Source organism: Ornithinibacter aureus, assembly GCF_009858245.1.
Lineage (GTDB): Bacteria > Actinomycetota > Actinomycetes > Actinomycetales > Dermatophilaceae > Fodinibacter > Fodinibacter aureus.
The window spans coordinates 1,318,791-1,375,608 of sequence record NZ_VMSB01000001.1 but is presented as its reverse complement, the minus strand read 5'-3'; the positions used below and the strand labels follow the sequence as shown (position 1 = coordinate 1,375,608).

Annotated in this window: 54 protein-coding genes and 1 tRNA gene (2 of these 55 only partly in view); 40 read left to right on the top strand and 15 right to left on the bottom strand. The window is 70.8% G+C overall.

What is annotated here, in order from left to right:
• Positions 1–1,037: the 3' portion of an NAD(P)-dependent malic enzyme gene (locus C8E84_RS06480; RefSeq protein ID WP_159900499.1), read on the top strand. The gene continues 133 nt to the left of window position 1, outside the view; only the last 1,037 of its 1,170 coding nucleotides appear in the window; its start codon lies beyond the left edge, outside the window; the stop codon is at positions 1,035–1,037.
• Positions 1,038–1,093: 56 nt separating this feature from the next.
• On the opposite strand, the gene C8E84_RS06475 is transcribed toward C8E84_RS06480, so the two are convergent.
• Together C8E84_RS06475 and rfbA are read right to left on the bottom strand one after the other, a co-directional pair.
• A complete protein-coding gene (locus C8E84_RS06475; RefSeq protein WP_159900497.1) occupies positions 1,094–1,702 on the bottom strand; it encodes a dTDP-4-dehydrorhamnose 3,5-epimerase family protein in 609 nt (202 codons plus the stop codon).
• Complete coding sequence (gene rfbA / locus C8E84_RS06470) at positions 1,702–2,580, bottom strand: glucose-1-phosphate thymidylyltransferase RfbA (protein ID WP_159900495.1); 879 nt, start codon at positions 2,578–2,580, stop codon at positions 1,702–1,704. Before rfbA ends, C8E84_RS06475 begins: the two co-directional genes overlap by 1 nt.
• A gap of 54 nt (positions 2,581–2,634) precedes the next feature.
• On the opposite strand from rfbA, the gene rfbB reads away from it, so the two are divergent.
• The 4 genes from rfbB to C8E84_RS06450 all read left to right on the top strand — a co-directional run bounded on the left by rfbB (position 2,635) and on the right by C8E84_RS06450 (position 6,452).
• Positions 2,635–3,642 carry a dTDP-glucose 4,6-dehydratase gene (rfbB, locus tag C8E84_RS06465; protein ID WP_159900493.1) on the top strand — a complete coding sequence of 336 codons (1,008 nt, stop codon included), beginning with the start codon at positions 2,635–2,637 and terminating at the stop codon, positions 3,640–3,642.
• Entirely contained in the window at positions 3,642–4,493 is an 852-nt protein-coding gene (gene rfbD, locus C8E84_RS06460; RefSeq protein ID WP_159900491.1) for a dTDP-4-dehydrorhamnose reductase, read from the top strand. The genes rfbB and rfbD overlap by 1 nt, the downstream gene beginning before the upstream one ends.
• 59 nt (positions 4,494–4,552) lie before the next feature.
• Entirely contained in the window at positions 4,553–5,521 is a 969-nt protein-coding gene (locus tag C8E84_RS06455; protein WP_159900489.1) for a zinc-binding dehydrogenase, read from the top strand.
• A gap of 76 nt (positions 5,522–5,597) precedes the next feature.
• Positions 5,598–6,452 carry an alpha/beta fold hydrolase gene (locus tag C8E84_RS06450; protein WP_246196820.1) on the top strand — a complete coding sequence of 285 codons (855 nt, stop codon included), beginning with the start codon at positions 5,598–5,600 and terminating at the stop codon, positions 6,450–6,452.
• A 3-nt stretch (positions 6,453–6,455) separates the two neighbouring features.
• Here C8E84_RS06450 and C8E84_RS06445 read toward each other — a convergent pair whose 3' ends face one another.
• The 5 genes from C8E84_RS06445 to C8E84_RS06430 form a co-directional block, all read right to left on the bottom strand.
• Positions 6,456–7,127, bottom strand: coding sequence for a GDSL-type esterase/lipase family protein (locus C8E84_RS06445; protein WP_159900487.1), 672 nt, complete (start codon positions 7,125–7,127; stop codon positions 6,456–6,458).
• Between the two features lie 7 nt (positions 7,128–7,134).
• The gene (locus tag C8E84_RS17640) at positions 7,135–7,311 is read right to left on the bottom strand and encodes a DUF6104 family protein (RefSeq protein WP_170296268.1); all 177 of its coding nucleotides are present in this window, start codon (positions 7,309–7,311) and stop codon (positions 7,135–7,137) included.
• A 71-nt stretch (positions 7,312–7,382) separates the two neighbouring features.
• Complete coding sequence (locus tag C8E84_RS06440) at positions 7,383–11,255, bottom strand: multifunctional oxoglutarate decarboxylase/oxoglutarate dehydrogenase thiamine pyrophosphate-binding subunit/dihydrolipoyllysine-residue succinyltransferase subunit (RefSeq protein WP_159900485.1); 3,873 nt, start codon at positions 11,253–11,255, stop codon at positions 7,383–7,385.
• 164 nt (positions 11,256–11,419) lie between these two features.
• Positions 11,420–12,217: an ABC transporter permease subunit gene (locus C8E84_RS06435; protein ID WP_159900483.1), complete on the bottom strand. Its 798-nt coding sequence runs from the start codon at positions 12,215–12,217 to the stop codon at positions 11,420–11,422.
• The gene (locus tag C8E84_RS06430; RefSeq protein ID WP_159900481.1) at positions 12,214–13,191 is read right to left on the bottom strand and encodes an ABC transporter ATP-binding protein; all 978 of its coding nucleotides are present in this window, start codon (positions 13,189–13,191) and stop codon (positions 12,214–12,216) included. Before C8E84_RS06430 ends, C8E84_RS06435 begins: the two co-directional genes overlap by 4 nt.
• 146 nt (positions 13,192–13,337) lie before the next feature.
• On the opposite strand from C8E84_RS06430, the gene C8E84_RS06425 reads away from it, so the two are divergent.
• The 3 genes from C8E84_RS06425 (at position 13,338) to C8E84_RS06415 (ending at position 16,303) form a co-directional block, all read left to right on the top strand.
• Positions 13,338–14,702 (top strand): hemolysin family protein, encoded by a 1,365-nt coding sequence (locus C8E84_RS06425; RefSeq protein WP_159900479.1) that lies wholly within the window; start codon positions 13,338–13,340, stop codon positions 14,700–14,702.
• Entirely contained in the window at positions 14,699–15,733 is a 1,035-nt protein-coding gene (locus tag C8E84_RS06420) for a hemolysin family protein (RefSeq protein WP_159900477.1), read from the top strand. Before C8E84_RS06425 ends, C8E84_RS06420 begins: the two co-directional genes overlap by 4 nt.
• A gap of 105 nt (positions 15,734–15,838) precedes the next feature.
• Positions 15,839–16,303, top strand: a complete 465-nt coding sequence (locus C8E84_RS06415; RefSeq protein WP_159900475.1) for a hypothetical protein — start codon at positions 15,839–15,841, stop codon at positions 16,301–16,303.
• A gap of 196 nt (positions 16,304–16,499) precedes the next feature.
• Here C8E84_RS06415 and C8E84_RS06410 read toward each other — a convergent pair.
• Positions 16,500–16,571 (bottom strand) — tRNA-Arg (locus tag C8E84_RS06410).
• A gap of 75 nt (positions 16,572–16,646) precedes the next feature.
• Here C8E84_RS06410 and C8E84_RS06405 point away from each other — a divergent pair.
• The 7 genes from C8E84_RS06405 to rho all read left to right on the top strand — a co-directional run bounded on the left by C8E84_RS06405 (position 16,647) and on the right by rho (position 25,705).
• Complete coding sequence (locus C8E84_RS06405) at positions 16,647–17,075, top strand: response regulator transcription factor (RefSeq protein ID WP_159900473.1); 429 nt, start codon at positions 16,647–16,649, stop codon at positions 17,073–17,075.
• Positions 17,076–17,085: 10 nt separating this feature from the next.
• Complete coding sequence (argS, locus tag C8E84_RS06400; RefSeq protein WP_159900471.1) at positions 17,086–18,732, top strand: arginine--tRNA ligase; 1,647 nt, start codon at positions 17,086–17,088, stop codon at positions 18,730–18,732.
• A 10-nt stretch (positions 18,733–18,742) separates the two neighbouring features.
• Complete coding sequence (gene lysA / locus C8E84_RS06395; RefSeq protein ID WP_159900469.1) at positions 18,743–20,182, top strand: diaminopimelate decarboxylase; 1,440 nt, start codon at positions 18,743–18,745, stop codon at positions 20,180–20,182.
• A gap of 44 nt (positions 20,183–20,226) precedes the next feature.
• Positions 20,227–21,567 carry a homoserine dehydrogenase gene (locus C8E84_RS06390; RefSeq protein ID WP_159904570.1) on the top strand — a complete coding sequence of 447 codons (1,341 nt, stop codon included), beginning with the start codon at positions 20,227–20,229 and terminating at the stop codon, positions 21,565–21,567.
• 6 nt (positions 21,568–21,573) lie between these two features.
• Positions 21,574–22,677 (top strand): threonine synthase, encoded by a 1,104-nt coding sequence (thrC, locus tag C8E84_RS06385; protein WP_159900467.1) that lies wholly within the window; start codon positions 21,574–21,576, stop codon positions 22,675–22,677.
• Positions 22,674–23,621 carry a homoserine kinase gene (thrB, locus tag C8E84_RS06380; RefSeq protein WP_159900465.1) on the top strand — a complete coding sequence of 316 codons (948 nt, stop codon included), beginning with the start codon at positions 22,674–22,676 and terminating at the stop codon, positions 23,619–23,621. Before thrC ends, thrB begins: the two co-directional genes overlap by 4 nt.
• A gap of 197 nt (positions 23,622–23,818) precedes the next feature.
• Entirely contained in the window at positions 23,819–25,705 is a 1,887-nt protein-coding gene (gene rho, locus C8E84_RS06375; protein ID WP_246196819.1) for a transcription termination factor Rho, read from the top strand.
• A 142-nt stretch (positions 25,706–25,847) separates the two neighbouring features.
• On the opposite strand, the gene C8E84_RS06370 is transcribed toward rho, so the two are convergent.
• A complete protein-coding gene (locus C8E84_RS06370; RefSeq protein ID WP_159900463.1) occupies positions 25,848–26,396 on the bottom strand; it encodes a GNAT family N-acetyltransferase in 549 nt (182 codons plus the stop codon).
• Complete coding sequence (locus C8E84_RS06365) at positions 26,393–27,247, bottom strand: LLM class flavin-dependent oxidoreductase (protein WP_159900461.1); 855 nt, start codon at positions 27,245–27,247, stop codon at positions 26,393–26,395. The genes C8E84_RS06370 and C8E84_RS06365 overlap by 4 nt, the downstream gene beginning before the upstream one ends.
• A gap of 328 nt (positions 27,248–27,575) precedes the next feature.
• On the opposite strand from C8E84_RS06365, the gene rpmE reads away from it, so the two are divergent.
• From rpmE to C8E84_RS06285, 16 genes are all read left to right on the top strand, one after another.
• Positions 27,576–27,791 carry a 50S ribosomal protein L31 gene (gene rpmE / locus C8E84_RS06360; protein WP_159900459.1) on the top strand — a complete coding sequence of 72 codons (216 nt, stop codon included), beginning with the start codon at positions 27,576–27,578 and terminating at the stop codon, positions 27,789–27,791.
• A 128-nt stretch (positions 27,792–27,919) separates the two neighbouring features.
• Complete coding sequence (prfA, locus tag C8E84_RS06355; RefSeq protein ID WP_159900457.1) at positions 27,920–28,996, top strand: peptide chain release factor 1; 1,077 nt, start codon at positions 27,920–27,922, stop codon at positions 28,994–28,996.
• Positions 28,993–29,874 carry a peptide chain release factor N(5)-glutamine methyltransferase gene (gene prmC / locus C8E84_RS06350; RefSeq protein WP_159900455.1) on the top strand — a complete coding sequence of 294 codons (882 nt, stop codon included), beginning with the start codon at positions 28,993–28,995 and terminating at the stop codon, positions 29,872–29,874. The genes prfA and prmC overlap by 4 nt, the downstream gene beginning before the upstream one ends.
• Positions 29,875–29,932: 58 nt before the next feature.
• Positions 29,933–30,694: an L-threonylcarbamoyladenylate synthase gene (locus C8E84_RS06345; protein WP_159900453.1), complete on the top strand. Its 762-nt coding sequence runs from the start codon at positions 29,933–29,935 to the stop codon at positions 30,692–30,694.
• Positions 30,687–31,979 carry a serine hydroxymethyltransferase gene (locus tag C8E84_RS06340; RefSeq protein WP_159900451.1) on the top strand — a complete coding sequence of 431 codons (1,293 nt, stop codon included), beginning with the start codon at positions 30,687–30,689 and terminating at the stop codon, positions 31,977–31,979. The genes C8E84_RS06345 and C8E84_RS06340 overlap by 8 nt, the downstream gene beginning before the upstream one ends.
• Positions 31,980–31,992: 13 nt before the next feature.
• The gene (locus tag C8E84_RS06335) at positions 31,993–33,384 is read left to right on the top strand and encodes a sugar transferase (protein ID WP_159900449.1); all 1,392 of its coding nucleotides are present in this window, start codon (positions 31,993–31,995) and stop codon (positions 33,382–33,384) included.
• A 93-nt stretch (positions 33,385–33,477) separates the two neighbouring features.
• Entirely contained in the window at positions 33,478–33,930 is a 453-nt protein-coding gene (locus tag C8E84_RS06330; protein ID WP_159900447.1) for a Cg1360 family ATP-synthase-associated protein, read from the top strand.
• A gap of 115 nt (positions 33,931–34,045) precedes the next feature.
• Positions 34,046–34,876 carry a F0F1 ATP synthase subunit A gene (gene atpB, locus C8E84_RS06325; RefSeq protein WP_159900445.1) on the top strand — a complete coding sequence of 277 codons (831 nt, stop codon included), beginning with the start codon at positions 34,046–34,048 and terminating at the stop codon, positions 34,874–34,876.
• A gap of 84 nt (positions 34,877–34,960) precedes the next feature.
• A complete protein-coding gene (gene atpE, locus C8E84_RS06320; RefSeq protein WP_159900443.1) occupies positions 34,961–35,170 on the top strand; it encodes an ATP synthase F0 subunit C in 210 nt (69 codons plus the stop codon).
• Between the two features lie 43 nt (positions 35,171–35,213).
• Positions 35,214–35,798 (top strand): F0F1 ATP synthase subunit B, encoded by a 585-nt coding sequence (locus tag C8E84_RS06315; protein ID WP_159900441.1) that lies wholly within the window; start codon positions 35,214–35,216, stop codon positions 35,796–35,798.
• Positions 35,798–36,613: a F0F1 ATP synthase subunit delta gene (locus C8E84_RS06310; RefSeq protein ID WP_159900439.1), complete on the top strand. Its 816-nt coding sequence runs from the start codon at positions 35,798–35,800 to the stop codon at positions 36,611–36,613. The genes C8E84_RS06315 and C8E84_RS06310 overlap by 1 nt, the downstream gene beginning before the upstream one ends.
• A 102-nt stretch (positions 36,614–36,715) precedes the next feature.
• A complete protein-coding gene (gene atpA, locus C8E84_RS06305) occupies positions 36,716–38,362 on the top strand; it encodes a F0F1 ATP synthase subunit alpha (protein WP_159900437.1) in 1,647 nt (548 codons plus the stop codon).
• An 81-nt stretch (positions 38,363–38,443) separates the two neighbouring features.
• Positions 38,444–39,343: a F0F1 ATP synthase subunit gamma gene (locus tag C8E84_RS06300; protein WP_159900435.1), complete on the top strand. Its 900-nt coding sequence runs from the start codon at positions 38,444–38,446 to the stop codon at positions 39,341–39,343.
• A 14-nt stretch (positions 39,344–39,357) separates the two neighbouring features.
• The gene (gene atpD, locus C8E84_RS06295; RefSeq protein WP_159900433.1) at positions 39,358–40,815 is read left to right on the top strand and encodes a F0F1 ATP synthase subunit beta; all 1,458 of its coding nucleotides are present in this window, start codon (positions 39,358–39,360) and stop codon (positions 40,813–40,815) included.
• A complete protein-coding gene (locus C8E84_RS06290) occupies positions 40,812–41,081 on the top strand; it encodes a F0F1 ATP synthase subunit epsilon (RefSeq protein WP_159904566.1) in 270 nt (89 codons plus the stop codon). The genes atpD and C8E84_RS06290 overlap by 4 nt, the downstream gene beginning before the upstream one ends.
• 24 nt (positions 41,082–41,105) lie before the next feature.
• Positions 41,106–41,537, top strand: a complete 432-nt coding sequence (locus C8E84_RS06285) for a DUF2550 family protein (protein WP_159900431.1) — start codon at positions 41,106–41,108, stop codon at positions 41,535–41,537.
• Positions 41,538–41,544: 7 nt separating this feature from the next.
• Here the strand turns inward: C8E84_RS06285 and C8E84_RS06280 are convergent, their stop codons facing one another.
• Entirely contained in the window at positions 41,545–42,165 is a 621-nt protein-coding gene (locus C8E84_RS06280) for a cob(I)yrinic acid a,c-diamide adenosyltransferase (RefSeq protein WP_159900429.1), read from the bottom strand.
• 285 nt (positions 42,166–42,450) lie between these two features.
• On the opposite strand from C8E84_RS06280, the gene C8E84_RS06275 reads away from it, so the two are divergent.
• Positions 42,451–42,801 carry an STAS domain-containing protein gene (locus C8E84_RS06275; protein ID WP_159900427.1) on the top strand — a complete coding sequence of 117 codons (351 nt, stop codon included), beginning with the start codon at positions 42,451–42,453 and terminating at the stop codon, positions 42,799–42,801.
• A 188-nt stretch (positions 42,802–42,989) separates the two neighbouring features.
• Positions 42,990–45,008, top strand: a complete 2,019-nt coding sequence (locus C8E84_RS06270; RefSeq protein WP_425495966.1) for a protein meaA — start codon at positions 42,990–42,992, stop codon at positions 45,006–45,008.
• Positions 45,009–45,054: 46 nt separating this feature from the next.
• On the opposite strand, the gene C8E84_RS06265 is transcribed toward C8E84_RS06270, so the two are convergent.
• Positions 45,055–45,627 (bottom strand): type 1 glutamine amidotransferase domain-containing protein, encoded by a 573-nt coding sequence (locus C8E84_RS06265; protein WP_159900423.1) that lies wholly within the window; start codon positions 45,625–45,627, stop codon positions 45,055–45,057.
• A 131-nt stretch (positions 45,628–45,758) separates the two neighbouring features.
• Between C8E84_RS06265 and C8E84_RS06260 the strand changes: the two genes are divergently transcribed.
• Positions 45,759–46,052: a hypothetical protein gene (locus tag C8E84_RS06260; protein ID WP_159900421.1), complete on the top strand. Its 294-nt coding sequence runs from the start codon at positions 45,759–45,761 to the stop codon at positions 46,050–46,052.
• Positions 46,053–46,142: 90 nt separating this feature from the next.
• Here the strand turns inward: C8E84_RS06260 and nucS are convergent, their stop codons facing one another.
• Positions 46,143–46,838: an endonuclease NucS gene (gene nucS, locus C8E84_RS06255; RefSeq protein WP_159900419.1), complete on the bottom strand. Its 696-nt coding sequence runs from the start codon at positions 46,836–46,838 to the stop codon at positions 46,143–46,145.
• Positions 46,839–46,905: 67 nt separating this feature from the next.
• On the opposite strand from nucS, the gene C8E84_RS06250 reads away from it, so the two are divergent.
• From C8E84_RS06250 to C8E84_RS06235, 4 genes are all read left to right on the top strand, one after another.
• Entirely contained in the window at positions 46,906–47,346 is a 441-nt protein-coding gene (locus tag C8E84_RS06250) for a hypothetical protein (RefSeq protein WP_159900417.1), read from the top strand.
• Positions 47,347–47,423: 77 nt separating this feature from the next.
• Positions 47,424–49,202 carry a 3-hydroxyacyl-CoA dehydrogenase family protein gene (locus C8E84_RS06245; RefSeq protein WP_159900415.1) on the top strand — a complete coding sequence of 593 codons (1,779 nt, stop codon included), beginning with the start codon at positions 47,424–47,426 and terminating at the stop codon, positions 49,200–49,202.
• 234 nt (positions 49,203–49,436) lie between these two features.
• Positions 49,437–51,902: a GcvT family protein gene (locus C8E84_RS06240; RefSeq protein ID WP_159900413.1), complete on the top strand. Its 2,466-nt coding sequence runs from the start codon at positions 49,437–49,439 to the stop codon at positions 51,900–51,902.
• A gap of 23 nt (positions 51,903–51,925) precedes the next feature.
• Positions 51,926–52,204, top strand: a complete 279-nt coding sequence (locus C8E84_RS06235; protein ID WP_159900411.1) for a hypothetical protein — start codon at positions 51,926–51,928, stop codon at positions 52,202–52,204.
• A 3-nt stretch (positions 52,205–52,207) separates the two neighbouring features.
• Here C8E84_RS06235 and C8E84_RS06230 read toward each other — a convergent pair whose 3' ends face one another.
• Together C8E84_RS06230 and ccrA are read right to left on the bottom strand one after the other, a co-directional pair.
• Complete coding sequence (locus C8E84_RS06230) at positions 52,208–53,494, bottom strand: AI-2E family transporter (protein WP_159900409.1); 1,287 nt, start codon at positions 53,492–53,494, stop codon at positions 52,208–52,210.
• Between the two features lie 155 nt (positions 53,495–53,649).
• Positions 53,650–54,990, bottom strand: a complete 1,341-nt coding sequence (gene ccrA / locus C8E84_RS06225) for a crotonyl-CoA carboxylase/reductase (protein ID WP_159900407.1) — start codon at positions 54,988–54,990, stop codon at positions 53,650–53,652.
• A 151-nt stretch (positions 54,991–55,141) separates the two neighbouring features.
• Between ccrA and C8E84_RS06220 the strand changes: the two genes are divergently transcribed.
• Both C8E84_RS06220 and C8E84_RS06215 read left to right on the top strand, forming a co-directional pair.
• Positions 55,142–56,452, top strand: a complete 1,311-nt coding sequence (locus C8E84_RS06220) for a glycoside hydrolase family 15 protein (protein WP_159900405.1) — start codon at positions 55,142–55,144, stop codon at positions 56,450–56,452.
• Positions 56,449–56,818, top strand: partial view of a hypothetical protein gene (locus tag C8E84_RS06215; protein WP_159900403.1) — the 5' portion only. The gene runs 1,610 nt beyond the window's last position; only the first 370 of its 1,980 coding nucleotides appear in the window; it begins with the start codon at positions 56,449–56,451; the stop codon falls past the right edge of the window. The genes C8E84_RS06220 and C8E84_RS06215 overlap by 4 nt, the downstream gene beginning before the upstream one ends.

The following is a 56,818-nucleotide window of genomic DNA, read 5'->3' as shown; positions in this document are numbered from 1 at the left end:
CCGGCGTCGCCGAGGTGTCGCTGGCCATCGCGGCCGACCCCTCCCTGTCGAGCCGGTACACCGCACGCGGCAACACCGTGGCCGTCATCAGCGACGGCACGGCGGTGCTCGGTCTCGGCGACATCGGCCCGCTCGGGGCCATGCCGGTCATGGAGGGCAAGGCGGTGCTGTTCAAGCACTTCGCCGGCATCGACGCCGTGCCGGTGGTCATGGAGACCGGCACCGTCGACGAGCTCGTCGAGGCCATCGCCCGGATCGCCCCGTCGTACGGAGGCATCAACCTCGAGGACATCTCGGCACCACGCTGCTTCGACATCGAGGAGCAGCTCAAGGACCGCCTCGACATCCCCGTCTTCCACGACGACCAGCACGGCACGGCGATCGTCGTCCTCGCGGGGCTGCTGAACTCCATGCGGGTGTTGGACCGTCGACTGCCCGAGCAGCGGGTCGTCGTCTCCGGGGCGGGTGCAGCCGGGGTCGCCGTGACCAAGCTGCTCCAGCGGGCCGGGGTGCGCGACGTCGTCGTCTGTGACTCGCGCGGCATCATCGCACCGTCGCGCCAGGACCTCACCGGCCACAAGAGCCGGCTCGCGGCCTCGACCAACCCGCGCGGCCTCTCGGGCCGGATCAGCACCGCCCTGACCGGCGCCGACGTCTACATCGGGGTGTCCGGTGGCACCGTCCCGGAGGACGAGGTGGCTCTCATGGCGCCGGGCGGCATGGTCTTCGCGCTCGCCAACCCGACGCCCGAGGTTCACCCGGACGTCGCGCACCGGCACGCGGCCATCGTGGCCACCGGCCGCTCGGACTTCCCGAACCAGATCAACAACGTGCTGGCCTTCCCCGGGATCTTCCGTGGCGCCCTGGACTCCGGAGCCCCCCGGATCACCGAGGCGATGAAGCTCGCGGCCGCCCACGCGATCGCTGACCTCGTCGAGGAGCCGAGTGTCGAGTGCATCGTGCCCTCGGTGTTCCAGGAGGGCGTCGCCGACGCCGTTGCCTCAGCCGTGGTGGCCCTGGCCAGGAGTGGCAGGTGAGCTGACCCCGGTGGTGGGCGGACGGCATCCGGACCAGGGATGCCGTCCGCCCGCCGTCAGCGGGGGAGTTCGGCGAGGGTGGCCGCCCAGGCCGTGCACGCGGCGTAGGTCGGGAGGAGACCGGACGCCGCCGCGTCGGCGAGGGTCGGGGCCGCCTCGTCCTTGGCCGACAGCAGCGGCTCGATGCCGTCGGGCAGGGTGAGGGCGACCTCGGCGTCCAGCGGGTGGATGCCGTGCTCGCCGGTCGGGTTGTAGGTGGCCGTGCAGAGGTACATGGCCGTGGTGTCGTCCTCGAGCGCGCAGAACGCGTGCCCCAGCCCCTCGGAGAGGTACACCGCCCGCCGGTCGGTGGTGTCGAGGGTGACCGCTTCCCACTGCCCGAACGTGGGGGAGCCCACCCGCACGTCGATGACGTAGTCGACGAGGGACCCGGTCAGGGCCGTCACGTACTTGCCCTGCCCGGGGGGGACGTCGGCGAAGTGGATGCCACGGACCGTGCCCCGCGCCGAGACCGAGACGTTGGTCTGCACGATGTCCGGCCGGTGCCCGAGGTGCTCGGCGAGGCGGTCGCCACGGAAGGATTCGAGGAAGACCCCCCGGTCGTCGGGGAACTGCCGCGGGGTGACGACGAAGGCGCCAGCGATGGACAGCGGCTCGATGTGCATCAGGAGCCCGACCGTCCCCGCGCGAGGCAGGCGTGCAGGTAGGTCCCGTACCCCGACTTCAGGAGGTCGTCACCGAGGGCGGAGAACGCCTCGTCGTCGATCCAGCCGGCCCGCCAGGCGATCTCCTCGACGCAGCCGATCTTGTAGCCCTGCCGGGCCTCGACGACGTGGACGAACTGGCTGGCGTCCATCAGGCCCTCGAAGGTGCCGGTGTCGAACCACGCCGTGCCGCGGGGCAGCACGGTCACGGTGAGGTCGCCGCGGCGCAGGTAGGTCTCGTTGACCGCAGTGATCTCCAGCTCACCTCGGGGGCTGGGCTCGAGGCTGCGCGCGATCTCGACGACGTCGTTGTCGTAGAAGTACAGGCCCGGCACGGCGTACTCCGATCGGGGGTTCTCGGGCTTCTCCTCGATGGAGAGCACGGTTCCGTCGGCGGCGAACTCGACGACACCGTAGGCCGAGGGCTCGCTCACGTGGTAGGCGAAGATGTGGCCCCCGCGCACGTCGGTGAGCGAGCGCAGCGCGGTGCCGAGGCCGGTGCCGTGGAAGATGTTGTCGCCGAGCACGAGGCCGACCGAGTCGCTGCCGATGAAGTCCGCGCCGATGACGAAGGCCTGGGCGAGTCCGTCGGGGCTCGGCTGCACGGCGTACGACAGCTCGATGCCCCAGGCGCTGCCGTCGCCGAGGAGGCGCTGGAACTGCTCGAGGTCCTGCGGGGTCGTGATGAGCAGGACCTCGCGGATCCCGGCCATCATCAACGTCGACAGCGGGTAGTACACCATCGGCTTGTCGTACACCGGCATGAGCTGTTTCGAGATGCCCCGGGTGATCGGGTGCAGTCGCGTACCGGAGCCGCCGGCGAGGATGATGCCCTTCATGGGCCCGAGCCTAGTCGGCGGGGCCGACGGCGCGCGGCCACTACCCTTGGCGCCATGAAGGTCCTCGTCACCGGCGGCGCCGGGTTCATCGGCAGCAACTTCGTCCACCTCACCCTCGCGACCCGTCCGGACGTGCAGGTCACGGTGCTCGATGCACTCACCTACGCCGGGTCGACGGACTCGCTGTCCGGGGTCGTCGACCGGTTGACGTTCGTCGAGGGGGACGTCGCGGATGCCGCTGTCGTCGACCCGCTCGTCGCCGACGCCGACGTGGTCGTGCACTTCGCCGCCGAGTCGCACAACGACAACTCGCTCGAGGACCCGAGCCCGTTCGTGCGCACCAACCTCATCGGCACGTTCACCCTGCTCGAGGCCACTCGCCGGCACGACGTGCGCTACCACCACATCTCCACCGACGAGGTCTACGGCGACCTCGAGCTCGACGACCCGAAGAAGTTCACCGAGGACACCCCGTACAACCCGAGCTCGCCCTACTCCTCGACCAAGGCCGGCTCCGACCTGCTCGTGCGGGCGTGGGTGCGCTCGTTCGGTCTGCGCGCGACGATCTCGAACTGCTCGAACAACTACGGCCCGCGCCAGCACGTCGAGAAGTTCATCCCGCGCCAGATCACCAACGTCCTCGACGGGGTCCGGCCCAAGCTCTACGGCGCCGGTCTCAACGTGCGCGACTGGATCCACGTCGACGACCACAACGAGGCGGTCTGGACGATCATCGACAAGGGCGTCATCGGCGAGACCTACCTCATCGGGGCCGACGGTGAGGTCAACAACCGCGACGTCGTGCGGATGATCCTCGAGCTGATGGGTCAGGAGCCCGACGCGTACGACCACGTGACCGACCGGGCCGGGCACGACATGCGGTACGCCATCGAGGCGGGTCGGCTGCGCTCCGAACTCGGCTGGTCGCCCCGCTACGAGAGCTTCCGCGACGGTCTCGCCGCGACGATCGAGTGGTACCGCGAGAACGAGGCGTGGTGGCGCCCCCAGAAGGACGCCACCGAGGCCAGGTACGCCCGCACCCAGAAGGTCGTGGCCCCCTGATGGCTCGCTGGTTCGTCGCCGGTGCCGCAGGAATGCTCGGTCAGGACCTGCGCGCGGTCCTCGAGGACGCCGGGCACGTGGTCACCCGTGCTGACCTTCCCGGCCTCGACATCCTCGACCCCGCCCAGTGCGCCGAGCAGGTGGCCGGACACGACGTCGTCGTGAACTGTGCCGCGTACACCGCGGTGGATGCCGCGGAGAGCGACGAGGCCCGAGCCTTCGCCGTGAACGCGGTCGGTGCCGCGAACCTCGCCACCGCGGCCGAGCGGGCGGGCGCCGCCATGGTCCAGATCTCGACCGACTACGTCGTCGCCGGTTCGGGCGACGAACCGTACGCCGCCGACGCACCCGTCGCCCCGGCATCCGCCTACGGCCGTACCAAGGCGGCGGGGGAGTGGGCGGTTCGCGCGAACTGCTCGCGCTCGTGGATCGTGCGCACCGCCTGGCTCTACGGCGCCGGCGGCAAGAACTTCCCGGCGACGATGCAGCGACTGGCCGGTGAGCGCGAGACCCTGACCGTCGTGGCCGACCAGGTCGGGCAACCGACGTGGACCGTCGACCTGGCTGAGGCCATCGTGCGGATCGTCGACGCAGGCGCCCCCTTCGGCATCTGGCACGGGACGTCGTCCGGCGAGTGCTCGTGGTTCGACCTGGCGCGTGCGGTGTTCGAGGAGCTGGGGCTGGACCCGCAGCGGGTGACACCGATCGCGACCGAGGACTTCCCGCTGCCGGCGCCGCGACCGGCGTACAGCGTGCTGTCGCACGACATGTGGGAGACGGCCGGCGTGCAGCCCCTGCCGCACTGGCGCGATGCCCTGCACCGGTCGGCCCCGACGGTCCTGTCGCCCTGAACGCATTCCGTGTGACCCGCAACGGGGCGCAGGATGCGGCGGGGTCGTAGGGTCAGGTCATGCTCGCCGTGACCTGCACCAGCCAGTCGATGACCGACCCCCTGACCGGCCTGACCGTCGGTGAACGCCCCGACCCGATCGTCCCCGACGGGTGGACCACGGTGCGACTGCGCACCGCGGCGCTCAACCACCACGACGTGTGGTCCCTGCGGGGGGTGGGGCTGCCCGCGGATCGGCTGCCGATGGTGCTCGGGTGTGACGGTGCGGGGGTCGACGCCGACGGCAACGAGGTGCTCGTCCACGCGGTCGTCTCGTCCCCCGGGTGGGCCGGTGACGAGACGCTCGACCCCCGGCGCAGCCTGCTCTCCGAGGTGCACGACGGCACGCTCGCCGAGGTCGTCGCCGTGCCGACCCGCAACCTCGTCCCCAAGCCCGAGGGGCTGTCCTGGGAGCACGCGGCCTGCCTGCCCACGGCGTGGCTCACGGCCTACCGGATGCTGTTCACCAACGCAGACGTCCAGCCCGGTTCGACCGTGCTCGTCCAGGGGGCCGCCGGTGGCGTGGCCACCGCTCTGGTGCAGCTGGGCTCGGCGGCCGGGCTGCGGGTGTGGGTCACGAGCCGAGACGCGGCCCGTGGTGAGCAGGCGCTCGCCCTGGGGGCCGACCAGGCGTTCACGAGCGGGGCCCGCCTTCCCGAGCGCGTCGATGCCGTCATGGAGACCGTCGGTGCCGCGACGTGGTCGCACTCGGTCAACAGCCTGCGACCCGGGGGCACGATCGTCATCTCGGGCGCGACCTCGGGCGACGCACCGACCAAGGCGGAGCTGACCAAGATCTTCTTCAAGCAGCTTCGTGTCATCGGGTCGACGATGGGGACGCGAGACGAGCTCGAACGGCTCTCCCGGTTCGTCGTCGACGCCGGCATCGAGCCGCTCGTGGACTCGGTGCTGCCGCTCGCGGACGCCCGGGAGGGTTTCGAGGCGATGGTGGCCGGCCGGGTGAGCGGCAAGGTCGTCTTCTCGATCTGATCACACCTCGCCGCGGTCGAGGCTACTGGGCGGTAACCTGAGGGTCCCCATCCACTACCTGCCATCAGGAGCCACCGTGAACGTGACGTCCACCGAGCACACGGTGACCCTTCACGGGCACACCTTCTCCTACGGCGACAGCGGTAGTGGCCCGGCGCTGCTGTTCATCCACGGCATCCTCGGGAGCCAGCGCCAGTGGGCCCACCTCGTCGACCGGCTGGACGAGGACCACCGCGTCATCGTCCCGGACCTGTTCGGCCACGGTGAGTCGGCCAAGCCGATGGGGGACTACTCCCTCGGGGCGCACGCCGCGACCCTTCGGGACCTGCTGGACCGGCTCGAGATCGAGCGGGTGACGCTCGTCGGGCACTCGCTCGGCGGCGGCATCGCCATGGTGTTCTCCTACCTGTTCCCCGAGCGGGTCGAGCGACTCGTGCTCGTCTCCAGCGGTGGGCTCGGGCGTGAGGTCAGCCCCCTGCTGCGCTCAGCCGCCCTCCCGGGTGCCGAGTACGTGCTGCCGGTCATCGCGTCCGGCTGGATGCGCGACCGCCTGGCCTCGGCCGGCCGTGCCCTGCAGAAGGTCGGGGTGCACCCGGGCTCCGACATCACCCAGGTGTGGCACGGCTTCACCTCCCTCGGGGACGCCGACACCCGCCGGGCCTTCCTCGCCACGACCCGGGCGGTCATCGACCCGGGTGGCCAGAGCGTCACCGCCCACGACTACCTGCCCGAGGTCGCCCCCACCCCCACCCTCGTCGTCTGGGGCACCAAGGACCGGATGATCCCCGCGTGGCACGCGGCCTCGGCGACGTCGTCGATCCCCGAGTGCCGGGTCGAGCTGTTCCAGGGTGCCGGGCACTTCCCCCACCTCGACGACCCCGACCGGTTCGCCGACCTGGTGCGCGAGTTCGTCACCGCCCCTGCAGGCTGATCGTCAGGCGATCTGCAGCCACGGGCCCCAGCCGTGGTGCAGCACGAGCCACGCGATGAGGCCGTAGCCGGCCTGCCCCGGGTGGTGGGCGACGCGGCTCGCGGCCAGGTCGGTGCGCCACTGGTCGTGGCCGGCCAGCGGGGCGAACGAGTCGACGAACGGGACGTCACGCCGGCTGCACACGTCGGCCTGCGCCTCGACGAGCACCTCGAGTCGGGAGTTGAGGTCGGCGTCGTCGGTCGGCGCAGGGCTGACGACGAACGTGCCGACCCCCGCGGTCGCAGCGTCATCGAGCAGGTTCGCGAGGTTGAGCCGGTGCCGCGCGAGGGAGATGCCCTGAAGCACGTCGTTGGTGCCGACGGAGACGACGATGCGCCGTTCGCTGCGCCCTGACCACCGTGACGGGACCTCGGTGGTCCAGCGGTGCAGCACGTCGGCGGAGGTGTCGCCGCGCACCCCCAGGTTGTAGGCCGTGAGCTCGAGGTCGGGGTGCTGGGTGCGGCCGACCACCCGGGTCACCCACCCCTGACCCTTGGGGTCGCCGACCCCCGCGACGAGTGAGCCACCGAGGAAGACCAGCGCGAGGTCGCGCGGACCCTCGGCGACGACCTGGGCCTCGGCGCTCGGCCGGAACTCGAGGGGGGCCTGGCCCTCGTCGGGGTGTTCGTACGACATCAGCGGGTCACTCGTCCTCATCGTCCAGTCGCGCCAGCCAGGTGGCCAGCCGCTCCACGGGCACCTCGAAGTCCGGGTGGAGGTCGACGAACGTGCGCAGCTGCTCCGCCAGCCAGTCGAACGTGACCTCCTCGTCGCCGCGGCGGGTCTGGAGCTCCTCGATGCCACGGTCGGTGAAGTACACGGTGTGAGGTTACCCGCCCGCGGTCGGACGCCGTGCGCCCGGGCGGCGCACGGCATCCGGCGTGTCGACCATCAGCGGTCGAAGGCGCGGGCGATCAGGTCGGCCTGCTCGATCTGGTGCTTCTTCGTCGACCCGGTCGCCGGAGAGGCGGAAGCCGGGCGGCACACCACCGTGGGCATCCGGTTCTCACCGAGTGCCTGCAGGGCCTCGGGCAGGTTCAGCGCGAGGAACGGCCAGGCGCCCTGGTTCTTGGGCTCGTCCTGGACGATGACGACCTCGGCGCCCGGGTACTTCGCCAACTCCTCGGCGAGGTCGGCGGCGGGCAACGGGTAGTACTGCTCCAGACGCAGGATCGCCGTCGAGGTGTCACCGCGCTGATCGCGTTCGGCGAGCAGATCGTAGACGACCTTGCCGGCGGCGATGAGCACGCGGGTCACCTCGCCCGAGGTCGCCCCCGGCGTGTCGCCCATCACCGGCCGGAAGCCGCCGGTGGTGAAGTCCTCCGGGGCCGAGCTCGCGGCCTTCAGGCGCAGCATCGACTTCGGCGTGAAGACGATGAGCGGGCGGCGCGGGCGCGCGTAGGCCTGACGGCGCAGCAGGTGGAAGTAGGACGCCGGGGTCGAGGGGTAGGCCACGGTCATGTTGCCCTCGGCGCACATCGTGAGGAAGCGCTCGATGCGGGCCGAGGAGTGGTCCGGGCCCTGGCCCTCGTAGCCGTGGGGCAGCAGCAGGACGACCGAGGACCGCTGGCCCCACTTCTGCTCCGAGCTCGAGATGAACTCGTCGACGATCGTCTGGGCGCCGTTGAAGAAGTCGCCGAACTGCGCCTCCCACAGCACGAGGGCGTCCGGCCGCTCGACCGAGTAGCCGTACTCGAAGCCCATCGCGGCGAACTCGGAGAGCAGGCTGTCGTAGACCCAGAACTTGCCCTGGCCCTCCCCGAGGTAGAGCAGGGGGGTCCACTCGGCGGCGTTCTCCTTGTCGATGAGCACCGCGTGCCGCTGCACGAAGGTGCCGCGGCGGCTGTCCTGGCCGGCGAGGCGCACCGGGGTGCCGTCGATGAGGAGGGAACCGAAGGCGAGCAGCTCACCGGTGCCCCAGTCGATCCCGCCCTCCCGCGTGCTCGCGGCGCGCTTCTCGAGCATCTGCTTGAGCTTGGGGTGCACGGTGAACCCCGGCGGGATGTCGATGAAGGCGTCGCCGAGGCGGGTGAGCATCTCCGGGCTGATGGCCGTGTGCGTCGACGAGTGCTTGGTGCGGTCGGCACCTCGGGTCTGCGCCGCCGGCGGCTCCAGACCGGTGTGGCCCTCGACGTCGGTGCCCGAGTACGCCGTGTCGGCCGGTTCGGCCTCGGCTTCCTTGAGCGCCGCCTTGGTCTCGACGAAGACCCGCTCGAGCTGCTGCTGGTAGTCGCGCAGCACCACTCCGGCGTCCTCGACGGTGATGTCACCACGGCCGATGAGGGACTCGGTGTAGAGCTTGCGGACGCTGCGCTTGGCCTCGATGAGGTTGTACATCAGCGGCTGGGTCATCGACGGGTCGTCGCCCTCGTTGTGACCGCGGCGGCGGTAGCAGACCATGTCGATGACGACGTCCTTGCGGAACTCCTTGCGGAACTCGTAGGCGAGCTCGGCCACGCGCACGCACGCCTCGGGGTCGTCGCCGTTGACGTGGAAGATCGGCGCCTGGATCATCCGGGCCACGTCGGTGGAGTACGTCGAGGAGCGTGACGAGCTCGGCGAGGTCGTGAAGCCGACCTGGTTGTTGATGACGACGTGCACCGTTCCGCCGGTGCGGTAGCCGCGCAGCTGCGAGAGGTTGAGCGTCTCGGCGACGACTCCCTGCCCGGCGAAGGCGGCGTCACCGTGCAGCAGCACGGGCAGGACGGTGAAGTCCTCACCGGCGAGGTTGAGGCGGTCCTGCTTGGCCCGCACGATGCCTTCGAGCACCGGGTTGACGGCCTCGAGGTGCGAGGGGTTGGCGGCGAGGTAGACCTTGGTGGTCGAGCCGTCCTCACCGGTGAAGGTGCCCTCGGTGCCGAGGTGGTACTTCACGTCACCCGACCCCTGGACCGATCGGGGGTCCTGCTTGCCCTCGAACTCGCGGAAGATCTGTCCGTAGGACTTGCCCGCGATGTTGGCGAGGACGTTCAGACGGCCGCGGTGCGGCATCCCGATGCAGACCTCGTGCAGCTTGTCCTCGGCGGCCCGCGAGAGCACCCGGTCGAGCAGCGCGATGACGGACTCGCCACCTTCGAGGGAGAAGCGCTTCTGCCCGACGAACTTGGTCTGCAGGAAGGTCTCGAACGCCTCCGCCGCGTTCAGCCGGCGCAGGATGCGCAGCTGCTCCTCACGGGTGGTTTTGGCGTAGCCGACCTCGATCTTCTGCTGGATCCACTGGCGCTGCTCGGGGTCCTGGATGTGCATGTACTCCACGCCGATGGAGCGGCAGTACGAGTCGCGCAGGATGCCCAGGATCTTGCGCAGCTTCAGGAACGGCTGTCCGCCGAAGCCACCCGTCGCGAAGGTGCGATCGAGGTCCCACAGGGTCAGGCCGTGGGTCGTGACGTCGAGGTCCTCGTGGCGGCGCTGCTTGTACTCGAGCGGGTCGGTGTCGGCCATGAGGTGGCCCCGCACGCGGTAGGCGTGGATGAGCTCCTGGACGCGCGCGACCTTGTTGATGTCGTCGTCGTGCGAGGTGTCGACGTCCTGCACCCAGCGGATCGGCTCGTAGGGGATGCGCAGGCTCTCGAAGATCTCGTCGTAGAAGCCGTGCTCGCCGAGCAGCAACGAGTGCACGATGCGCAGGAAGTCGCCGGACTGGGCGCCCTGGATGATGCGGTGGTCGTAGGTGCTCGTGAGGGTGAGGATCTTGCTCACGGCGTTGCGGTTGAGCGTCTCCAGGCTCGCGCCGGCCCACTCGGCCGGGTACTCCAGCGCCCCGACGCCGATGATCGTGCCCTGGCCCTGCATGAGCCGCGGCACCGAGTGCACCGTGCCGATGGTGCCGGGGTTGGTCAGCGAGATCGACGTGCCCTGGAAGTCCTCGACCGTCAGCTTGCCCGCACGGGCCTTCTTGACCATTTCCTCGTAGGCGGTCCAGAAGTGCGCGAAGTCCATCGTCTCGGCGGCCTTGATCGACGGCACGAGCAGGCTGCGGGTGCCGTCGGGCTTGGCCAGGTCGATGGCCAGGCCGAGGTTGACGTGCGCGGGGGTGATCAGCACCGGCTTGCCCGCGGCGTCGTGGCCGAAGCCGTTGTTCATCGCGGGCATGACGCCCAGTGCCTTGACGAGTGCGTAGCCGATGATGTGGGTGAAGCTCACCTTGCCGCCGCGGCTGCGGGCGAGGTGGTTGTTGATGACGATGCGGTTGTCGATGAGCAGCTTCGCCGGGACCGCTCGCACCGACGTCGCGGTGGGCACCTGGAGCGAGGACTCCATGTTGGTGACGACCCGGGCGCTCGCCCCGCGGATCGGGGTGTGGGCGGCGTCGCCGAGCGGACCCGAGGCCTGGGGCGCGGCCGCCTCGCGAGGCTTGGGGGTGGATGCCGCAGGGGCGGGTTCGTTGCGCGCGGGCGCGGGGGCAGGCGCGGATGCCGCGGGCGCGGCTGCCGCTGCAGGCGCGGGCGCCGCTGCGGGCGGGGGAGTGGCGGCCTTGGCAGCCGGCGTTGAACCGTTGGCAGGCGGTGCGGTGGGCGTGGCAGCAGGAAGCGGTGCGGCGGCAGCCGGAGCAGCGGGAGCAGCAGCGGGCGCGGCACGGGTGGCCGCGGCCGCGGCGCCCCGTCCCAGCGCGGCCTCACCCGGCGCGTAGTCCTTGAAGAAGTCCCACCACGCTCGGTCGACGCTGTTCTTGTCCTTTTGGTATTGCTCGTACAGCTCGTCGACCAGCCATTCGTTGGGTCCGAAGGTCGTGAGGGGGTCGCTGGACGGGGACTGCTCGGCCACGGAGGATGCGCCTCTTTCTGGGCTCGGCTCTGAGGGTGGTCCGGCCTAGGGTATCCCCGCTCCCGGGGCGACAGCGGCCCGAAAGGATGAGCGGTTGACCACGTGCGACGGCCGGTATGCCGCACGGGCGGCATACCGGCCGCCGACACCGGCGCTGAGGGGGCTCAGCTGATGTCGGCCCGGGTCGTGCGCCAGATGCCGAACCCGGAGAGCAGCGCCGCGTACCCGGCCAGCACCAGCGCCGCTGCCCACCACTCGAGCCGGACCTCGTCGGGTGATGACTGCACCGCGTTGACCACGGCATTGGTGGCGGACGTCGGCATGTACTGGGCGATGTTCTCGCGGCCGAACTCCCAGAAGGTCATCGCGAAGTTCAGCAACGGCTCCACGATCCAGGCGACACCGATGCCGATGAGCAGCGCCGCGACCTGGTTGGGAATGAGGATGCCGATCCCCAGCCCGATCAGCGCCCACAACCCGAGCACGAGCAGGCTCAGGGCAAGAGCCCGAAGCACTTCGGTGGACGGGAACGGGTCCTGCCCGCGCAGGTTGAGGATGATCGCGCCGACGCTGACCGAGCCGAGCAGGCTGATGAGGCCGTAGACGACGCCGATGCCGAGCAGGGCCACCACCTTGGCGAGCATGGCCCTGAGGCGCTTGGGCGTGGAGAGCAGGGTCGACGTGATCGTCTTGTGCCGGTACTCGCCACCGATCTGCAACACGCCGATCGTCAACAGGAGCAGGTAGCCGACACCCAGCCCGCCCAGGTAGACCGAGTTCGCGATCTGGGTGGCGTCGCCGGTCGGTGCGCCCGGGGTCCCCTCGAGCGCGGCCTCGCTCGTCAGGAGGAACCCGAACAGTGCGGCGAAGGCGGCGCCGGCGAGGAAGATGCCGACGGCCATGCCCCACCACAGACGGGTGGTGAAGAACTTGCGGAACTCGCTGCGGATCGCGGGGATCACAGGTTCGCCCCTTCCCGGCCGATGACGGCATCCTGCTCGGCAGGTGCAACGCCTCCGGTCACCTCGTTGCGGTTGGTGCCCTCGGTGAGCTGGAAGAACAGCGCCTCGAGGTCGGCCTTGCGCGGCTGGAGCCCGTAGATCGGCAACCCGGCCCGCAGGGCCACGTCACCGATGAGGCGCAGGTCGGTGGTGTCGGCGACGAGCGAGCCGTTGTCGTCGACGGTGCTCGTGACGTCGGCGACGCGAAGCGCGCCGGCGAGCCGGCCGGCATCCGAGGTCTTCACGACGGCACCCGGGGTGCCCTCGAGGTCGGCGATCGAGCCCGAGCGGACGAGCCGACCGTTGGCGATGATGACGACCTCGTCGACCGTCTGCTGCACCTCGGCCAGCAGGTGGCTGGAGACGAGGATCGTCTTGCCCTCGCTGCTGAGGTGCCGCAGGAACCCGCGCAGCCAGCGGATGCCTTCGGGGTCCAGGCCGTTGGACGGCTCGTCGAGGACGAGCACCTTCGGGTCACCGAGCAACGCGGCTGCCAGGCCGAGGCGCTGGCGCATGCCCATGCTGTACTCACCCGCGCGCTTGCGGGCCGCGGCCGGGATACCGGTGAGCTCGAGCAGTTCGTCGACGCGCCCCAGGGGGATCGATCCGGCATCGGCCAGCACACGCAGGTGGTCGCGGCCGCTGCGGCCCGGGTGGAAGTTCGTGGCCTCGAGCGCCGCCCCCACGGTGCCCAGGGGGTTCGGCAGGTCGACGTACCGGTGCCCGTCGATCGTGGCCGTGCCGCTGGTGGCATTCACGAGGCCGAGGATCATTCGCAGGCTGGTGGTCTTGCCGGCGCCGTTGGGCCCGAGGAAGCCGGTGATCCGGCCGGGCTCGACGTCGAAGCTGAGGTCGTCGACGGCGACGAAGGACCCGAAGCGCTTCGTCAGCCCCCGGACCTCGATTCGTGCACCGTCGCTGGTGGTGGCGCTCATCCGCGCACTCGTGGTGTCATGCCTCGATCCTGTCAGGCTCAGGTGGCGAGAGGGTCAACCCGGCGGTGGAACCGGGTCCACCTCGCGGTGGAGCGGTGTCTCGGGATGCAGGCCGAGGGTCCCTGCTCGCCTACGATGGGGCGACTATGACCGAATGGTTGCTGCTGCTCCTCGGCGTCGTCCTCACGGTCGGCACCGCCTTCTTCGTCGCGGCTGAGTTTTCGCTCGTGGCCCTGGACCGGCCCACCGTGCAGAAGGCCGTGGATGCCGGTGAGAAGGGGGCCCGGTCCGTTCTCACCTCGCACCGGCAGCTGTCGACCCAGTTGTCCGCGTGCCAGCTCGGCATCACGCTGACCACGCTGATCCTCGGGTTCATCGCGAGCCCGTCGATCGGTGCCCTGCTGACGGGGCCGCTGCTCAGCCTCGGACTCAGCGACGCCGTCGCCAGTTCGACCGCCTCCGTGCTGGCCATGGTCATCGCGACGTTGTTCTCGATGATCGTCGGCGAGATGGTGCCCAAGACCCTCGCCATCTCCCTCCCACTGGCGACGGCCAAGATCTCCGCCGCGCCAGTGCGCTGGTTCGGCATCTCGATGAAGCCGATGATCGCCCTGCTCAACGGGGTCGCCAACCGCACTCTGCGGGCGCTCGGCATCGAGCCGCAGGAAGAGCTCTCCGCCGCCCGCAGCCCTGCCGAGCTCGCATCGCTCATCCGGTCGTCCGCCGAGGCGGGCACGCTCGATGTCGGCACCGCCAGGCTGGTCACGGCATCCCTCGGTTTCGCCGACCAGACCGCCGCCGACGTCATGACACCGCGCTCGCGGGCAACGTCGATCGATCGGGTGGCGACCGCGGCCGAGCTGGTGGCCCTGGCTCGCCGCACCGGCCACTCCCGCTTCCCCGTCGTCGGCTCGGACTGGGACGACATCGACGGCATCGTGCACGTGAAGAAGGCCATCGCCGTGCCCTACGACCGCCGCGGGGACGTGCCGGTCTCGGCGCTGATGGTGCCACCCGTGCTCGTCCCCGAGACGCTGCGCCTCGACCCGTTGCTCGTCCAGCTGCGCGAGGGCGGCATGCAGCTCGCCGTCGTCGTGGACGAGTACGGCGGCACGTCGGGCATCGTCACGCTCGAGGACCTCGTCGAGGAGATCGTCGGTGAGGTCAGCGACGAGCACGACCGCTCCCAGACCACCGCGCGGGCGCTGAAGGACGGGTCGTGGACCGTTCCAGGCCTCTGGCGCCCCGACGAGGTGCGCTCGCGGGTCGGGGCCGCCGTGCCCGAGGGTGCGGCCTACGAGACCATCGGCGGGTGGGTCATGGCCGAGCTCGGCCGCGTGCCCATGGTGGGTGACGAGGTCGTCGTCGACGGCTGGACCGTTCGCGTGCTCGACATGGACGGGCACCGGGTCGACCGACTTCGCCTGCGGCCACCCGTGGCCCCTGTGGGTGAGGATGCCGTCCGCAGCGGTTCCGCTGCCGCCCGCACCCACGCGGGGGGTGCGGCATGAGTGTGACCACGATCCTGCTCACCGTGGCGCTGCTCGCCGCCAACGGCTTCTTCGTCGGTGCCGAGTTCGCCGCGATGTCCGCCCGCCGCAGCCAGCTGGAGCCTCTCGCCGAGGCAGGGAGCAAGCGGGCACAGACGGCACTGGACGCCATGCAGCACACCGGCATCCTGCTCGCCACGTGCCAGCTCGGCATCACCGTGTGCTCCGTGCTGCTCGGTGCCATCTCGGAGGCTGCGCTGCACCACGCGCTGACGCCGATCTTCGAGGACCTCGGCCTCTCGTCGGTCGTCGCGGACGTCGTGGCTCTCGGCCTGGCCCTCGGCCTCATCGTCTTCCTGCACGTCGTCTACGGCGAGATGATCCCCAAGAACATCTCGATCGCCCGCCCGGAGCGCTCCGCCCTGGCCCTCGTGCCACCGCTGGTGATGGTCTCCAAGATCGTCGCGCCGATCATCCACGCGATGGACTGGCTGTCCAAGGCGCTGATCCGGCTGTTCGGCGTCGAACCCAAGGACGAGCTGGCCACGGCCTTCACCGCCGAGGAGGTCGCGCACATCCTCAACGAGTCGCGCGACGAAGGCCTGGTCGAGGACGAGCACTACGAGCGGCTCGGCGCGGCGCTGGAGTTCAGCGACAAGGACGCCGCCGACGTCGGTGTGCCGGTCTCCTCGCTCATCACCGTGGGCCCCGAGGCGACCCCGGCCGACATCGAGCGGCTCGTGGCCAAGCACGGGTTCTCCCGCTTCCCGGTGCGGGACGCCGCGGGGGACCTCGGCGGCTACCTGCACCTCAAGGACGTGCTGTACGCCGACGAGACGGAGCGGGGCGAGCCGGTTCCGGCCAAGCGCGTGCGCCGGATGGCCAACGTCCGCCGCGACGACGAGGTCGAGATGGTGCTCGGGGTCATGCAGGCCACGGGTTCGCACCTGGCCCGGGTCGTCGCGGCCGACGGCTCGGTCGTCGGCGTGGTGTTCCTCGAGGACGTCCTCGAAGAGCTCGTCGGCGAGGTCTCGGACGCCTCGCAGCGCTGACCCCCCGGGCTTGGGAACGGGCTCGGGCCAGGGCTGGGCTCATCGCTCACCGACCGTCTCGTGGCAGCCCTTGCCGTCGGCCGGTTCCCGGAGGACCATGACGGGATGAGGGGGCTTCGGGCGGTGCTCGCGCTGGCGCTGGTGCTCGCCCTGGGTGGGTGCGGTGCGTCGGGCGGGTTCCCGGGGCTGGGGAGCGGTGGGGAGTGCCCGGGCGTCGCGCGGCCGCTGTCCGAGCTCAGCACGTCCGCGGACTCCGCGAACGTGTTCCTGTACGTCACCAACCAGTCCTTCGAGGACCCCGTCGTGAGGGTGGTCGTCGACGTCGAGGATCAGACGGTGGTGGATCAGGCTTTCGACGTGTGTGGTCAGCACAACTGGGTTGCCTTTCCGCTGGCGCTGCCCACCGGGTGGCACGACCTCTCGATCAGCACCCACGGTGACGTCGTCACCCGGTCCCGGGTCGACGTCCCGCCGTCGCCGGGCAAGCGGTGGGTCGTGGTGTCCTACTGGACCGACCCGGAGCGGTCGGTGGACGTGAACGTGAGCAGCGAGCCAGTCGGCTTCGCCTGACTCGACTCACGCGAGCCCTTGTGTGCTCCCAGTGGCGACGCCTGTTGGCAGGCCCGGGGCCCCCGGCAGGAGCCGCCGGGCGTTGTGCCCCCGGCAGGAGCCGCCGTCGCAGCCCGCTCCTTCGTCGCGGTCTGCTCCGGCTCCCCATAATCCTGCCGGGGTCCCAGCTCGGCCGCGCTGGCGCGCGTCCGTTCGGTGCCCCCGGCAGGATTCGAACCTGCGCTCCCGCCTCCGGAGGGCGGTGCTCTATCCCCTGAGCTACGGGGGCCGGTGATGGCCCGCGCCGAGAATCTCCGAGGAGTTACCAAGCGCCCGGTGAGGTTACCAGCCTAGGGTGGGCGACATGCAATCCGGCAGGGGAGCCGAGCACGTAGCGCCGTTGGTCCTGGTGTGTGACGACACCGAGCCGATCCGTCGACTGCTCCGCATCAATCTCGAGTTGGCCGGCTTCCGGGTGGAGGAGGCCGCCGACGGTCATGCCGCGATGGCGCGCCTGATCGACCCGGAGGCGCAGCGCCCGTCCGTCATCGTCCTGGACTCCCAGATGGCGCCCTACGACGGGTGGTGGGCGATCGCCGCGATCCGTTCCCACCCGCGTCTGGACCCGGTGCCGGTCGTCCTGCTCACGGCGGCCGTCATCGCCCACGACGCACCCGAGGCGAGCGACGCCGGCTTCGACGCCTTCGTCGCCAAACCCTTCGACCCCGACGAACTCATCGCCGCCGTCTCACGGCTCGCGGAGCGGGGCAGAGGCACCCAGCCGCGTCGATAGAATCGGGCGGGTGACCCCCGAACAGCTCTCGGCCGCGATCCGCGCCGCTCTCCAGTCCGCCGTCGACGCAGGTGACCTCTCGATCACCGTGCCCGCCGAGGTCAGGGTCGAGCGTCCGCGCAACCGCGATCACGGGGACTGGTCGACCAACATCGCCCTCCAGCTCGCCAAGGGCGCGGGCATCCCCCCGCGCGACCTCGCGACGGCGCTCGCGACGCACCTCGCCTCGGTGACCGGGGTTCAGTCCGTCGACGTCGCAGGCCCCGGCTTCCTCAACATCACCCTCGAGGCCGCGAGCGCCGGCGAGCTGGCGCGCGCCATCGTCGAGGCGGGCCCGACGTTCGGGCACGGCACCACCGAGGCGGGCCGCGTGGTGAACCTGGAGTTCATCTCGGCCAACCCGACCGGGCCCCTGCACATCGGGCACACCCGGTGGGCGGCCCTCGGCGACGCGATGCGCCGGCTCCTCGTCGCGGCCGGGGCGCAGGTCGCGGCCGAGTACTACATCAACGATGCCGGTGCGCAGATGGACAAGTTCGGCGCCTCGGTCCTGGCGCGCGCCAAGGGTCAGGAGCCCCCGGAGGACGGCTACCCGGGCGCCTATGTCGCCGACCGGGCCGCCGAGGTCCTCGCGCAGCGACCCGACCTGCTCGAGCTCGACGAGGCGGATGCCGCGGTGCTGGCTCGCGACCTCGGTTACGTGGCGCAGCTGGCCGCCATCCAGCGCACCCTCGACGGGTTCGGGGTGCACTTCGACGTGTGGTTCTCCGAGCGGGGGCTGCACGACGGGGGCGCGGTCGAGCAGGCCGTGGCCCGGCTGCGCGAGCAGGGCCACGTGTTCGACCACGAGGGAGCGGTGTGGCTGCGCACGACAGACTTCGGCGACGACAAGGACCGTGTCCTCATCCGGGCCGACGGCACCCCGACCTACTTCGCCGCCGACGCTGCGTACTACCTGAGCAAGAAGGACCGCGGCTTCGACGAGAAGATCTACCTGCTCGGCGCTGACCACCACGGCTACATCAACCGGCTCAAGGCGATCGCGGCGTGCGCGGGCGATGACCCCGAGCACAACATCGAGGTCAAGATTGGCCAGCTCGTCTCCATCGCGGGGGAGCGCATGGGCAAGCGGCTCGGCAACGCGATCTACATGGACGAGCTGCTCGAGTGGATCGGTTCGGATGCCGTCCGGTACTCGCTGGCGCGGTACCCGGCGGACAGCCCGCTCTCCCTCGACGGTGAGGAGCTGCGCAAGCAGACCAACGACAACCCGGTGTTCTACGTGCAGTACGCGCACGCCCGTACGGCGAACGTGGCCCGGTTGGCGGCCGAGGACGGCGTGCACCGTGACGGCGGCTTCGACGCCGGCCTGCTCACCGACCCCACCGAGGCCGCCCTGCTGGCCGCCCTCGGCGACTTCCCGCGGGTGGTGGCCCAGGCCGCTCACCTGCTCGAACCGCACCGGGTCGCCCGCTACCTCGAGGAGCTCGCCGGTCGGTACCACAAGTGGTACGACACCTGCCGGGTGCGCCCGATGAGCGTCGACGAGGAGGTCACCGACCTGCACCGCAGCCGTCTGTGGCTCAACGACGCGACCCGCCAGGTGCTCGCCAACGGGCTCGACCTGCTCGGGGTCAGCGCCCCCGAGCGCATGTGAGGGCTGACCTATGCGCATCCACGAGGCTGGTGTCCTGCATGCCGAGGGGTACGGTGGCCCGCCGCTCTACCTGCCCACTCCCACCGACGTCATGGAGCTGCTGCCCCAGCTGTGGCCCGCCACGGTCGGCCGTGACGACGCCGGTCGCCTCACGGTGGGCGGCCTCGACGTCGTGACCCTGGCGCAGGAGCACGGCACGGCCGCCTACGTCCTGGACGAGGAGGACTTCCGCTCGCGCGCCCGCGACTTCCGCGACAGCTTCGCGGGTGCCTTCGAGCCGCTCGCGGGGGCCGACGTCTACTACGCCGGCAAGGCCTTCCTCTGCACGGCGGTCGCCCGGTGGGTCGAGGAGGAAGGGCTCAGCCTCGACGTCTGCACCGGAGGCGAGCTGGCCGTCGCGCAGCGGGTGAAGTTCCCCGGTGAGCGGATCGGCTTCCACGGCAACAACAAGAGCGTCGCGGAGGTCCGCGCGGCCCTGACCTACGGGGTGGGCCGCATCGTCGTCGACTCCTTCCAGGAGATCGAGCGCATCGCGGCGGTCGCCGCCGAGCTCGGAGTCGTCGCCCCCGTCATGGTGCGCGTGACCGTGGGTGTCGAGGCGCACACCCACGAGTTCATCGCCACCGGTCACGAGGACCAGAAGTTCGGCTTCAGCCTCGCCGGTGGTCAGGCGTTCGAGGCGGCCACGCGCATCCTCGCCCGCCCTGACGTCTTCGACCTGCTCGGCCTGCACAGCCACATCGGCAGCCAGATCTTCGACACCGGCGGCTTCGAGATGGCCGCTCACCGGCTCGTCGCGCTGCACGCCCGCATCGCCGACGAGCACGGGCACCACTGCCCCGAAATCGACCTCGGCGGCGGGTACGGCATCGCCTACACCTCGCAGCACACCCCTCTGCCGGCGAGCACGCTGGCGGGCGAGATGGCCGGCATCCTCGAACGCGAGTTCAAGGCCGTCGGCGACGGCGACCTCAGCACGCTGCCGAGGGTCTCGATCGAGCCCGGTCGCGCCATCGTCGGCCCCAGCACCTTCACCCTGTACGAGGTGGGCACCGTCAAGCCCGTCGAGGTCGGCGGCGGCCACACCCGCACCTACGTCTCGGTCGACGGCGGCATGAGCGACAACGCGCGCCCGGCGCTGTACGAGGCCGACTACTCGTGCACCCTGGCCAACCGCCGGTCCGAGGCCGGGCCGATGCTCTCTCGGGTCGTCGGACGGCACTGCGAGAGCGGTGACATCGTCGTGCTCGACGAGTACCTGCCGGCGGACGTGCAGCCCGGCGACCTCATCGCCGTCCCGGGCACGGGGGCCTACTGCCGCGCCCTGTCCAGCCAGTACAACCACACGCCGCGGCCGCCGGTCGTCGCCGTCCGTGGAGGGCGGTCACGCGTGCTCGTGCGGCGTGAGACCATCGAAGACCTGCTCGCCCTCGACGTGGCGGACGCGTGAGGATCGACAGCGAGGAGATGGACCCCACCATGGCGCACGAAACGATGGCGCACGCCACCGGTGCCCTGACGCAGGCACCTGGGCGTGCCCCCCTGCGCGTCGCGCTGCTCGGCTGCGGCGTCGTGGGTTCGGCGGTCGCGACGCGGCTCGTCGAGCACGCTTACGACCTCGCGGCGCGCGTCGGTGCCCCGCTCGAGCTCGTCGGCATCGCGGTGCGGCGCCCCCAGCGCCCGCGTCCGGACGTCCCGGTCGACCCGGCCCTGTTCACCGCGGACGCCGAGGAACTCGTCACCCGCGCCGACATCGTGATCGAGGTCATCGGCGGGATCGACCCCGCCCGCGGGCTCATCCTGCGCGCCATGGAGCACGGCGCCTCGGTGGTCTCGGCCAACAAGGCGCTGCTCGCCGAGGACGGCCCGACCCTCTACGCCGCCGCGGATGCCGCCGACGTCGACCTCTACTACGAGGCCGCCGTGGCCGGGGCCATCCCGATCCTGCGCCCCATCCGCGAGTCCCTCGCCGGTGACGACGTCCGCAAGGTGCTCGGCATCGTCAACGGCACGACGAACTTCGTCCTGGACAAGATGGACACCAGCGGTGCCGGCTTCGCCGAGACCGTCGAGCAGGCCCAGGCCCTGGGCTACGCCGAGGCCGACCCCACCGCCGACGTCGAGGGCTTCGACGCCGCCGCCAAGGCCGCCATCCTCGCCAGCCTGGCCTTCCACACCCGCGTCTCCAGCGCTGACGTGCACCGCGAGGGCATCACCGAGGTGACGGCCGGCGACATCCAGGCCGCCAAGGAGATGGACTGCGTCGTCAAGCTGCTCGCGATCTGTGAGCGGGTCACCAGCGCAGACGGTTCGGATGCCGTCAGCGTGCGCGTGCACCCTGCGATGATCCCGCGCAGCCACCCGCTGGCCAGCGTCCGCGACGCCTTCAACGCGGTGTTCGTCGAGGCCACCGCTGCCGGGCCGCTCATGTTCTACGGCCGGGGCGCCGGGGGCGACCCAACGGCATCCGCCGTTCTCGGTGACGTCGTCGCCGTCGCCCGCCACAAGGTGGCCGGTGGCCGCGGGCCGGGCGAGTCCGCCTATGCCGACCTCCCGGCGGTGGACATGGGCCAGGCGCTCACGAGGTACCACATCAGCCTCGACGTCGCCGACCGCCCGGGTGTGCTCGCGCAGGTCGCCACGGCCTTCGCCGAGCAGGGCGTGTCGATCGAGACCGTGCGCCAGCAGGTCGCCCCGGGGGCGGGGGAGCGCGCCAAGCTCATCGTCGTGACGCACCGCGCCTCGGATGCCGCGTTGTCGGCGACCGTCGACGCTCTCGCGGGGCTGGATTCCGTGGACGACGTCGCGTCCGTCATGCGTGTGGAAGGGGACTGACCAGTCATGGCGCACCTGTGGCGCGGAGTGATCCGCGAGTACGCCGAGCGGCTGCCGATGCTGGCGGGGGCGCCGGTGGTGACGCTCCAGGAGGGCGGCACGCCGCTCATCCCGTGCGAGGGGCTCTCGGAGCTCACCGGAGCCAACGTGCTCGTCAAGTTCGAAGGGCTCAACCCGACGGCGTCGTTCAAGGACCGCGGCATGACGACCGCGATGTCGATGGCCAAGAAGCACGGTGCCAAGGCCGTCATCTGCGCGAGCACCGGCAACACGAGCGCCAGCGCCGCCGCCTACGCCACCAAGGCCGGCATGACGTGTGCCGTGCTCGTGCCCGACGGCAAGATCTCGATGGGCAAGCTCAGCCAGGCCGTGGCCCACGGCGCCACCCTGATCCAGGTCGAGGGCAACTTCGACGACTGCCTCACCGTGGCCCGCAAGCTCGCCGAGGCCTACCCGGTCGAGCTCGTCAACTCGGTCAACCCCGCCCGCATCGAGGGGCAGAAGACCGCGGCCTTCGAGGTCGTCGATGCCTTGGGTGACGCCCCCGACATCCACATCCTTCCGGTCGGCAACGCCGGGAACATCACCGCCTACTGGCGTGGCTACACCGAGTACGCCTCGGTGACGACGGGCGTCGCTGGCGTCGAGCTGCCCGCCGTCGCGACGCGCACCCCGCAGATGTGGGGCTACCAGGCGGCGGGTTCGGCCCCGATCGTCCTGGGCCACCCGGTCGATGACCCGGAGACGATCGCCACGGCGATCCGCATCGGCAACCCGGCGTCCTGGGCGCAGGCCGAGGCCGCCCGTGACGAGTCCGGCGGGCACATCGACTCCGTCACCGACGAGGAGATCCTCGAGGGTCACCGGGTGCTGTCCTCGACCGAGGGCATCTTCGTCGAGCCCGGGTCGGCGGCGAGCATCGCCGGCCTGCTGAAGGCGCACCGCGCAGGCATCGTCCCGCGCGACGCCACCATCGTGTGCACGGTGACCGGGCACGGGCTGAAGGACCCCCAGTGGGCGCTGCGCACCGCCGACGGTGGCGACGTCACCCCGGTGCGTGTGCCTGTCGACGCGTTCAGCGTCGCGGTGGCCCTGGGCCTCGACGGGTGAGCACCACGCGGCTTCGGGCCGGTGTCGAGGTCGAGGTGCGGGTGCCGGCGAGCAGCGCGAACCTCGGCCCCGGCTTCGACTCGATCGGCTGCGCCCTCGGGGTGTGGGACACCTGCCGGGCCCGTGTCACCTCCACGCCGGGCCTGAGCGTGGCCGTCGCCGGCGAGGGGGCGGGCAGCGTTCCGCTCGACGCGACCCACCTCGTGCACCGGGCGATGGTCGTGGCCTGGGGTGAGCTCGGCGTCGAGCCGCCCGCCGGGCTGGCCCTGGACTGCACGAACGAGGTGCCGCACGGCCGGGGGATGGGCTCGTCGGCCACCGCGATCGTCACCGGCATCGTCGCCGCGCAGGCGCTGGCGGACGTCTCGGCCGGAGCCACCGGGGATGCCGTCGACCTCACCTTCGCGAACTCGCTCGCCTCACGCCTGGAGGGGCACCCCGACAACGCGTCGGCGAGTGTGTACGGGGGCTTCACGCTGTCGTGGTCCGACGACGAACAGGCCAGCACCACGACGGTGCACCTGCCCGTGCACCCCGACGTCGTGCCGGTCGTCTTCGCGCCGGACGTCCAGCTGTCGACCGCCAAGGCCCGCTCGGTGCTGCCACAACAGGTTCGTCTGGCGGATGCTGCGGCCAACTCCGCGCGATCCGCCCTGCTCGCGCACGCCATCGGCTTCGCCCCGCAGCACCTGCTCGCCGCCACCAAGGAGTGGCTGCACCAGGAGGCCCGCCGCCCCTCGTACGCCGCGTCGATGTCCCTCGTGGACCGGTTGCGCTCCCGCGGCCACGCGGCCGTCATCTCCGGTGCCGGCCCGTCCGTCCTCGTGCTGGCCCGGCGCGAGCACGTCGAGGAGGTGCGCGCGCACGGTGAGGCCGGCTGGCGCGTACTGACCCCCGGCATCCCCGATCACGGGGCCAGGGTCACGGTGCTGTCACGAGCCTGATCGACCGGCGGTGACGTTGGGGCGTCGGTGCTAGTGTGACCGTGCGACCGCAGCCGATGCCGGGCTTCCCCCCGCTGCCTGCCGCGAGTCGACCTCCACGATCTGGGAACCCCGTTCAGCCTGCGCTGCGGCCCCGACGTGAACCCCCCGAGATCGGCCGTATCGAGGCCATCCACGAGCGAGGGAAAGGATCCTTCGTGTCAGACACCACCACTCTCGAGCCGTCGACTGCGGGCGCGAGCCCGCGTCGTTCCGGAGCACTCACCGCCATGCGGTTGGCAGAGCTCCAAGGGCTGGCCTCGAGCATGGGCATCAGCGGCACCACCAAGATGCGCAAGGGCGACCTCGTCGCCGCCATCAAGTCCCGCCAGAACGGTGAGAGCGGGCCCGCCGCCGCGAGCGAGCCGTCGGCGCGCGCCAGTGAGCCCACGCGCGGCACCGAACCGCGTCGGTCGCGCCGGGCCACGAGCAGTGGCCGTGGCACCGAGTCGGCAGCCGCGACGGAGCAGGCCGCTGCGGCAGGGACCCCCGAGCAGGCCCCCCCTTCCGTCTCCGCCGCCGAGCGCGATGCCCGGCCGGACGCTGCCGAGCAGGCCGACGGCCAGGCCCGCGGTGAGCGCGGCGCCGGTCGCACCCGCACACGCGCCGCCCGCCAGGACCGTACCGAGGCCCGCGATGCCCAGGCCGAGGACCGCGGCGACCAGACGGCATCCGCCGACGCCGGTGCCGGTGGGTCGCAGGGCGAGCAGAACGGCGGTGCCCAGGGCGGCCAGAACCAGAACCGCTTCGACGACGAGGACGGCCGCGGTGGCCGTCGTCGCCGCAACCGTGGACGCAACCGCGACAAGCGCCGTCCCGGCGGCGACCAGGTCGACGGCCCCGTCGAGTCGTCGATCACCGAGGACGACGTCCTCGTGCCCGTCGCCGGCATCCTCGACATCCTCGACAGCTACGCGTTCGTGCGCACCACCGGGTACCTGCCCGGCAGCAGCGACGTCTACGTGCCGCTCCAGCTGGTCAAGCGCCACGGGCTGCGCAAGGGTGACGCCGTCACCGGGTCGATCAAGGCCTCGCGCGACGGTGACGAGGGGCAGCAGCAGAACGTCGGTGGCCGCAACCACCGGGCGAAGTACACCCCGCTGGCCCAGCTCGACACGGTCAACGGCATGACGCCCGAGGACGCCCGCCACCGCCCCGAGTTCGGCAAGCTCACGCCGCTCTACCCGCAGGACCGCCTGCGCCTGGAGACCGAGCAGGGTCTGCTCACGACGCGCATCATCGACCTCGTCGCGCCCATCGGCAAGGGCCAGCGCGGCCTCATCGTCGCCCCGGCCAAGGCCGGCAAGACGATGGTCATGCAGGCGATCGCCAACGCCATCACGACGAACAACCCGGAGTGCCACCTCATGGTCGTCCTCGTGGACGAGCGTCCCGAGGAGGTCACCGACATGCAGCGGGCCGTCAAGGGCGAGGTCATCTCCTCGACCTTCGACCGCCCGGCCGAGGACCACACCACCGTCGCCGAGCTCGCGATCGAGCGGGCCAAGCGCCTGGTCGAGATGGGGCACGACGTCGTCGTGCTGCTCGACTCGATCACCAAGCTCGGGCGGGCCTACAACCTCGCGGCCCCGGCCAGCGGGCGCATCCTGTCCGGTGGCGTCGACTCCGCCGCGCTGTACCCGCCGAAGAAGTTCTTCGGCGCGGCCCGCAACATCGAGGACGGTGGCTCGCTCACCATCCTCGCGACGGCGCTGGTCGAGACCGGTTCGCGGATGGACGAGGTGATCTTCGAGGAGTTCAAGGGCACCGGCAACATGGAGCTCAAGCTCGACCGTCAGCTCGCGAACCGCCGGATCTTCCCTGCCGTCGACGTCAACAACTCGGGCACGCGCAAGGAGGAGATCCTGCTCGCTCCCGAGGAGCTGCGGATCATGTGGAAGCTGCGCCGGGTGCTGGCTGCGCTGGACTCCCAGCAGGGCATCGAGCTGCTGCTGGACCGGCTGCGCAAGACCAAGACGAACTACGAGTTCCTCACCCAGGTGCAGCAGACCGCAACGATGAAGCTCGAGGACGAGGACGACTGACCCGTCGGTCGCCGATCTCCACGACGAGGCACGCCGCCCCGGACCTCTGCGGGGCGGCGTGCCTCGTCGCGGCTCGCTACGGCGCCACCTACCGCCTGGTAGGTGCTGCGATCACGGCAGATACCAGGCGGTAGGTCACGCCTTAGCTGCCCTGGGGGCTCATCGGAGCGGCGCGCGTCGTCTCGCGCCGCACCGACAGGCTCATTCCGGGGAAGCTGCGGTTCACGAATCCTCGGGGTTCATAGATCCGGGCGCCCCCGGGGGTCGCGAAGAGGTCCACGCGCGTCACGTCGGTGCTCGAGGAGAACCAGCGCAGCAGGTCATCCGTGACCAGGCCAGCCAGGCCACGCCCGCGATACGTCGGGAAGGTCGCGACGTTCGAGATGAGCCCGACCGACCCGTTGGGCGTTCCGGGCCCGGGGATGAGGGAGGTCACCTCGCCCACGATGCCGGCGGCGACCGTCCCGTCGACCTCCGCGACGACGACCCGCACGTCTTCCGCAGTGCCGATGCGGCGGCTGAACCAGGCCAGTGCCGCGTCCCGCCAGGCGTCGTGCTCGAGCAGCTCGCTGGGGGTGCCCATCGCCTCGAACATCAGCGCTCGAAGGTCGACGAGCGCCGCGGCATCCTGCGCGGTGGCCTCCCGCACCACGACGCCGGACGCCGTGTCGCGGCCGGGTTCGGGGTTCACCTCGGGGGCCCGAGCTCGAGGCGACGCCGCATCTCGCGGCGGCCCTCGGGGGAGTCGGGCAGGTCCCACCACGACTCCACCCACCAGGTGGCACCGGCATCCGCCCACTGCTCCACGGGCGGGCGGACCGTGCCGAACTCACCGTGGCTGTCGCCCTCGACGACGACGTCGTAGCCCTCCATGCTCTGGCCGTCAGCCGCGCGCAGCGTCGTGATGTGCCCGACCAGCTCACGTAGGGACACCGGTGTGAGGTGCGACCCCGGGTTCTCCAGGCTGCCGCCGGCGACCGCCGGGAAGACGCCCTGCCACCGGGCGGCCCGCTCCAACGACCGTTGTCGGCTTCGACCGGGCAGCATCAGCCCGACGCACCACACCGGCGGGTGGGGTGTCTGCACCGGTGGTGGCGGCACCAGTTCGGTGACGGGGGAGGCCGAGAAGTGCTCGCCCGTGTACGAGAATGGCTGCCCGCCCATCAGACCTGCGTAGATGTCGAGCACCTCGTCGAGCTTGCGAGCGCGCACGGCCCGGCCCTCATCGGCCTCGAAGGCCAGCCAGTTGCCGTGCAACGCACCCAGGCCGACCCCCAGCGTCACCCGACCGTCCGAGAGCCGGTCGACCGAGGCCACCCTCGACGCCAGGTCCCACGGCCGGTGCCGGGCGGCCGGGGTGAGCAGGGTGCCCAACCGGATGCGCTCGGTGGCCAGGGCTGCGGCGCCGAGGGTGACCCACGCGTCCTGGCCCCAGACCGCCTCCCACGTGAAGACCTGGTCCCACCCGGCGCGCTCGGCGACGACGGCGAGCTCGGTGAACTCACGCTCGGTGGCGTACGTGATGACGGCTCCGAACTTCATCCCCGCACCGTACCCACTGCCCCCGCTGACGGCACCCCGACCGACTCCGACTTCGTGCGACTTGGGTGCAGCCCACCGGCGGTTCTGGGCCCAGAACCGCACGGAAGTCGCACGAAGTGGGCATGACGGGGCAGGGCGGGAATGAGGGGGAGGCGCTTCGGCGTTTAGGACCCTGTGCGCCACCTCTGGCACACTTGATCGCTGGACCGGTTCACGGCATCCGATGCGTTTCCTGAGCGCCCTCACCACGAGGGGCGCAGTCGGGGCGCCAAGGGTTTGCAGCACCGTGCTGAACCCGCCGACCCGGACACCTCCAAGGAGAAACATCGTGAAGAAGGACATCCACCCCGACTACGTCCCGACGACGGTCACCTGCACCTGCGGTGCCACGTTCGAGACGCGCAGCACGGCCAAGAGCGGCTCCATCCACGCCGACGTCTGCTCGCAGTGCCACCCGTTCTACACGGGCAAGCAGAAGATCCTCGACACCGGTGGCCGCGTGGCCCGCTTCGAGGCCCGCTACGGCAAGAAGGCCGCCAAGTAGCTTGCCCGGTGCGCCGGTCCGTCCCCTCGTCGGGACGGGCCGGCGCACTTGCGTTTCACCCCCGAAGCACACCGCAGCACCCCACCGCAGCACCGCGTAAGCCCCCAGCCAGCCCCGAAGGAGAGTCCGTGCTCGAGTCAGCCCAGGCCCTGGTCGCCGAGCACGCCGCACTCGAGGCGCAGATGGCCGACCCGGCGATCGCCTCCGACCCGGACCAGAGCCGTGAGCTGAACAAGCGCTACGCCGCTCTCGGCCCCACGGTGGCCGCCCACCACGCCTGGGTGGCCGCGCGCGACGACGTCCAGGCCGCGCGCGAGCTCGCCGCCGAGGACCCGGCGTTCGCCGACGAGATCCCCGCCCTCGAGGCCACCCTCGCCGCCGCCGAGGACCGACTGCGCCGCCTGCTCATCCCGCGTGACCCCGACGACGACCGCGACGTCATCCTCGAGGTGAAGGCCGGTGAGGGCGGCGAGGAGTCGGCGCTGTTCGCGGGTGACCTCCTGCGCATGTACCTGCGTCACGCCGAGCGTCGGGGCTGGCGCACCGAGGTGCTCGACGCCACCGAGTCCGACCTCGGCGGCTACAAGGACGTGCGGGTCGCCGTGAAGGCACGCGGAACCGCCGCCCCGGGCGAGGCCCCGTGGGCGCGGCTGAAGTTCGAGGGCGGGGTGCACCGGGTGCAGCGCGTTCCCGTCACCGAGAGCCAGGGGCGCATCCACACCAGCGCCGCGGGTGTCTGGGTCATGCCCGAGGCCGAGGAGGTCGAGGTGACGATCGATCCCAACGACCTGCGCATCGACGTCTTCCGCTCCAGCGGCCCCGGCGGCCAGAGCGTCAACACCACCGACTCGGCCGTGCGCATCACCCACCTGCCCACCGGCCTCGTCGTGTCGTGCCAGAACGAGAAGAGCCAGCTTCAGAACCGCGAGGCGGCCCTGCGCGTGCTGCGTGCCCGGCTGCACCAGATCGCCATGGACGAGCGCCACGCCGCGGATGCCAGTGTTCGCAGCAGCCAGGTGCGCACCGTCGACCGTTCCGAGCGGATCCGCACCTACAACTTCCCCGAGAACCGGATCAGCGACCACCGCACCGGCTTCAAGGCCTACAACCTCGACACCGTGCTCGACGGCGACCTCGACCCGATGATCCAGTCCTGCGTCGACGCCGACGAGGCCGCCCGCCTCGCCGCCGTCGCCGACCGATGAGCGACCTCCACACCGCGGTCCGGGAGGCGTCCGCGCGCCTCGAGGGGGCCGGCATCCGCTCACCCGAGACGGATGCCGTCGAGCTCGCCGCCTTCGCCCTGCGCACCACCGCGGGCGACGTGCGTCGCGCGATGGTGCTGCGCACGACCCCGGATGCCGGGTTCGCGGCGGCGTTCGAGGCCCTCGTCAGCGAGCGGCTCACCCGGGTCCCGCTGCAGCACCTCACGGGTCGCGCCCACTTCCGGCGGCTCACCCTCGCCGTCGGGCCCGGCGTGTTCGTCCCCAGACCCGAGACCGAGGTGAGCGCCGGGCTCGCGATCGACGCGGCATCCGCCATGGGCCACGGGGGTGACGGCGTGGTCGTCGTCGACCTGTGCACCGGTTCGGGGGCCATCGCGCTGGCGGTCAAGGACGAGCTTCCCGCAGCCGCGGTGCTCGCGGTCGAGCTGTCCGACCTCGCCCACGGGTGGGCGCTGGCCAACCGCGACCACCTCGGGCTCGAGGTCGACGTGCGCCTCGGTGACGCCACGACGGCCTTCGACGACCTCGAGGGTCAGGTCGACGTGGTCGTCAGCAACCCGCCGTACATTCCCGTGGGTGCCGTGCCGGTCGATCCGGAGGTGCGTGACCACGACCCTGACCTCGCGCTCTACGGCGGGTCGGCGGACGGCCTGGCGATCCCGCTGGCGGTCGCTGCCCGGGCCGCGGTGCTGCTGCGCGAGGGTGGGGTGCTCGTCATGGAACACGCCGACAGCCAGGGGGATTCGTTGCCGGCGGCGCTGCGGGCGACCGGGCTGTGGGCCGACGTGGTCGACCACGCCGATCTCACTGGCCGGCCCCGGGCGACGGTGGCGCTGCGTGCCGAGCCGACCGGGTGACGCGCCCTCGACGGGGGCCTTCACGAGCCGAGCCCGGTTCGACCCTAGGCTTGTCCTCATGAGCCCCGTCTTCGACTGCACGACCGAGCCCGGACGGGCGGATGCCATTCCCAAGGTCGCCGCCGGGGTGCGCGCCGGCAGCCTCGTCGTGATGCCCACCGACACCCTCTACGGCATCGGGGCTGACGCCTTCTCCCCGGATGCCGTGCACGACCTCCTCGCTGCCAAGGGGCGGGGGAGCGACATGCCGCCTCCCGTGCTCGTGCCCGATGCGCGCACGGTCGACGGGCTCGCGACGGACGTTCCCGACTACGCGCGGGCGCTGGTGGCCGCCTTCTGGCCCGGCCCGCTGACCATCGTCCTGCGTGCCCAGCCGTCCCTGATGTGGGACCTCGGCGACACCGGGGGCACGGTCGCCCTGCGGATGCCGGACGACCCGGTTGCGCTGGAGCTGTTGCGCGAGGTGGGGCCGATGGCGGTGAGCAGCGCGAACCGCACCGGCCACCCGGCATCGCGAACCGTCGTCGAGGCGGCCAGCCAGCTCGGTGCGGCCGTCGAGTTCTACCTCGACGGCGGGCCCGTCACCGGTGGCCTCCCATCGACGATCGTCGACTGCACCCGTGACGAGCCGGTGATCCTGCGGGTCGGAGCCCTCGCGACCGCCGACGTCATGGACGTCGTCGAGCGGGCCCGCGCCGACGCCCTAGAGTTGTCGCGCCCGCAGCCGGGCGACGAGGACGCGGCGGACGCGTCCGATCCGCCCGCCGCGAGCGAAACCCCCACCGCCAGTGAGCAGCGAGAGAGCAGCGACGATGACTGACACGTTCTACGGATCCGACTTCGGCGCCCTCGACGCCTTCGACCCCGAGATCGCGGGGGTGCTGCTGAGCGAGCTCGACCGCCTGCGCGGCGGCCTCCAGCTGATCGCGAGCGAGAACTTCTCCAGCCCCGAGGTGCTGACCGCGCTCGGTTCGACCCTGTCGAACAAGTACGCCGAGGGGTACCCGGGGCGCCGGTACTACGGCGGCTGTTCCGAGGTCGACAAGGCCGAGTCGCTCGCGATCGAGCGCTGCAAGGCGTTGTTCGGCGCCGACCACGCCAACGTCCAGGCCCACTCCGGCGCGAGCGCGAACCAGGCCGTCTACGGTGCCTTCCTCAAGCCCGGCGAGACCATCCTCGCGATGAGCCTGCCGCACGGCGGGCACCTGACCCACGGCACGAAGATGTCCTTCTCCGGCAAGTGGTTCGACGCGGTGCACTACGGGGTCGACAAGGACACCGAGGACATCGACTACGACGAGGTCGAGCGCCTGGCCAAGGAACGCCGCCCCAAGGTGATCCTCGCGGGTGGTTCAGCCATCCCGCGGCTCATCGACTTCGCCCGGTTCCGCGCCATCGCCGACGAGGTCGGGGCGATCTTCTGGGTCGATGCGGCACACTTCATCGGCCTCGTCGCCGGCGGTGCCATCCCCAGCCCGGTGCCCCACGCCGACGTCGTGTCGTTCACCACGCACAAGGTGCTGCGCGGCCCGCGCTCGGGAGCCATCGTGTGCAAGGCCGAGCACGCCACCGCCATCGACCGGGCCGTCTTCCCGATGATGCAGGGCGGGCCGCAGATGCACACGATCGCCGCCAAGGCGGTCAACTTCAAGGAGTGCGCGACGCCGGAGTACGCGGCGTACACCCGCCAGGTCGTCGCCAATGCCAAGGTCCTCGCGCAGACGCTCGGGGAGCACGGCATCCGCCCGACGACGGGGGGTACGGACACCCACCTGTCACTGCACGACCTCCAGCCCGTTCAGGTGACCGGCGTCGACGCCGAGGCACGCGCGGACGCTGCCGGGATCACGTTGAACAAGAACGCCATTCCCTTCGACCCGCAGTCGCCGAACATCGCCTCCGGGGTGCGCGTCGGCACGCCGTGCGTCACGACCCAGGGCATGGGTGAGGACGAGATGCGCACGATCGCCGAGCTGATCGCCAAGGCCGTCGTTCACGGTGACGCAGACCCGGGCCACGCGGTCTCGCGCGAGGTGCGGGCCCAGGTGAGCGAGCTCGTCGGGCGCTTCCCGGCATACCCGCGTGCGGGTGCGGCGCAGGCCTGAGGCCTCGTTCCACGTGTCCACACCGAGCCCCGGCGCCGACCGGCCGATCCTGGCCCGGCTCAACAGCCGTGGGTTCCGGCTCGTCATGCTCCTGGACGGCGTCGCCATCCTCGGGCTGGCCGTGGGGACGATGTGGTGGCGCTACGGGCTGCCGCCGTGGCCGACGTACCCGACGGGTGCGTATGCCGTGTCCTTCGCCGTCTCGACGGCCATCTTCATCTCGGCGTTCTACTTCGGCGGGCTGTACGAACGTGAGCCGCGGCTCGGCGGTGCCGCCGTCTTCCCACGGGCTGCCGGGTTGTCGCTGGCGGCCGGCAGCCTCATCGCGCTGCTCAACCTCGCCCTCACGAGTCTGGCCAACCAGCGCGGCTCACTGACCCAACGGGTCCTGCCGTTCCCGATCCCGAACCTGCTCGCCGTCATCGTGCTGGGCGCCGTCGTCGTGGCGATCAACCGCGCGGTGGTGCATGCCCTGCGGACGCGTCGTGAGGGCCCGCCACGCGTGGTCATCGCGGGGGAGCAGGGTGACCTCGAGCTCGCCCGACGGCACCTGGCTGCCGTCGAGGCCAGGGCGCTGGTCGTCGTCGCGGAGGTCGACGACCCGGCTGGCGTCGTCGAGGTGGCCCGTGAGCTGCGGGCCACCGACGTCCTGCTCGTCACCGGCGCGTGGCTGGACAGCTGGTACCCCAGGACCATCGACCATCTCGACCAGCTGGGGCTGACCACCCTGTTGCGGGTGACCGGTCGCGAGACGCTGTTCGGTCTCGATCGGCTGCGCGAGATCGGGGGGATGCCGTTCGTCCTCCTCCACGCGCAGACCATGCCGAGCTCGCAGCGGCACTTCAAACGGATCCTCGACCTCGTGCTGCTCGTCGTCACCGCTCCGGTGTGGATCGTCCTGCTCGTGGCGGTGTCGCTGTACCAGTTCGCGGTCGCCGGGCGGCCGGTGCTCTTCACCCAGACGCGCGTCGGCGTGGGGGGGGAACCGTTCGACATGGTCAAGTTCCGCACGATGCGCACCGATGCCGAGGCCGACGGCGTGGCGACGCTCTCGACGGGCAAGGCCGATTCACGGGTGATCCCGGCCTGCCGGTGGGTGCGGGCGACCCGGGCCGACGAGCTGCCCCAGATCCTGCACATCCTGACGGGAAAGATGTCCATCGTCGGGCCGCGCCCCGAGCGGCCTGAGCTGACCGCCGGTTTCGAGCGGGACATCGCGGGGTACACCCGCCGGCACGAGGTCCCACCGGGGCTGACCGGCCTGGCGCAGATCCACGGGCGCTACCACACCGATGCCGAGTACAAGCTGGGCTACGACCTGCAGTACCTCGTCAACTGGTCGCCGGTGCTCGACCTCGAGATCATCGCCCGCACCATTTGGGTCATCGTCACGCGGCGGGTCTGAGCGCCCTTTTGGGCTGCACCCGCGGCTTGTGATAACTTTCACAAGCCGTCCCGGAGACCTATCCGTCACGACCCCTGAAGAGGCCGATCACCGATGACCGACCGCTCCACGAGCACCGAGCCGCACGCCGGCGCGCCCTTCGGGGCCATGCTGCGCGGGGCACTGCTGCCCTCGCTGGTCGCCGGGGTGCTGACGGTCGTCGCCCTGGTGCTCGTGCGTGGAGGAGACGCCCTGGCCGGTGCGCTCATCGGACTCGTGGTCTCGGTGGGCTTCTTCGGTTCCGGCATGTTCCTGCTGAGCAGGCTCGTGCGCAGTGCGAGCCCGCACGCGTTCTTCGCCGTCGCCATGGCCGTCTACCTCGGCCAGGTCATCGCCCTGCTGCTCGTCATCCTGGCGTTCAAGGACGCCGCGTGGGTCGACGGGCCGGCCCTGGGCATCGTGGCCCTGGTCGTGACGATCGTCTGGCAGGGCTTCGCGATGCGCGCCCTGCGCACCGCACGTGTTCCCGTGTACGACCCGCCCGCGGCCGACGGCGCCGCACGGTGAGACGCGTCGAAACCGTCACGACCTGCGTCGCGGCCACCCTCACGGGTCCGGTAGCGTACGTCCCGTTCCCCCGGGTGCCCGTCGATGGCGCCTGTGCAACCCCCGAGGAGAGGCTGTGAGCCTGAGCGTGGTTCCCGCACACTGGCTTCAGAGCGGTATCGCCGCAACCGACGGCGAGGGCTTCCAGGCCCCCGGCCCCGAGTCCTTCTGGTGGCCACTGATCGGCAGCGACACGAGCAACTGGGCGTTCACCCGTCCCTCGTTCGTCGTCATGGCCTCTGTCGTGATCATCGCGATCTACTACATGAGCGTGGTCAACAAGCTGACCATCGTGCCGACCAAGCGCCAGTGGATCGCCGAGCAGAGCTACGACTTCGTCCGCAACACCATCGCCCGCGACGTCATCGGGTCGAAGGACTTCCTGCAGTTCCTGCCGCTGTTGCTGACGCTGTTCACGCTCATCCTGTTCAACAACATCATGGGGATCGTGCCGTTCGTGCAGTTCCCCTCGATGAGCCGGATCGCGTTCCCGATCGTGCTGACCCTGATCGTCTACATCGTCTACCACACCGTCGCGATCCGCCGGAAGCACGGCGTCGTCGGCTACCTCAAGTCGCTGGTGCCCCCCGGGCTGCCCGGCTGGCTCAAGCCGATCATGTTCATCCTGGAGTTCCTGACCTACTTCCTCATCCGGCCGCTGACGCTCGCGCTTCGACTGTTCGGCAACATGCTCGCTGGCCACCTCATGCTGCTCGTCTTCATCCTCGGCGGCGAGTACCTGCTGCTGCACGGCAGCAACCTGTTCGTCCAGTTCTCCGGCGTGCTCGGCCTCGGCTTCGGCATCGTCATGACGTTCTTCGAGCTCCTGGTGCAGTTCCTCCAGGCGTTCATCTTCACCCTGCTCGCCGCGCTCTACATCTCCGACGCGGTGAGCGAGCACCACTGATCTCCCGGATCCGTCCGGTAAGTACAACCACCGCATGAACACTCCGACGCCGGGAGCCCCTGGCGCCACCGAAAGGAAAACGCAATGACTGGTGACATCACCTTCCTCGGCTACGGCCTCGCCGCCATCGGCCCCGGTATCGGTGTGGGTCTCATCTTCGCCGCCTACATCAACGGCGTCGCTCGCCAGCCCGAGGCCCGAGGCATGCTCCAGACCATCGCCTTCACCGGTATGGCCCTCACCGAGGCGCTCGCGATCCTCGGTCTCGTGTTCGTCTTCGTCTTCGCAGGCTGACGCACCGACGACCCCCCGTTCGATCGACAGATAAGGAAGCGACGTGGTTCTCGCATCCGTGAAGGCATCCGAGGGTGTCGGCTGGCCGGCAGCACTTCCGCTGCTGCCGCACCCCGCCGAGATCATCATCGGACTCATCGCCTTCGCCATCCTCTACCGGATCTTCTCCAAGAGCGTCGTGCCGAAGATGGAGGCGATGTACGCCGAGCGTGCCGCAGCCATCGAGGGCGGCATGCAGGAGGCCGAGCAGGCGCAGGCCGAGGCTCAGGCTGCCCTGGAGAAGTACAACGCCCAGCTCGCCGAGGCCCGCACCGAAGCCAACGAGATCCGCGAGTCCGCTCGTGAGCAGGGCGCGTCGATCGTCGCGGAGATGCGTGCCCAGGCCCAGGCCGAGGCTGCCCGCATCTCCGAGTCGGCCAAGCGTCAGGTCGAGGCCGAGCGCCAGCAGGCCGTGGTCCAGCTGCGCCAGGAGGTCGGCACGCTGTCGACGACCCTGGCCGGCAAGATCGTCGGCGAGTCCCTCGAGGACGAGGTGCGCCAGAAGGGCATCGTCGACCGGTTCCTCGCGGACCTCGAGGCCGGCGACATCGTCCCCGAGAAGGTTGCCCCGGCGGGGCAGGACGCCTGATGCGCGGCTCGTCGCGAGGTTCGGCCACTGCGGTGCAGGCGGCGCTCGACGCCGTGCTGGCGCAGGGGTCGTCCTGGGCGCCGCTCGCGGATGAGCTCTTCGCCGTGACCGCGGTCGTCGACGGCAACGCGTCGCTGCGTCGGGCCCTTGCGGACCCCTCGCGCGGCACCGCCGAGAAGCAGGGCCTGGCCCGTGCGGTCTTCGGAGGCAAGGTCGGTGAGACCACCACCAACCTGGTCGCCGAGGTCGCAGGGCAGCGCTGGTCCGCCGAGCGTGACCTCACGGACACACTCGAGTCACTGGCCGTGCAGTGCCTCCTGGCCACGGCCGAGCGGGCCGGTCACATCGACCGGGTCGAGGACGAGCTCTTCCGCTTCGAGCGGATCGTCGCCGGCGACCCCGCTCTGCGCGACACGCTCTCCAGCCGCAACACCGACGGCAACGGCAAGGCCGCCCTTGTGCGGGGTCTGCTCGAAGGCAAGGCGGCGCCCGAGACGGTCCGCCTCGCGGAGCAGGCGGTGCGCGCCCCCCGCGGACGCCGTCTGGACCGCACCATGGAGGCCTACCTCGCGTTGGCCTCGACCCGCCGTGACGAGCTCACCGCGCTCGTCACCGCGGCGACGCCCCTCACCGAGCAGCAGGGTGCCCGGCTGCGCAGCGCCCTCGAGGCGCACTACGGCAAGGCCGTCAGCCTCCAGGTCGTCCTCGACCCCACCGTCATGGGCGGCATCCGGGTCCAGGTCGGCGACGACGTCGTCGATGGCACCGTCCTGCGGCGCCTCGACGAAGCCCGCCGCCACGTGACCGGCGGCTGACACCGCAGTCCACGCACGGCATCCGAACACCGCAAGACACCGCACCACCGACCACAGACTTCGGCCCCACCAGGGGCCGGTGACCGAGGAGAAGATCAGAACATGACGGAGCTCTCGATCCGTCCGGACGAGATCCGGGACGCCCTGGACAGCTACGTCCGGTCCTACGAGCCCGGCGCAGCCGCGCGCGAAGAGGTCGGTCGCGTGACCGACGCCGGCGACGGCATCGCGCACGTCGAGGGCCTGCCCTCGGCGATGACCAACGAGCTCCTCCAGTTCGAGGACGGCACGCTGGGCCTGGCGCTCAACCTCGACGTCCACGAGATCGGCGTCGTCATCCTCGGTGAGTTCTCCGCGATCGAGGAGGGCCAGGAGGTCAAGCGGACCGGCGAGGTGCTCTCCGTGCCCGTCGGCGACGCGTTCCTCGGCCGCGTCGTCAACCCGCTCGGTGCGCCGATCGACGGCCTCGGCGAGATCGCCAGCGAGGAGCGCCGGGCGCTCGAGCTCCAGGCGCCCAACGTCGTGCAGCGCAAGTCGGTGCACGAGCCGCTGCAGACCGGCCTGAAGGCCGTCGACGCCATGACGCCGATCGGCCGTGGCCAGCGCCAGCTCATCATCGGTGACCGCCAGACCGGCAAGACCACGGTCGCGGTCGACACGATCATCAACCAGAAGGAGTTCTGGGACAGCGGCGACCCGACGAAGCAGGTGCGCTGCATCTACGTCGCCATCGGCCAGAAGGGCTCCACGATCGCCGCCGTCCGCGGCACGCTCGAGGAGGCGGGCGCGATGGAGTACACCACCATCGTCGCCGCTCCGGCCTCCGACTCCGCGGGCTTCAAGTACCTCGCCCCGTACACCGGCTCGGCCATCGGCCAGCACTGGATGTACCAGGGCAAGCACGTCCTCATCGTCTTCGACGACCTGTCCAAGCAGGCCGAGGCCTACCGCTCCGTGTCGCTGCTGCTGCGCCGCCCGCCGGGCCGCGAGGCCTACCCGGGTGACGTCTTCTACCTGCACAGCCGGCTCCTCGAGCGCTGCGCCAAGCTTTCCGACGACCTCGGCGCCGGCTCGATGACCGGCCTGCCGATCATCGAGACCAAGGCTGGTGACGTGTCGGCCTACATCCCGACCAACGTCATCTCCATCACCGACGGCCAGATCTACCTCCAGTCGGACCTGTTCAACTCCAACGTCCGCCCGGCGATCGACGTGGGTGTCTCGGTGTCGCGAGTCGGTGGTGCCGCGCAGATCAAGGCCATGAAGTCGGTGGCCGGTCGCCTCAAGCTCGACCTCGCCCAGTACCGCGCGCTCGAGGCGTTCGCCATGTTCGCCTCCGACCTCGACCCGGCTTCGCGTGCGCAGCTCGCGAAGGGTGCTCGCCTCGTCGAGCTGCTCAAGCAGCGTCAGGCCTCGCCGTACCCGGTCGAGGAGCAGGTCGTCTCGATCTGGATGGGCACGACCGGCAAGCTCGACAGCATCGCCGTCGACGACGTCCGCCGCTTCGAGGCCGACTTCCTCGACCACCTGCGTCGCAGCCGCGTCGAGCTGCTCGACGCGATCCGCGAGACGGGCAAGTTCGAGGAGGAGACCGAGCAGGCGCTCGACTCCGAGATCGAGAACTTCAAGGCCAAGCTCTTCCAGGCCTCGGGTGCCGACGGCATCCAGGCCGGGAACGAGGCCGAGGACGAGGCAGCTGCCCGGGCCCAGGAGTCCGAGCAGGAGAAGATCGTCAAGCAGCGCCGCTGATGTCGGATGCCGGGAGCGCGCCACGCGCTCCCGGCCCAGCCCCACGGCAAACGAGCAGTAGAACCAGGAAGGCGGAAACGTATGGGAGCGCAGATCCGGGAGTACCGGCAGCGCATCCGAGCCGTCAGCTCGACCAAGAAGATCACCCGGGCGATGGAGCTCATGGCTGCCTCGCGCGTGGTCAAGGCCCAGCAGGCCGTGCGTGAGTCCAGCCCGTACGCGCGGGCCCTCACCCGGGCGGTCTCCGCAGTGGCGACGTTCTCCAACGAGGACCACCCGCTGACCTCGGAGAAGGACGACGTCAAGCGTGCGGCGGTGGTCATCATGACCTCCGACCGCGGCCTGGCAGGTGCCTACAGCTCGTCGGCGATCAAGGAGAGCGAGCGGCTCATCGCGTCGCTGCGTGACGAGGGCAAGGAGGTCGTCCCCTACCTGCTCGGTCGCAAGGCGATCGCCTTCTACAAGTTCCGCCACCGCGAGTTCGCCGCGGAGTGGAGCGGCGCCTCGGAGCGCCCGAGCTTCGAGACGGCCCGCGAGGTCGGCGAGCGTCTCGTCGCCGACTTCACCACCCCGACCGAGGAGGGCGGCATCGACGAGGTGCACGTCGTCTTCACCCGGTTCGTCTCCATGGTCACCCAGGAGCCCGAGGTCATCCGGTTGCTCCCGCTCGAGGTCGTCGAGGGTGAGGAGGCGCCGGCAGCGGATGACCTGCTGCCGCTCTACACCTTCGAGCCCGGGGCCGAGAAGGTGCTCGACGCACTGCTGCCCAAGTACGTCAACGCGCGTCTGTTCAACTGCATGCTCCAGGCCGCCGCGTCCGAGCTCGCCGCCCGCCAGCGGGCGATGAAGTCGGCGACGGACAACGCCGAGGAGCTCATCAAGAAGTACACCCGGCTGGCCAACCAGGCCCGTCAGGCCGAGATCACCCAAGAGATCAGCGAAATCGTCGGCGGCGCCAGTGCCCTGGCCGAGAGCAAGTGAGTGAGAGAGAGATCATGACTGCAACCCTCAGCGAGCGCAGCGAGGCCCACGCCGCCGGCGGTGTCGGGCGTATCTCGCGCATCATCGGCCCCGTCGTCGACGTGGAGTTCCCGGTCGACGCCATGCCCGAGCAGTACAACCTGCTCACCAGCCAGGTCGAGATCGGCGGCGAGACCAAGAACCTCAACCTCGAGGTCGCGCAGCACATCGGCGACAACATGGTGCGCGCCATCTCCCTTCAGCCCACCGACGGTCTCGTGCGCGGCACCCCCGTGCAGGACACCGGCGGCCCCATCTCGGTGCCCGTGGGCAACGAGACCCTGGGCAAGGTCTTCAACACCACCGGTGAGGTGATGAACCTGGCCGAGGGCGAGACCTTCACCGCGACCGAGCGCTGGGGCATCCACCGCAGCGCGCCGTCGTTCGACCAGCTGGAGTCCAAGACCCAGATGTTCGAGACCGGCATCAAGGTCATCGACCTGCTCACCCCCTACGTGCAGGGTGGCAAGATCGGCCTGTTCGGTGGTGCCGGTGTCGGCAAGACGGTGCTCATCCAGGAGATGATCGCCCGTGTCGCCCGCGACCACGGTGGTGTGTCGGTGTTCGCCGGTGTCGGCGAGCGCACCCGTGAGGGCAACGACCTCATGGTCGAGATGGAGGAGGCCGGCGTCCTCGGGCAGACGGCCCTCGTCTTCGGCCAGATGGACGAGCCGCCGGGCACGCGTCTTCGCGTGGCCCTGTCCGCGCTGACGATGGCGGAGTACTTCCGCGACGTCCAGGGCCAGGACGTGCTGCTGTTCATCGACAACATCTTCCGCTTCACCCAGGCGGGTTCCGAGGTCTCCACGCTGCTGGGCCGGATGCCGTCGGCCGTGGGTTACCAGCCCACCCTCGCCGACGAGATGGGCACCCTCCAGGAGCGCATCACCTCCACGCGTGGTCACTCGATCACCTCGATGCAGGCGATCTACGTGCCGGCCGATGACTACACCGACCCGGCCCCGGCCACGACGTTCGCGCACCTCGACGCGACGACCGAGCTCTCGCGTGAGATCGCCTCGCTGGGTATCTACCCGGCCGTGGACCCGCTCACCTCGACGAGCCGCATCCTCGACCGTCGCTACATCGCGGAGGACCACTACACCACCGCACTTCGCGTCAAGGGGATCCTGCAGCGCAACAAGGAGCTCCAGGACATCATCGCGATCCTCGGTATCGACGAGCTCTCCGAAGAGGACAAGATCCTCGTCAACCGTGCCCGTCGTCTCCAGCGCTTCCTGTCGCAGAACACCTACGTCGCCAAGCAGTTCACCGGCATCGAGGGTTCGACGGTGCCGCTGGCCGACACCATCGAGGCGTTCACGAAGATCTGTGACGGCGACTACGACCACGTCGGTGAGCAGGCGTTCTTCATGTGTGGTGGCCTCGACGACGTCGAGCGCCAGTGGGCCGAGATCCAGAAGAACCTCTGATGGCTCTCACGGTCGAGCTCGTCGCCGCGGACCGCAAGGTCTGGGAGGGTGAGGCGAGCCAGGTCAGCGCCCGCTCCATCGACGGCGACCTCGGCATCCTGCCCGGACACCAGCCGCTGCTGTGCGTGCTGGGCGAGGGTGAGGTGCGGATCAACAGTGAGGGTGGTTGGAAGTCGGCGACCATCGACGGCGGCTTCCTGTCGGTGGACCACGATCGCGTCACGATCATCGCGGAGTCGGTCGACGCCTCTGGCATGAGTTCCTGACATCGAGGGCCGGGGACCACTCGCATGACGCCACTCGTCGTCGCCGAGGTGGTCCTCGCCCTCATCGTGCTGGTCACCGTCGGCGCGCTCACCTTCGTGTGGGCGCGCCGACGGTACATCTCGGGGGATGGCCGCCCGGTCATGTTGTGTGCTCGGCGCGATGGCGAGGGGGATCGGTGGCGCTTGGGCCTGGCGCGGCTGAGCTCGGACCGGTTCGAGTGGTTCAGCATCGTCGGGCCTTCGCTGCGCCCCGAGGTGGCCTGGGTGCGGGGCCAGCTCGACTTCGGCTCGGTGTCGGCGCTCAGCGACCCCATCCCCGGGCTCGCCGACCCGGTCGCGGTGGTCGGGAGCTCGGGGGCCGCCACGTGTGAGTTCGCCTTCGTGCCGGCGGCCTACACCGCGGTGCGGGCCTGGCTGGAGTCCAGCCCACCGGGGTACAAGGCCAACGTGGCCTGACCCGCCGTCAAGACGGGGTGGGGGGCTGCTCACGGCCGCCACCCGGCGCCCAGAGCACGTCGCCTCCGGGCAGGTTGGCGTAGCGGGCCAGCACGAACAGCAGGTCGGACAGCCGGTTGAGGTAGGTCGCCGTCGTCGGGTTGATGCCGCCCTCCCCACGGGCCGTCCCCGGCTCGGTCCCGTACGCCTCGATGGCAGCCCACACCGATCGCTCGGCTCGGCGCACCACCGTCAGGGCGACGTGCAGGTGGGCGGCGCCGGGTGTTCCGCCGGGGAGGATGAACGAGCGCAGCTTCTCGAGGGAGGCCAGGTAGGTGTCGCAGTCTGCCTCGAGCTCGCTGATCCACTCCTCCTTGACCCGCAGCGGCGGGTACTCGTAGGTCTGCTGGAGCGGGGTCGAGAGGTCGGCGCCGATGTCGAAGAGGTCGTTCTGGACGCGCACGAGCACGGCGCGCACGTCGTCGGGGAGGTCGCCGCACGCCACCGCCACGCCGATCGCGGCATTGGCCTCGTTGGCGTCGGCATAGGCGGCGAGTCGCAGGTCGGTCTTCGACGTGCGGCTGAGGTCGCCGAGCGCGGTGGTGCCGTCGTCGCCGGTGCGGGTGTAGATCCGGGTGAGGTTGACCATGCCCTCAGCCTCTCAGACGTGCTGCGGAGGCTGCGGCGGCGACCCCGGTGAAACGGTCGCGGCTGGGTGGAACCGGCTGACCCGTGGTGACGTCTGTGACTCATGGGGGCGTGATCAACACCTTCGGAATCCGTTGTTCATCGGTGGCATGAAGTGGACAGTGACTGTTCTCTGCCGCCACATCGCCCGTTCGGAGGAGGGAGAAAGGGGTGTTCGGTGGGTCTAATGGAGCAACGCAAACCGAAGGGCGGGGGTGAGACCGTGGCAGACCGGGAGAGCAGTGTGGTGACCATCACCGAGTACCAGGACGAGCACGGTTGGCACGTCGCCCTGCGCGGCCGGGTCGACGTGCGCACGGCCGCCGACCTGCGACTCGCGCTGCACCGTCTCATCGCGGCCGGGAGCACCCCGTTGCTGCTCGACCTCGCCGAGGTGCACGTCGGGGACGCCACCGGCTTCGGGCTCATCGTCGAGTGCCAGCGCCGCGCACGCCGGGCCGGCCGACAGGTGCACGTCGTCGCGGCGGATGCCCGCACCCAACGGCTGCTGCGGCGTGCCCGGTTGGGCTCGCTCCTCGGCCCCTCGCTCGACTGCTCGGTGCCCGAGCGGCACACGATGGCCATCGCGGCCAGCTGACGGGCACCGGACCGACCCCCTGCCGGCCGGTCGCCCGATTGCGCCGACGACGGGCGGCGCCACCGCGGCGTCGGTGTGGGCACTCTCACCGTGCGCGCGCCTATCCGGGCCTCGCGGCCGCGGCTAGCGTTCGACGCATGCCCGAGAGCACCGACGCCAGCAGGCCACCTCGCGACCGACCGTGGGTCATGCGCACCTACGCCGGCCACTCCAGCGCCGCCGCCAGCAACGCCCTGTACCGGCGCAACCTCGACAAGGGTCAGACGGGGCTCTCCGTGGCCTTCGACCTGCCGACCCAGACGGGGTACGACCCAGACCACGTCCTGGCGCGGGGCGAGGTGGGCAAGGTGGGTGTGCCGATCTCGCACATCGGTGACATGCGGGCGCTCTTCGCCGACATCCCGCTGTCGCGGATGAACACCTCCATGACCATCAACGCCACCGCTATGTGGCTGCTGGCGCTCTACCAGGTCGCCGCGGAGGAGCAGGCCGAAGCGGCGGGCGAGGACCCGGCATCCGCGGTTCGTGCCCTGGCGGGGACCACCCAGAACGACATCATCAAGGAGTACCTGTCGCGGGGCACCTACGTCTTCGCGCCCGGCCCCTCGCTGCGCCTGATCACCGACATGGTGACGTACACCGTCACCGACATCCCCAAGTGGAACCCGATCAACATCTGCAGCTACCACCTCCAGGAGGCCGGCGCGACGCCCGTGCAGGAGATCGCCTACGCCATGTGCACGGCGATCGCCGTGTTGGATGCCGTGCGCGACTCCGGTCAGGTCCCCCCGGAGCGCTTCGGTGAGGTCGTCGCGCGGATCTCGTTCTTCGTCAACGCCGGCGTGCGCTTCGTCGAGGAGATGTGCAAGATGCGCGCCTTCGTCCAGCTCTGGGACGAGCTGACCCGTGAGCGGTACGGCGTCACCGACGACAAGGCGCGACGCTTCCGCTACGGCGTGCAGGTCAACTCGCTGGGCCTGACCGAGGCTCAGCCCGAGAACAACGTGCAGCGGATCGTGCTGGAGATGCTCGCCGTCACGCTCTCCAAGGACGCCCGGGCTCGCGCCGTGCAACTGCCGGCCTGGAACGAGGCGCTCGGTCTGCCCCGGCCCTGGGACCAGCAGTGGTCGCTGCGCATCCAGCAGGTGCTCGCCTACGAGTCCGACCTGCTCGAGTACGACGACCTGTTCGAGGGCTCGACCGTGGTCGCGGCCAAGGTCGCCGAGCTCGTCGAGGGCGCCCGTGCCGAGATCGACCGGGTGCAGGCCATGGGTGGGGCCGTCCCCGCGGTCGAGGGCGGCTACATGAAGTCCGAGCTCGTCGCCTCGCACTCGCGGCGCCGCCAGCGCATCGAGCTCGGCGAGGACGTCGTCGTCGGCGTCAACCGCTTCGAGACCACCGAGCCCAACCCGTTGACCGCTGACCTCGACGCCGCCATCCAGTCGGTCGACCCCGGGGTGGAGGCGGCGGCGGCGGCCGCCGTGCGAGCCTGGCGAGAGGAGCGTGACGCCGATCCCGCGCGACGCGAGCGAGCGGCATCCGCCCTCGCGAGGTTGAAGACCGACGCGACCAGCGACGTGAACCTCATGGCCGCGACCCTCGAGTGCGCCCGCGCAGGACTGACGACCGGGGAGTGGGCCGCAGCGCTGCGTGAGGTGTTCGGCGAGTTCCGTGCCCCCACCGGTGTCAGCGGGTCGGTCGGCGTCGGTGCCGGGTCGGCAGCGCTCGCCGACGTGCGGGCCAAGGTGGCCGGTCTCAGCCAGGAGCTCGGCGAGAAGCTGCGTGTGCTCGTCGGTAAGCCCGGCCTGGACGGACACTCCAACGGCGCCGAGCAGGTGGCGGTGCGGGCCCGTGATGCCGGCTTCGAGGTCATCTACCAGGGCATCCGTCTCACTCCGGAGCAGATCGTTGCGGCCGCCGTGGCCGAGGACGTGCACCTCGTCGGCATCTCGATCCTGTCGGGCTCCCACATGGAGCTCGTGCCCGAGGTGCTCGACCGGCTGCGTGAGGCCGGCGCAGGCGACGTGCCGGTGATCGTCGGTGGCATCATCCCCGAGGCGGATGCCGTGCGCCTGAAGGCGCTTGGTGTCGCGGAGGTGTTCACGCCGAAGGACTTCGGGCTGAACGACATCATGTCGCGGTTCGTCGACGTCATCCGCGCATCGCGCGGGCTCGCCGCCGACGCAGAGGCGCCCGCCCACGCCTGAGGCGTGGCGGGCGCCACCGGACCGGGTGACCCCGGTGTGGGGGCGCTCAGGCGGTCACGGACGACGACAGGGCCGCGGTCAGCGCGCGGGTGAACGCCGGGATGTCGTCGGGGTTGCGGCTGGTGATCAGGTTGTCGTCGACGACGACCTCGCGGTCCTGCCAGGTCGCACCCGCGTTGCGCAGGTCGGTCTGCAGGCTCGGCCACGAGGTGACCGTGCGGCCCCGCACGACGTCGGCCTCGACGAGCGTCCAGGCCGCGTGGCAGATCGCCGCCACCGGCTTGCCGGACTGCACGAACTGGCGCACGAAGGCCACGGCGTCGGAGTCGGTGCGCAGGGCGTCCGGGTTGGCGACGCCACCGGGCAGCACCAGCGCCGCGTAGTCGTCGACCTCGGCAGAGGACACGGTGAGGTCGACGTCGAAGACGTCACCCTTGTCGAGGTGGTTGTAGGCCTGCACCGTGCCTGCCTGCGTGGAGATGAGCACCGGCGTGGCGCCGGACTGCTCGACGGCCTGCCAGGGCCCGGTCAGCTCGACCTGCTCGATGCCCTCGGTGGCGACGAGGAAGGCGACCTTCTGGGACGTGCTCGTCTGGGTGGTGGTGCTGTTGTCGGTCATGGTGGTGTCCTATCGGTCCGACGGGATGCGGCGCAGTTTGGCGCCGGTGGGACAACCGGAGCCCTCCCCGCGTCATTCCCCACTGAGCCGTGTGGCCCACGGGCGTCGACGGTGGGGGTAGCGTGCCGGGCATGGCTCTGCACTGCGCCGCGAGACTGGTGCTCGTGCCGGTCGGCGCGGCGCCGGACGGCGCGGCCGGTACCGGTGCCGTGGTGGTGGGTCCGCTGGCGGCGGGGGCCGATGTCGTCGAGGAGCTCGAGGCCCTGGCCGACCTGCACCGCGGTGAACGGGTGGTGGTGCCGGTCGGCCCCGACCACCTGAGCGCCGTGCACGAGCACCTGGGCCGAGTGCCCGGGCCCTGCGAGGACGTGGTGGTCCTCGAGATCGGCGACGACGGCTGGGCGCTGGTCCCACCCAAGGGCTGACCGGTCGGATGGGGCGTACCTCGTGCGACCTATTGGCCGTTGCAGGGACGCGAGGCGGCCGGGCACTGCGGTGGGCGGGCCGGCATCCGTTCAGAAGAGGCGGTGCTCGCTGTTGTCGACACCCTTGAGCTCGTCGTAGTCGAGGACGACGCAACGGATGCCGCGGTCCTCGGCGAGCGTGCGCGCCTGAGGCTTGATCACCTGGGCTGCGAACACACCGGTCACCGGCGCCAGGTGCGGGTCCCGGTTCATCAGCTCGAGGTAGCGGGTCAGCTGCTCCACACCGTCGATGTCGCCGCGCCTCTTGATCTCGATGGCGACCGTGCCGCCGCGACCGTCCTTGCACAGGATGTCGACCGGGCCGATGGGGGTCATGTACTCGCGGCGGGTGAGGGTCCACCCCTCGCCGAGGGTGGTGATGTGCTCGGCGAGCAGTTTCTGCAGGTGCGCCTCGACACCGTCCTTGACCAGGCCGGGGTCGACGCCGAGCTCGTGGGCGCTGTCGTGGTGCACCTCGTGGATCTTCACCCGAAGCCGGTCCTCCGACTTCGCGTGCTGCACTACCCAGACGGTCGTCACACCCTCGGCGGCCTCGGTCTCGTCGGGGGCCACCTCGGCCATGGCGCACGGCGGGGACATCCAGTTCAGCGGCTTGTAGGAGCCGCCGTCGGAGTGCACCAGCACCGAACCGTCGGCCTTGACGAGCAGCAACCGGGTCGCCAGCGGCAGGTGGGCGGTCAGCCGCCCGTCGTAGTCGACGCTGCACGTCGCGATCACCAGTCGCACGATCGGTCACCCTACCCATTGCCCGGGCAGCCCTGGGCAGCGCACACTCTTCCTTGAGGTGAGGCCGATGCGGGCAGCTCTGCTCCTGGTGTTTCTCCTCGTGCTGCCCGGAGCGTGGTTCATCGCCACCGGTGAGGGGCTGCGCTGGTTCGCCGGTGGGGAGCGCCCGCGTCTGCTGCGCCCCCTGCTGTCCCGACTTGATCCGTGGATGGAGCGGGTGGGCCGCCAGTGCCGACGGTTGCTCGGGCGGCTTCCGCCCAAGCCGGTCCCACCCGTGCTCATCACCCTCGAGCTGAGCCGGCTCGAGGCTGAGATCCGCAAGGTCGAGAACGGTGACGCACCGCACCAGGCTGCCCGGCTGCGGGCCGTCCTCGCCGCCTACGACCAGGTGCTGCTCCAGCTGTGTGAGCGCTTGGACGTGCCGACCGACGTGGGGATGCCGCCGCTGCCCTCGCGTGACCGGCTCGCCATCGAGGCGGAGCTGGTCGCGGCCGGCCACGACTGGTGAGTCACCAGATCGGGGGTAAGGAGCGTCACGCTGCGAGGGGGTCGTGACTGCCTCGCCCCTCTGACAGGATCGCGGACATGACGCGTGACTTCTCCACTGTTGGTGTGATCGGGCTCGGGACGATGGGTGCAGGGATCGTGGAGGTGTTCGCCCGCAACGGGATCGACGTCGTCGCGGTCGAGGTCGACGGCCCGGCCATCGAGCACGGCAAGGCGGTTCTCGGGGGGAGCACCGGGCGCGCGCTGGCCCGCGGCAAGATGACGCAGGAGGAGCACGACGCGCTGCACTCGCGGGTAACGTTCACGAGCAACCTCGAGGACCTCGCCCCCTGCCAGCTCGTCGTCGAGGCCGTGCCGGAGCACCTGGACCTCAAGAAGGACCTGCTGGGCAAGGTCGACGCCGTGGTCTCCGCCGACGCGATTCTCGCGACGAACACCTCGTCCCTGCCGGTCACCGAGATCGCCGTCGCGACGAAGAACCCGAAGCGCGTCGTCGGCATGCACTTCTTCAACCCGGCCCCGGTGCAGCAGTTCGTCGAGGTGATCCGCACCGTCATCACCGCGGACGACGTCTTCGAGGACGTCAAGGCGCTCGCGGAGCGGCTCGGCAAGAACCCCGTCGTCGTCGGCGACAAGGCCGGCTTCATCGCCAACGCGCTGCTGTTCGGCTACTTGAACCACGCCGTCTCGATGTTCGAGAGCCGGTACGCCACCCGTGAGGACCTCGACGCTGCGATGCGCTTCGGCTGCGGGTATCCGATGGGCCCGCTCGCCCTGCTCGACCTCATCGGCCTCGACACGGCATACGAGATCCTCGACACGATGTACAAGCAGGGCCGTGACCGCCTGCACGCGCCGAGCCCGATCATCAAGCAGATGGTCAGCGCAGGCATGCTCGGCCGCAAGAGCGGCCGCGGGTTCTACACGTACGAGCAGCCCGGGTCGCCGCAGGTCGTCGCTGACGCCAACACCCCGGCTGGCGGACCCCCCGCGGGCGTCACCCTGCGGCCGGTGGCCACGGTCGGCGTGGTCGGCTCGGGGACGATGGCGACCGGCATCATCGAGGTGTTCGCCAAGGCCGGGTATGCCGTGACGTTCGTCGCGCGCGGCGACGACAAGGTCGCCGGGGTGCACACCGCGCTGGCGCGCAGCACCTCGCGCGCGGTCGAGAAGGGTCGGATGACGGCCGAGGACGCCGAGGCGATGCTCGGCCGGGTCACCGGGGCCACCGACCGCGAGGCGCTCGCGGACGTCGACCTCGTCGTCGAGGCCATCGCCGAGGACCTCGAGATCAAGCAGCAGCTCTTCCGCGACCTCGACCGCATCTGCAAGCCGGGCGCCATCCTCGCGACGACGACGTCGTCGCTGCCGATCATCGACTGCGCCAAGGTGACCTCACGGCCCCAGGACGTCATCGGCATGCACTTCTTCAACCCGGCTCAGGTCATGAAGCTCGTCGAGGTCGTGCACACGGTGACGACCGCGCCGGACGTCATCGCGACGGTGCAGGACCTGTGCGCCAAGGTCGGCAAGGTGGCCGTGACCTGCGGTGACCGCTCCGGCTTCATCGTCAACGCCCTGCTCTTCCCCTACCTCAACGACGCGGTGCGCATGCTCGAGGCCAACTACGCCTCGGCCGACGACATCGACACCGCCATGAAGACCGGCTGTGGGCTGCCGATGGGGCCGTTCGAGCTTCTCGACGTCGTGGGCCTCGACGTGTCCCTGGCCATCGAGCGCGAGCTGTACACCGAGTTCCGCGAGCCGGGCTATGCGCCGGCGCCGCTGCTCGAGCACCTCGTGACCGCCGGTTACCTGGGGCGCAAGACCGGGCGCGGGTTCCGCACGTACGCCTGACCGGCATCTGGCATCCGGCATCCGGCGCGCGACACGGCATCCGACGTGACCGTACCGAGATCGACCAATAGGTCAGTGCGCGTACGAGGCCGTGTACCTGGAGTGACCTATTGGTCGATCTGAAGACGCCCGGGTCATGAGCGGGCGTCCGGATGCCGTGGGCTCACCGCCTGCGTGTTGCCTCCTCCCGACGGGGGTGGGCCGAGCCGGGTACGGGGTGGATAGGTTGGGCGCGTGAGCACAGCACTGCCGGCGCGCGCCCGGGTCGTCATCATCGGAGGAGGCGTCATCGGCGCCTCGATCGCCTACCACCTGGCGCATCTGGGCATCACCGATGTCCTCGTTCTCGAACGTGACCGGCTGACGTCCGGCACGACGTGGCACGCAGCCGGCCTGATGACCTGCTTCGGCTCCACGAGCGAGACGAACACCCGCATGCGGCTGTACTCACGCGACCTCTACGCCCGCCTGGAGGCCGAGACCGGTGTGGCGACCGGGTTCAAGCCGGTCGGGCTCATCGAGGCGGCCGCCGACGCAGACCGTCTCGAGGAGTACCGCCGGGTCGCGGCCTTCCAGCGCCACATCGGCCTCGAGGTCGAGGAGATCCGCCCGAAGGAGATGGCCGACCTCTTCCCGCTGGCGCGCACCGACGACCTCCTCGCGGGCTTCCACGTCCCGGGCGACGGCCGGGTGAACCCCGTCGACGTCACGATGAGCCTGGCCAAGGGGGCCCGCAACCTCGGAGCCAAGATCCTCGAGGGGGTGCGGGTCGAGCAGGTCCTCACCCGTCCACGCGGACTCGTCGAGGAAGTCACCGGGGTCCGCACGGATGCCGGGGACGTCGAGTGCGACGTCGTCGTCAACTGCGCCGGCATGTGGGCCCGCGAACTCGCCGAGCGCAACGGCGTCGTCGTGCCCAACCAAGCCGCCGAGCACTACTACCTCATCACCGAGCCGATCGACGGGATGAGCCCGGACGCACCGGTGTTCGAGGACCCGGCCGCCTACGGCTACTACCGCGAGGAGGGCGGCGGCATGATGGTCGGGCTCTTCGAGCCGGTCGCCGCGGCGTGGAACGTCGACGGCATCCCGCGTGACTTCTCCTTCGGCGAGATCACCCCCGACTGGGACCGGATGGGACCCTTCGTCGAGCGCGCCATCGCCCGCGTCCCCGTCGTCGAGACCGTCGGCATCCGCACGTTCTTCTGCGGGCCCGAGTCCTTCACGCCCGACCTCGCGCCAGCGGTGGGTGAGGCTCCCGGCATCCACGGGTACTTCGTGTGTGCGGGGCTTAACTCCGTCGGCATCCTGTCGGCCGGCGGGATGGGGCGCATCGTCGCGCAGTGGGTCGCCGACGGCCACCCCGACGTCGACGTCACCGGGTTCGACGTCGCCCGCTTCCGGGACTGGCAGCTCAACCCGCGCCACCGCGCCGAACGCACCGCCGAGATCCTCGGCACCGTGTATGCCGCACACACCCCGGGCGTCGAGCTCACCTCTGCGCGTGGCGAGTTCACCTCACCCGTGCACGACCGCCTCGTCGCGGAGGGCGCTCGGCTGCGTGACGTCAGCGGCTGGGAGTCGGCCGCCTGGTACGCCGGGCGTGGCCAGAGCCCCACCGACGAACCCGGCTGGGGGCACCACCCGTGGTTCGCGAACTGGCGCGCCGAGCACGAGGCGGTGCGCGAGGCCGTCGGGCTGATGGACATGTCCTTCATGGCCAAGTTCGCGGTGCGCGGGCCGGATGCCGGTGCGGTGCTCGACCGCCTGAGCGCTGGCGCGGTCAACGAGCGCGACGGGGTCATCACCTACACCCAGTGGCTCGGTGAGGACGGCGGCATCCGCGCCGACCTCACCGTGACCCGCCTGGCGGCGGACGACTTCCTCGTCGTCGCGTCCGACACGGCCCACGGGTCGGCCCTGGGCCAGGTGCGGCGGGCCGTCGCAGACGCCGACGCCACCGTCGAGGACGTCACGAGCGACGTCGCGCTGCTCACCGTGCAGGGCCCTCACTCCCGCGCGACTCTGGCGCAGGCCGCCCCGGGCACCGACTGGTCGAGTGCGGCCTTCCCCTTCCGGGCGGCCCACCGCGTCGACATCGCCGGTGCCGAGGTGCTCGCCATCCGCATCACCTACCTCGGCGAGCTGGGGTGGGAGCTGTACGCGCCGGCCGCGCAGGCGGGTGAGGTGTGGGATGCCGTCCTCGCGGCGGGTGCCCCGCACGGCATCCGACCCGTGGGTCTCAAGGCGTTGTCCAGCCTGCGGATGGAGAAGGGGTACCGCGACTTCGGCCACGACATCGACAACACCGACGACGTCTACGGCGTCGGGCTCGGGTTTGCCGTCGCCCTCGACAAGCCGGGCGGGTTCGTGGGACGCGAGGCCACGCTGGCGGCCAAGGCCCGGGGGACACCGCACCACCGGCTGGTCCAGGTGCTGCTGAGCGACCCCGAGCCGCTGCTCTTCCACGCCGAGCCGGTGCTGCGCGACGGGGTCGTCGTCGGGGAGGTGCGCTCGGCGTCGCACGGCTGGACCCTCGGCGGTGCCGTCGGCTTGGCGTTCGTCGGCGGCCACGGGCCGGTGACGCCGCAGTGGCTCGCCGACGGGCGGTGGGAGGTCGACGTCGCCGGCACCCGGCATCCGGCCGTGGTGTCGTTGCGCCCGATGTACGACCCGACGAGCGCGCGCGTCACGGGCTGACGACGTCTGGGAGCATGGGCGGCATGCCCAGGGCCAACCGTCGTCGCCGCGACCTCGAGTCCCGGCCGCTCTCGGGCGCCAGCGAGGTCGGGACCCAGACCTACTCGGGCCGGCCGTGGCACGTGCGTCAGCTGTCGGGGGCGTCATCCACCCGCGAGTACCGGTGCCCGGGGTGCCACCAGGGCATCGCCGTCGGCACACCGCACGTCGTCGTGTGGCCGGCGCAGGGGGTCGGTGGCATCGATGAGCGACGGCACTGGCACACCCGCTGCTGGTCGGCCCGGCACGCCTCCCGCCCCTGAGGGTCAGGCGCGGTTCTGACGCGGGACCAGCACCTCTTCGTAGAGCAGCAGGAGCCCGGCGGCCACCGGGATCGCGAGCAGGGCGCCGAGCACCCCGAGCAGTGCGCCCCCGGCCAGCGCCGCGACGATGGTCACCGGCCCCGGAACCGACACCGTGCGCTGCATGATCCGCGGCGCCACGAGGTAGTTCTCGACCTGTTGGTAGATCAGGTAGTAGACGCCTGCGATGAGCGCCGTCTTCGGCTCGGAGACGAACGCGATGGCGCACACGATCACTGCCCCCAGGGTTGCACCGATCATCGGGATGAGCCCGAGCAGGCCGACGGTCACGGCGAGCACCGCGGCGTAGGGGATGCCGACGAGGGTCATCATCACGTAGGACAGCACCCCGTTCAGGGTCGCGATGGAGACCTGGCCCAGGGCGTAGGAGCCCACTCGGCGCATGATCTCCTCCGACAGCGGCTTGACGCGGGCGCGCCGCGAGGCCGGCACGAGGGCGTACCCGGCCTGCTTGACGCGCGGCAGCGACCCGAGGAAGTACAGCGTCAGCACCAGCACCGTGAACACCTGGAACGTGCCGTTGAGCACGGCTCTGCCCACCCCGAAGATGCCGCCGAGCACCCCCTGGATGAACGACTGGTCCATGGCTCGCGCCCGGATCTCGGCCTGAAGGGTGTCCAGGACGTCGTAGTTCGCGTCGAGGTCGTGGACCCAGCGGGCATCGAGGAGCTGTTCGACGTATCCCGGGGTCTGCCGGGCCAGCTCTGCTCCCTCGAGCGCCACCGGGGGGATGACGACAGCCAGGATCACGGCGAAGATGGCGAGCAACGCGCTGAAGACGGCGGCCACTGCCGCGACCCGCTTCACCCCGCGCGCCACGAGTCCGTCGACGATCGGGCTGAGGGCGAGCGCGATGAACAGGGAGACGACGATCAGGGTCAGCGTCGTCGTGATCTGCCCGACGAGCTGCCACAGACCGACCGCGATGAGCGCGCCCGTGGCCCCGAAGAAACCGATGTAGAACGGCGAGTGCCGGTTGAGCGGCCGCCCGACGACACCGTAGGGCGTGACCGTCGGCTGGGTCGGGTCGACGACGAACGGCGAGGATGCCGTGGCGACGCCGCCGTCGGCCTCGCTCGCCGCGGGTTCGTTCGCCGCGGGTTCGGCCGCCGTTGGATCCGTACCAGTGACGCGAGCGGCGATGCGGTTGCTCTCCTCGAGGGCCGCGAGTTGCCGTCGGCGGAACTCACCCCACCGGGTCACCGGGCTCCACAGCCTCGACACGTTCACGCCACACCTCCCGCGACAACCCTACGGTGGGGCGACGACGCCACCGTGCGCCGCGGCATCCGACCTTCACTTTTCCTGCGAGGTGCCGGGACGAGCGCCGGTTCACGGCGTGTTGCCCAGCACCTCGCAGGAAAGTCCGCAAGGTCGGGGAGGAGTCAGGCGTTGCGGAAGCGGTTGATCTCGCTCTCGAAGCGGGCCCGCTTCTCGGGGTTGCTCACGCCGAGGCCCTCCTCGGGCGACAGGGTGAGCACGCCGACCTTGCCCTGGTGGAGGTTGCGGTGCACGTCCAGGGCGGCGGTACCGACGTCCTCGAGGCGGTAGGTGCGGCTGAGGGTCGGGTGGATCAGGCCGCGGTCGATGAGCTCGTTGGCCTCCCACGCCTCGCGGTAGTTCGCGAAGTGCGAGCTGACGATGCGCTTGAGGTTCATCCACAGGTAGCGGTTGTCGTACTCGTGCATGTACCCCGAGGTCGACGCACACGTGACGATCGTGCCGCCCTTGCGGGCGACGTAGACGCTGGCGCCGAAGGTCTCGCGGCCGGGGTGCTCGAAGACGATGTCGACGTCGTGCCCACCGGTCAGCTCACGGATCTTCTTGCCCAGGCGCTGCCACTCCTTGGGGTTCTGCGCGGTGCCGTCCTCGTTCCAGAACCGGTAGCCCTCCGCGGAGCGGTCGATGATGAGCTCGGCCCCCATCGCGCGGCAGATCGCGGCCTTCTCGGGGGAGGAGACCACGCAGATCGGGGTCGCGCCGCCGGCCAGGGCCATCTGGGTCGCGTAGGAGCCGAGCCCACCCGACGCACCCCAGATGAGCACGCGGTCGCCGAGCTTCATGTGGGCGCCGTTGCGCGAGATGAGCTGGCGGTAGGCGGTGCTGTTGACCAGGCCGGGGGATGCCGCCTCCTCCCACGACAGGTGGGTGGGCTTGGGCATCAGCTGGTTGGCCTTGACGATCGCGAGCTCGGCCAGACCGCCGAAGTTGGTCTCGAAACCCCAGATCCGCTGCTGCGGGTCCATCATCGTGTCGTCGTGGCCGGCGGCGTCCTCGAGCTCGACGGACAGGCAGTGCGCGACGACCTCGGTGCCGGGCTTCCACTTGGTCACACCCGGACCCACGCGCAGGACGACGCCCGCGAGGTCGGAGCCGACGACGTGGTAGTCGCGGTCGTGACGCTTGGCGAACTCCGAGGTGCGGCCGTAGCGCTCGAGGAACCCGAACGTCGACACCGGCTCGAAGATCGAGGTCCACACGGTGTTGTAGTTGATGGCGCTGGCCATGACGGCGACGAGGGCCTCGCCCGGCGCGAGCTCGGGGGTGGGCACCTGCTCGACGTGCAGGGACTTGCGCGGGTCCTTGTCGCGGCTGGCCAGACCCTCGAACATCAGGGCCTCGTCCTTGTGCACGGTCGCGGCGCGATAGGTCGTCGGCACCTCGATCCCGGCGTAGGTCTGCTCGGTGCGGTCCCCGGAGAGGATGGCCTCGCGGATCTGGTCCATGCGGTCGTGCTCCTTTGGCGGCGAAGGCTTGGGTCCCGGTGAACCTAGCCGCCGACCCGGCCACAGGTGCGTGGGTATGACGGTGCCCACAGCGTGATCCGGCTCACGGGGGCTGGGAGCCCGGCTCGGCCATCCGGCATACAGTTTCGGGGTGTCCCCGTTCGCCCTGACTCGCCGCCGCGCGCTGCTCGGTGGGGTCGGGCTGCTGGCCTACTCGGGCACGGCCTACTGGAGCATCACCGAGCGGATCATGCGCGCCGAGGTGCCGTTGTACGGCGAGACGGTGGCCTTCGGCGGCGGCGGGAGCCGCGAGATCGTCCCGGTGGGACGGGTGGATGCCGTGGTGCCGGGTACGCGGGTGCTCGCCGACCGCATCCAGACGGCTGCCCTGCTCGAGGAGGAGAAGGCCTGGCTCGCCTCGTGCGCCCCGTGGGTGCAGACCCGCCTCGCCGCAGGGGACGACATCCTGCGCTCGGCCCTGCTCGACCTGCGCGCCCTCTCCGTCGACCTCAAGGTCTCCGTGGCGGGGTGGACCGACCGGTGGCGCTACGCCTGGCCCAGGGACGTCTCGTTCGTGGCGGCTGCCCTGGCCCGGATCGGCCACCACGACGCGGCGGCCGACCAGCTGCGCTGGCTTCGCGGGGTCCAGGGCAGGGACGGTGGGTTCGAGGCGCGCTACGACCCGAGTACCCGGCGCACCCCGGACGACCGCGTGGCCCAGCTCGACGGCACCGGCTGGGTCGTGTGGGGGGCTGCCCAGATCGCCGCGCAGGCCCCGGAGCGCGCCACCGAGCTGCTCAGCCCGCTCACCCCGTTGCTCGTGCGCAGCTGCACCAAGCTGCTGGACTCCCTCGACGAGGCCACGGCCCTGCCGCCCGCGTCGTCGGACTACTGGGAGATCGTCGAGGACACCCTCACCCTGGGCACAGCGGCCGCCGTGCTCGCCGGGCTGCGCAGCGGTGCCGTCGTCCTGCCCCTGGTGGGGGAGTACGCGCTGGCAGAGCAGGCCCGAGCAGCGTCGGACACCCTGGCGGCGCAGGTTCGCAAGCACTTCGGCCCCAACGGCTACCCCCGGCTGCTCGGGGGTTCGGCCTCGGATGCCGCCGTGACCTTCCTCGTCGCCCCCATCGGGCCGACGGAGGCAGACGTCGAGGTGCTGACGGCCATCGACCGGGCCCAGACCTCGATGCTGCGCCCGGCCGGGGGGCTGGCCCCCGGTGCCTCGTGGAAGAACGACGGCATCAGCTGGACCCCGACCACTGCACTCTTCGCCGCCGCGTGGGCCGCCAACGGCTACCCGACCAAGGCCGAGATCCTCCTGACGTGGCTCGGTGACCACCGCACCGAGGCCGGCTCCTACCCCGAGAAGGTGCTGCACGACGGCCGTCCGGCCGCAGTCGCCCCCCTCGCGTGGACGGCATCCCTCGTGGTCATCGCCACCCACGAGCTGGTGCGGGGATGATGCGCCGGGCACTCGTCGTCGCCCTGGCCCTCGTGGCGGCGACCCTCGGCCTCGCGCTCGCCCCGCCAGCGAACGCCACGGCATCCGACACCGCGCCGATCGTCATCGTCGGCGCGCCGGGGCTCGCCTGGTCCGACCTCGAGCGCGACGACCTGCCGGCCCTCACGGCGATGGTGGAGCAGGGCGCCTCCGGGTCGATCACCGCGCGAGCGGTGCGCAGCCGCTCGTGCGCGATCGACGGCTGGCTCACGCTCTCGGCCGGGCGACGTGCGGGAGACCTTCCCGGGCCGTGCCGCGAGCCACTGCCCCCGGTCGACGGGCTCGTGCCGAACTGGGCCGACTACGTCGCCGCTGCCGCCGCCGACT

Bases quoted from the DNA above. Each gene is read 5' to 3' on its own strand.
- C8E84_RS06475 (WP_159900497.1), bottom strand. From the start codon at position 1,702: ATGCACATCGAGCCGCTGTCCATCGCTGGCGCCTTCGTCGTCACCCCG.
- rfbA (WP_159900495.1), bottom strand. From the start codon at position 2,580: ATGAAGGGCATCATCCTCGCCGGCGGCTCCGGTACGCGACTGCACCCG.
- rfbB (WP_159900493.1), top strand. From the start codon at position 2,635: ATGAAGGTCCTCGTCACCGGCGGCGCCGGGTTCATCGGCAGCAACTTC.
- rfbD (WP_159900491.1), top strand. From the start codon at position 3,642: ATGGCTCGCTGGTTCGTCGCCGGTGCCGCAGGAATGCTCGGTCAGGAC.
- C8E84_RS06455 (WP_159900489.1), top strand. From the start codon at position 4,553: ATGCTCGCCGTGACCTGCACCAGCCAGTCGATGACCGACCCCCTGACC.
- C8E84_RS06445 (WP_159900487.1), bottom strand. From the start codon at position 7,127: ATGTCGTACGAACACCCCGACGAGGGCCAGGCCCCCCTCGAGTTCCGG.
- C8E84_RS06430 (WP_159900481.1), bottom strand. From the start codon at position 13,191: ATGAGCGCCACCACCAGCGACGGTGCACGAATCGAGGTCCGGGGGCTG.
- C8E84_RS06425 (WP_159900479.1), top strand. From the start codon at position 13,338: ATGACCGAATGGTTGCTGCTGCTCCTCGGCGTCGTCCTCACGGTCGGC.
- C8E84_RS06420 (WP_159900477.1), top strand. From the start codon at position 14,699: ATGAGTGTGACCACGATCCTGCTCACCGTGGCGCTGCTCGCCGCCAAC.
- C8E84_RS06415 (WP_159900475.1), top strand. From the start codon at position 15,839: ATGAGGGGGCTTCGGGCGGTGCTCGCGCTGGCGCTGGTGCTCGCCCTG.
- C8E84_RS06405 (WP_159900473.1), top strand. From the start codon at position 16,647: ATGCAATCCGGCAGGGGAGCCGAGCACGTAGCGCCGTTGGTCCTGGTG.
- lysA (WP_159900469.1), top strand. From the start codon at position 18,743: ATGCGCATCCACGAGGCTGGTGTCCTGCATGCCGAGGGGTACGGTGGC.
- C8E84_RS06390 (WP_159904570.1), top strand. From the start codon at position 20,227: ATGGCGCACGCCACCGGTGCCCTGACGCAGGCACCTGGGCGTGCCCCC.
- thrC (WP_159900467.1), top strand. From the start codon at position 21,574: ATGGCGCACCTGTGGCGCGGAGTGATCCGCGAGTACGCCGAGCGGCTG.
- C8E84_RS06365 (WP_159900461.1), bottom strand. From the start codon at position 27,247: ATGAAGTTCGGAGCCGTCATCACGTACGCCACCGAGCGTGAGTTCACC.
- prmC (WP_159900455.1), top strand. From the start codon at position 28,993: ATGAGCGACCTCCACACCGCGGTCCGGGAGGCGTCCGCGCGCCTCGAG.
- C8E84_RS06345 (WP_159900453.1), top strand. From the start codon at position 29,933: ATGAGCCCCGTCTTCGACTGCACGACCGAGCCCGGACGGGCGGATGCC.
- C8E84_RS06340 (WP_159900451.1), top strand. From the start codon at position 30,687: ATGACTGACACGTTCTACGGATCCGACTTCGGCGCCCTCGACGCCTTC.
- C8E84_RS06330 (WP_159900447.1), top strand. From the start codon at position 33,478: ATGACCGACCGCTCCACGAGCACCGAGCCGCACGCCGGCGCGCCCTTC.
- atpE (WP_159900443.1), top strand. From the start codon at position 34,961: ATGACTGGTGACATCACCTTCCTCGGCTACGGCCTCGCCGCCATCGGC.
- C8E84_RS06310 (WP_159900439.1), top strand. From the start codon at position 35,798: ATGCGCGGCTCGTCGCGAGGTTCGGCCACTGCGGTGCAGGCGGCGCTC.
- atpA (WP_159900437.1), top strand. From the start codon at position 36,716: ATGACGGAGCTCTCGATCCGTCCGGACGAGATCCGGGACGCCCTGGAC.
- C8E84_RS06300 (WP_159900435.1), top strand. From the start codon at position 38,444: ATGGGAGCGCAGATCCGGGAGTACCGGCAGCGCATCCGAGCCGTCAGC.
- atpD (WP_159900433.1), top strand. From the start codon at position 39,358: ATGACTGCAACCCTCAGCGAGCGCAGCGAGGCCCACGCCGCCGGCGGT.
- C8E84_RS06285 (WP_159900431.1), top strand. From the start codon at position 41,106: ATGACGCCACTCGTCGTCGCCGAGGTGGTCCTCGCCCTCATCGTGCTG.
- C8E84_RS06280 (WP_159900429.1), bottom strand. From the start codon at position 42,165: ATGGTCAACCTCACCCGGATCTACACCCGCACCGGCGACGACGGCACC.
- C8E84_RS06270 (WP_425495966.1), top strand. From the start codon at position 42,990: ATGCGCACCTACGCCGGCCACTCCAGCGCCGCCGCCAGCAACGCCCTG.
- C8E84_RS06265 (WP_159900423.1), bottom strand. From the start codon at position 45,627: ATGACCGACAACAGCACCACCACCCAGACGAGCACGTCCCAGAAGGTC.
- C8E84_RS06260 (WP_159900421.1), top strand. From the start codon at position 45,759: ATGGCTCTGCACTGCGCCGCGAGACTGGTGCTCGTGCCGGTCGGCGCG.
- C8E84_RS06250 (WP_159900417.1), top strand. From the start codon at position 46,906: ATGCGGGCAGCTCTGCTCCTGGTGTTTCTCCTCGTGCTGCCCGGAGCG.
- C8E84_RS06245 (WP_159900415.1), top strand. From the start codon at position 47,424: ATGACGCGTGACTTCTCCACTGTTGGTGTGATCGGGCTCGGGACGATG.
- C8E84_RS06235 (WP_159900411.1), top strand. From the start codon at position 51,926: ATGCCCAGGGCCAACCGTCGTCGCCGCGACCTCGAGTCCCGGCCGCTC.
- ccrA (WP_159900407.1), bottom strand. From the start codon at position 54,990: ATGGACCAGATCCGCGAGGCCATCCTCTCCGGGGACCGCACCGAGCAG.